Raw genomic sequence first — 57,671 nt, 5'->3', positions numbered from 1 at the left:
TCAAATTCAGCCGCGACAGCCATAGTGTCAGTGATGAACCGTCACTATGTGTTCAATACTTCACAGACTCTCCAAATACACTGTTGCTTTCGGAACTTGAGCGTTACGGGGTGAAATTCGCGCACTCCGCTGTCTCAGACATCAACACGTTGGAACTCACCACTGATACGATCATTATTCTTGATAGCAACGCCAACTTCTCCTCAGTTCAATCACAATTCGAAGAGCATAATATTGTCCTATTGCGCGACAACAAAGAAGCTGCTGATGCCAATAACTTAAAGGTTTCTGCGTTTTTAACATCGCCACTATTTGGTAACAGATTGATCAACAGCCTGCGCAACCTTAAGAAGACCGAAACTCCTTCAGAATTGACTGGCGACAATGATACTAATTCAAAACCAAAGAGAACCTTTAGAATTCTGGTTGTTGAAGATAATAAAGTAAACCAACAAATCGTTGGTTTAAATTTGAAGAAGCTATCCATCAGCTTTGTTATCGCTAATAACGGCCAAGAAGCGATTGAGATTTATCAACGTGACTATTCGAGTATTGGACTTATACTTATGGATTGTATGATGCCTGTGCTTGATGGTTTTGAAGCAACTAAAGCGATTCGCGAGTTCGAAGCTAAGAAAGCTCTTAAGCAAACTCATATTATTGCGCTAACGGCCTCAGTGCTCGATGACGATATTCAAAAATGCTATCAAAGCGGCATGGATGACTATTTACCAAAACCTTTTAAGCGCGAAGTGTTGATGGAGAAACTAGACTCTAAGTTCCAAGCATCCTGATAAACCAAAGAGTGTTTATGCTGAATAACTACATCGATGTCTTAAAGAACAACTATGCGAACTTCAATGGACGAGCGACACGGAGGCAGTACTGGAGTTACGTTTTAGTCAGCTTTGTCATTGCCTTACTGTTCAACATCATCGATAGAATTGTTGGTGCCGGTAATGAGCAATTCGGGCTATTTGGTACGTTTTATTCTTTAGCCGTACTAGTACCGACCTTGGCAGTGGGGTGCCGACGACTGCATGATACAGGTCGGAGTGGTTGGTGGTTATTCCTCTACTTGATTCCCTTGTTAGGTGCTCTAATTTTAGTCATCTTTTTCATTTTCAAGAGTGATCATGACAATGAATACGGAGCGGCTCCTTCTTCTCTCTAGTGAATAGTAAAAGAGACTCGCATAGAGTCTCTTTTAGTTTTTGAGGTCCTTATTAGGCCCCGATGATGCCGCCATCTGTGCGCGTAATCATCATTACAGATGAACGTGGTATCGACTTACCACCTTCAGGGAAATGTGATGGAGCAAGATCTTCGCCTGGGTGCTGCACACCAACAAACATTGTCTTATAGTCTGGAGAGAAGGTTAACCCAGTAATCTCACAGGCTATTGGCCCGGTCAGGAAACGGCGGATTTCACCCGTTTGTGGGTCACTACAAAGCATTTGGTTGTTGCCCATACCTGCAAAGTCCCCCTTGTTTGAGTATTTACCATCGGTTTGAATCCATAACCTACCAGCGCGGTCAAAACCAATTCCATCAGGGCTATTGAACATGTTGTCCTTATTGATGTTGTCACTGCCAGCCATCAAACCAGCTTCGTGTACTTCGGGATTGCCCGCAAGTACATAAATATCCCAGTTAAACGTTCCTGCAGAGTGATCACCTTTCGTCGGCCTCCAACGAACAATGTGACCATATGGATTCTTTTCTCTTGGGTTTACCGTGTTCAGTGGCTGCGACTCTTTAACACCACGATGTTTATTGTTGGTCAAAGTACAAAATACCGACTGATTGTCCGGATGTACGGCTACCCATTCAGGGCGGTCCATTGTCGTCGCACCAACTTGTGTAGCGGCCTCTCGAGCGAAGATCATCACTGAAGCCGCATCAGGGAAGCCGTTTTCAGGAGTTAGGCCATTCTTGCCCCATGTTAGCTCCAACCACTCACCAGTACCGTTCAATTCACCTTCTGTACCTGTGAATTTAGCGACGTATAATGTTCCTTCTTCAAGGAGATCACGATTAGAATCTGCACCTGCTACGTATTTGTTCTTGGATATGAACTTATATAAATGCTCACCACGTTCATCATCACCTAAATACACCACAACATGGCCATCATCATTGATCGTCAACGCCGCATTTTCGTGTTTGAAGCGGCCAAGAGCACTACGCTTTTTTGGGGTTGCATTAGGATTCATCGGATCAACTTCAACAACCCAACCATGACGATGCGGTTCGTTAGGGTCTTTAGCCATATCAAAACGCGTATCATACTTATACCAGTCATACCCTCTGTCTTTATTACCCAGACCATAACGCTTATAGCGGTCGCCTAATTCACTCCCCGAAGTATTAGCGAAATAGCCATTAAAGTTCTCTTCGCAAGTTAGGTAAGTCCCCCACGGCGTTTGCCCATTAGCGCAGTTATTAAACGTACCGAGTATCTTCTTACCCGACTTATCAGCATTGGTTTTAAGCAGTTCATGACCGGCAGCAATACCCGTCATTTCCATTTCTGTGTACGCCGTGATTCGACGGTTTAGGCGGCCATCTACATTCACTTGCCACTTGCCATTGTTCTTTTCTAACTCAACAACCGACACCCCGTGTGCTGCCTGTGCTTTTCTAGCATCATCTGCTGAAATATTATTACCTTGATGTTCATAAAGGTACTCGTTGTTGGTGTACTCGTTATTCACAACAAGAACAGCTCTGTCGTTGGAAATTAAGAAAAACGTCATACCGTCATTGTTGTCACCAAATTGAAGTTCCTGCGCCTGCGCATTATTCGATTGGCTAAACTCTGGTGCACCTTTTTTGATAGCGTCACCCCAAGAGATCAATACATCTGCCTGATAACCTTGTGGTACTTCAACCGTATCGGTTGTTGAAATAGGAATAGCATCAAAGCCAATTAACTGCGATTTGCTTGGCATAGTGTTAGCAACAGCCTGACCAATAGGACTCGCAGCAAAAAAGCCAGCCGTTCCAGCTGCCCCCGTTGCTTTTAGAAAACGACGACGCGACATAGCAGCTTCAACAAATCGATTGAATTCTGGTTCTTGGTCGAGCGCTCTTTGATCTGGAGTTCGAATAAAATGCTTCACTTTGACTTCCTTTCTATTAAAGAAAAGGCCATTAAATTGGCCGTTATAACTATTGTGGCCGCTATGATGCATTCAAATTATGACACCTCAGTTACAAATAATTAACACTTATATTATTAGAACTTTCCTAATGGATAGTTTCGTATCTATATAACTTAACCTCCCTACGCAAACACTGTTATGAACTAGATATTGCTTTCAAGCACGCTATTCCTAGCAATAGCTGTCAAACACTAAACCTCGATATATTGTGAATTTTTCCTTTCTTACTATTTGAAATATCGCTGCTTTTGTCCGAGTCTTAAAACATATGGATAAGAAATGAGCTAGGTATGGACACAACATTCTCCTCAGGTACTCAGGGCATTAAAAAAGTGCTGCTACCATCAGTGCTTATTAATATTCTCTCTCTTGCCGTTCCTTTAACGGTACTACAGATTTATGACCGCATTATCCCAAACCAAAGTTACGGCACGGCAACGTTGTTACTAGCTGGCGCTACAATAGCGGTTTTACTTGACGCCTTGCTTCGATACATCCGCTCTAGGGTGCTGGCTGCAGAATCTTCTATGCTTGAACAGCAACGTTACGCTGAAACAGTCAGAGCGCTGGCAACATCCCCCATCAAAGAGATTAAGCAGCTAAAAGTGGGAGGCGTTCAGAACGGGTTAGAAGCTATCGCAAAAATCAAAGACCTCTATTCAGGAGGTCTCCTATCTGGGCTGATAGATATTCCTTTTGCGCTGCTGTTCCTATCTTTAGTGTACTACGTTGGCGGCAGCTTGGTAGCGGTACCTATTGTCGTTTGGGCTATTACATTCAGCTTCGTCTGGCTATCAGGTAGAAGAGCAAAACAACGAAGCTTAGCGCATGCTATTACCGAGGATGCAAGAGCGGGGTTTGTACTCAATCTCAACCGTAACATTCTTGGTATCAAACGTCAGGCAAATGAATATAAGACGTATGCAGCTTATAAGGGTATTAATCAGGAACATCGACTTACTCATTCAGAAGACGAACGAAAGAACGCCTTCGCTCAAGAATGCATCTATCTAGCCTCCTTGGGAACCTCCGTTATTTTAGTCATAGCCGGTGCCTCCCATGTTCTTTCTGGAGAACTAACAACTGGTGGGCTTGCTGCTTGTTCCATCTTGGCTGGCCGAGCGGTAGCGCCACTTAGCGCACTGACTAGTTTGAATATTCGTTATGCTAATATGCAAACCGCCATACAAAGCGTAAATGCGTTATTAAAACTCTCACCTCAAGACCAGAGCATAAGCGCTGCTTTACCATCTTTTTCATCACTACATATGAACAATCTAGCAATAAAGCGCTTCTCAAAAACCTATGTAATTAATGCCAGTATTTCTTCAGGCTCAATCTGTCAAATCACCTGTCCCGATAAGGAAGCAGCTAGCCACTTTCTCACTACAATAGGAGGGGCTAATCAGGAGCATGCCGGTCAGTTCTTGTTAGATACCGACACAACTTCTGCTTTGTCGCGCCAATATTCGAGCTCTTACATAGGGTCTCGTTCTTCAATTCTTCAAGGCTCTATTTTAGACAACTTATGTGGGTATAAACCCGAGCTTTCTGAACGCGCCTTAGCATACAGCAAGTCATTAGGCTTATATGACGTGCTAACTCAGCTACCGGATGGTTTCGAAACCAAACTGGGGGATCTTCCGACTATACCGTTAAGCCACAGCAGTATCCGCTTAATCAACATTTGTTTTCAGCTCGCTCGCCCTACCTCCATTATTTGTATTGATTTACCTGAATTGGACTTAGACATAGATACTTGGCCTAAGTTAGCAGAAATCATCCAAACAGAAGCGAACAACGGCCGAACCATATTTCTAGTCAGTTTTAATCACACTTTTACCTCTATATGTGACAACACGATCTTATTGCAGCTAGATGCGAGCTTTGAGAAAGGAGAGAACAATGAATAATATTGAAACAGCCTCATTGTTGTCACTCAGAGCACTTGAAGTGAACAGCAACGTCGATGTGTTCGCTCATCAATGGGTAGAAGAAAATGGCCTCGATAACTTAGAAGACTATTTGAGTATGCTTGACCGACTCAATGTGCCTTATCGAATCGTCAATGCACAGCAACAGCTTCATATTAAATCCTATAAAGTGGCAGTTTTGGTCACCGACCAACAACTGATAATCGCTCAACCCAAGGACCAAGTCTTATTCGAAGTAACCAATGACACCCCTTTTTCATCACAAGATTTAAAACAATTCAGCATCGCGATCTTACTAGAGGGCTCACCTCCTGATAAACCCGACCCCAACTGGATGGGCACAAGGTTGGACGCTTACAAAGCGGTGGTCCCAAAAGTTGCGTTAGCGAGTTTGTTTTCTAACTTATTCGCACTGGCGATTCCTCTCATCACAATGTCTATCTACGATCATGTCATTGGTGGTGATGCAGCCCACGAACTACAGGGAATTGCAATAGGTGCAGGCATTCTGTTTTTCATGCTTTGGTTGCTTAGAGTGCTACGAAGCCAGACGTTAACCACTGTCGCCAATCGAATAAGTCGCGAAATTTCCGATGCGCTCATTAAAAAGCTACTGACCGGAAGTTATAACGTTTGTAAGGCAACCCCTCAACAAAGCCAAGTTAATCAATTGAGTTTTGCGGACAGAGTCGCTGGCGTTCTCGCTGGTCCTTTAGGAAATGCTCTATTTGATATCCCATTTGTCCTGCTTTTCATCATAGCGATCGCTGTATTGGGTGGGTGGCTAGTCATCGTTCCTATTGTCGCCCTCGGTCTGTATTACGTGGTCGCTCGCAGTAGTATCAAAAATTCAGCTTTAAAAGCCAATCAATCCACCATTGCAGGAACCAACCGCCAAATGCTCATAGCCGAGCTATCTACCCACCTCGGTTTTATGCGTAGTGGCCAACTACTAGAAGGTTGGTTGTCTCGATTCGATAAAGCAAACCACTTAGCCGCTCAGAATGGCTTCAAACAGACAGTACACCAAGCGAAATACACATCGATTTACTACGCCATAGGCGTGACCTCGACGCTCGCTGTCGTTGGTTTGGGCATCGATTTGATTTTTAACCAAGTGATGTCGGCTGGTGGACTGATCGCAACCATGATGTTGATTTCCCGAGTAACAGGGCCGGCCCAAACCCTCGCTAACAGCGCTTTTAGGCTTCAGCAGCTTAAGCAAACACAAATGACGATCAATCGAACGCTCACTCTAAATTCGGAAGAAGCATATCGATATCAACATCATACTTTGCCAAGTTCACCGCCACGGATTGAACTCGACCAAATTACTCTCCGCTATGCTAAACAGGCTAAACCGGCTCTTAGTGGGGTAAGTGCAGTCATAGAGCCAGGAGAAATCATAGCTATTACAGGGCCCTCTAACAGTGGTAAAACAAGCCTTATCGACACTATCGCAAGTTTCCAACCAGTGCAAAACGGTGTCGTTAATATCAATGGTATTAACTTAAGCCAATACGCGCCATTGCTCTATCGCCATTGGATGTTCTACAAAGCTGCTCATCCTCAAGTGCTCCTGACTAACATCCGTGAATGGTTCTCAGATAAACAAGAGATACAAGATGCAGAAATTATCCATGCTATTGAGCAAGCAGGTGGTAAAGATTGGCTTAACTCATTACCAGCTGGACTTGATACCAAACTCACCGAATTCTGGCCTGCCAGTATGTACGATTTATTGTCACGTTATGAAGCTAGAATGTTGATTGCTGCAAAAGCCCTCGCCATTCATTACCCTCTCTATTTGCTCGATAACCCTCTTCATGACTTGTCACCTAAGTCTGTTGAACTGTTTAAGACCTTCCTTAATAAAAAAAGAGGTCACTCTACAATTCTATTCAGTTCACAAGATCCCGAGTTAATTAAGCTAGCAGACAAAGTTATCGTCTTAAACCAAGGCGCTGTCGCCTACTTTGGAGCCCTGAACGAAGAGAACAATAGTGACAGCACAATGGAGGTCGCTGCCAATGAATAAATCTCAGTATGCTGAAGCAATCGAATCACAACAGACCAAGAAGCTATTGTCTGTAATCACTTATTCAATCGCCTTGTGTGTGATTGCATTTGGTACTTGGTCAGCTGTAACTCAAGTTGATGAAATTGCCAAGGCAAAAGGCACGGTCGTCCCAGAAGGTGAGCGTCAGATCATTCAAAGTGATATTGGTGGCAAATTGAAAACCATTTCTGTCGCAGAAGGCGATATGGTCGAAGAGGGTCAAGTGTTGGTTGAGTTTGATGCGACCTTCCAAACAACAGCCTTGGAGGAATTGAAAGCTCAACAAGCTTCTCTCAATTTAACGATAGAAAGATTATCTTCACTTATTGACGAGCGCGAGCCTGATTTTGATTTATACCAAAGCCAATATCCAGAACTCGTTGCACAGCAGAGAGCTCAGCGCAGCGCGCAAGTTGCTCTTTACTATCAAAAGCGGATAGTGCTAGAAAAAGAAGCGGAGCAAATCGCAGAACAATTACGTAGTACAGAAAAAGCCATTCCAGCTTACGAACGACAGTTAAGCGCGTCAAAACAAGAGCTCAGCATACTTCAAAAAGGACAAAAAAGCGGTAATATTTCAAGACTTCGTGTTCTTGAAATGCAGCAAAAAGTAGCCTCTATTGAACAGCAAATTGAAGAAGCGAGGGGTAAAAAAGCTCTGCTAATCAAACAGGCAGATTCTAATGATGAAAAGATCTCCCAGTTGCTCGCGGAAGCCAAAGTAGAGGTAGCCGATCAGCGCTCCAAAGCTGCCTCTGAACTCTCGGCACTAGAAGCTCGTGTTCGCTCTGGAGAAGCGAAACTGACTAATACTGTTTTGACGTCACCACTACAAGGCTTAGTTCAAAGTATACCGAGTACAAAAGTAGGTGCTGTAATTCAGCCAGGGGGAACCGTGGTCGAAATTGTTCCAATAGGAGGCACCGCCGACTTTAAGGCTCAGCTATCCCCAAGAGATATAGGTTTCGTTAATGAGGGACAAAGCGCGAGAGTCAAAATCGACGCCTACGACTACAGTCGATTCGGAGCTCTTAAAGGTATCGTAGAGTCCATCTCCCCTACCACCAGCAAGGATGAGAAAGGCAATATCTTCTACGAAGTCACCATTGCCGTTGAGAAGCCCTACTTTAGAGATGATCCAGAGAAGTTCGCGTTGTTACCCGGTATGACCGGAGAAGTAGACATCACTACTGGCGAAAAAACAGTGTTCCAATATCTGTGGAAGCCGATATTTACAAATATCAGTCGCGCCTTTGGTGAGCGATAACCTTCTTAAACACTAATATTAACTAGTTTAACCAACGCCCTTGCTGAACAAGGGCGTTTTGTTGTTAGCGAGTCGGGTCATCTGGTAATGTTGGATCTTGCATATCTTGATGATCATTATCAATATCTTGGAAGTGCTCAATATCATTTTGATCACTATGATGCGCCACATCACTTTGATGTTCGGTCGTAATATCATGCTGCTCCGCGTCATCAAATACAATATCAAGATCATCAGGCAACGCGCTTTGCTCTGTAGGCTGAAGCCCCTCTTGCTGAGTAATACCTAATTTATCCAGATATTTTGAAGCATCATGTTGCTGATGGTCATCATTACCCGACGTTACATCGCTAATTCCTAGTGCAGACATTATCGTTAGAGACTCTCCATCCGCTACCGCGTTATCGTCCATCGGCTCATCATTCAAAACTGGAGGTGGTGGAGGCGGCGGTGGGTTGATATGGCTATGTGTGTGTCCTTGAAGGTCTTCAGTCGTAACAGCACTTACTCCTGTTGCTGAGTTGTGGGTTGTCACTTCCGTTGCAAAGTAGTGATGGCTGCCACTTATGGGCTGAGATGAAACCAGCGTAACGTGTCCGTTTGTTGGCACGGTGTAACTGCCATCTGGGTTTGCGTGAATCGTATGTCCAGCACTTTGCAAAGTGACATGAGTTTGCAAATGCGTTATCCGGATATCCGTGACAGTTTCATCATGAGAAGAGAGCTGAGCGTGGATATTTACATCACATTCATAATGGCCTTGGCTTTGAACAGGAAAGTTCGCTGGAAGTTGCCCTTTTAGCACAGTACCGTCACCCAGAATGATGTTTTCGATGTCTTCCAATTCCATCTCTTCGTGTCCATCACTGAGCTTTTCACCATGGTCACGCAAGCGTGGAGCGTTTTGGCGATTGTAGGCACCAAGGATTAACGTGTCTGAACCACTTCCCCCCTCTATTTCCTTGTCTGTCAGACTGCCGCCAATATAAAGAATGTCATTACCACTTTTCAGTTCTGCTTCTTCTGTTAAGCGCCCTTGCACAATAATAATGTCTGAGCTGCCATGCCCATTTATCTCATGATGACCACTTGTCGTTGTGGCGGAATGCCCAATGCGGTGAGCGTAATCTCGAACGGTGGTGGCAGTGATGGTTGGGGTCACATGACGAGCATGCCGAGCATCAACAGACACACTGATTGTCGGTGGCGTGTAAGGCACAGGGTCAGTGTGACCATTAATGGTCATGGTAACCTGTTGGCTGGTTTTACCACCATGCCCATCATCCACCAACACAGTAAAGGTGTCGTGCAGCACATCACCATCATTTAACGCGTTAACGCGTGAGTTAGCATTATCGAGATGATATGTCCAAGTATTACTATGACTATCCAGTTGTACCGAACCATAACTCGCACCATGGCTTGGATCGAGACTCAAACTGAGCGTATCCCCGTCGGTATCATGTGTCGTCAGTTGTCCGGTTGAGGTTAAGTTGCCATCTTCGGTCACTACGTGTTTGCCCGCACTTTGACCTGGTAGCACTTTTTCTGAAACCGTCGGGGCATCATTGGTTCCGGAAACGGTGATCACTATGTCATGCGTGGTGCCATCTTTTGCTTGGACGGTAATGGTTTCTGTATCTGTCTGGCCTTGCTTAAGCTGCTGTACAACAGGGTGATTGTTGTAAAGGTTATAGGTCCAGTGACCATTACTATCAATGTGCGCATGCCCATACCCTTTACTGCCGACAATACCCACACCGCCTTGCACAGCAATAAAACCTTGCGTGCCATCTGGGTCAACTACATTTAAAACCCCAGCTGTTTGGGTGTGAAGATCTTCTTGAGCTCGACCCGTTGAATCACCAGTGAAAACTGCAGGGTCAGGAACCGCGACGATATTAATTAGGTACATTCCAGGTTTAGAATCCGTATGACCATCGTTTGCCGTATATCGAATACCCCCTAAGCCTCCTGTATTCACACTATGGTAGTTCGGTGTTGGGGTATAGATTAATGAAGCCAAATCCGCAGCGGCTACGTCATCACCAACAGAAATTGCCTGCCCGTTGAGTGTCAGTGAACCATGAGCAATATTGGTAATGGTGATGTGATGTAATGAATCCCCATCAATATCTGCGTATTTGAAGTCGGCTTTGCTGAAGTTGTGAGGTTTATCCTCCAGTAAACTAGTAAAGCTTGAACCAACCGTCGGCGCATCATTTATCGCATTCACATTGATGACCATGGATGCGCTCGCCGAGTCTTGATGACCATCATTAGCACGGAACTCAAAATGGGCATAATTAGCGCCGCTCTGATTTTGTATTGGTGTGAATGTTAAATGACCCGCGTCTATATCGGCTTTAGAAACTTGTTGATTGGCAGTGACCGCCAGACCATTCAAGGTTAACAGACCGTGAGAAGGTAACTGAGTAATCGTGATGTGGTTTAGCGCATCATGGTCAGCATCTTGGTAGCCAAATTCTGCAGCGGTGAAAGTATGACTTTGGTCTTCGTCGCTTGTGACCGTTTGTGGTGTCACCGTTGGTGCATGTTGAGCTGGCGGCTTAACCTCTATAGATAGCGTATTTTGCGAGGAATCATTAACTGGGGTACCACCATCGTCTCCGACTCGATACACCATATTTGGTACTTTTCCAGTGAAGCCCGCTTCAGGAGTAAAGATGTAGTGACCATTAGCTTCAATAGCCAGTGTGCCAATTCCCGCTATGGCATGAGGATGACCTGGAGTGACCGCCACGTAGTTTCCCGACACAGGATCTTTTATCTGAATGTCCTGAAGAACGAGGTGAGCATTCGAGTCTGAGTCAGTCGCCGCTGCAGCTGTACCCTGTGCGGTGCCTACACCAGAAATGAGGTTGCCTTCAATGGGTCCCGTGTTTTGAACGCCCGAGTCAGTGAAACTATGTATCGTTGGTCTATCCGTCGAGCCACTGATTGTCACTGAAATCGAATGTTTAGTGCCGTCTATCGAGGTGATTTCGATACTGTCAGTTAAGGTCTGGCCGTTATCTAAATTCTGAATGTTTGTATTGCTGTTGTCGGCAGCATAGACCCACGACCCACTTGGCTTAATCAAGAAGTGACCATAGGTTCCATCTTGCGATATTTGGTGCTGACCTTTGAGATCTAATGCCGCCTCACCTTGTCCGTCAACATCAGAAATCACAAGGCTTCCACGACAAAATAGCGCATCTTGAATGGTGGTTGAACCGGCAAATCGAGTGTTGTGTTGAAGGTTGCTGTCTTCAACAAGGCCTGCTGAATCGCCAGTAAATGTTGCCGCATCATTAACGGCAGCTAAGTTCATTGTGGCGGACGTCGATACTGAAGCGCCATGTTCATCTTTGACGTCATAAGTAAACTGTACCTGCCCGTGATAGTTTTTCTCCGGAGTGAAACTGAAGGTTCCATCTAAGTTATCAACCACCAGCCCATGATCAACACTCAAGTTGTGCACACTCAATAGACTGTGGTCATCCACATCACTGGCATGGGCGAGTAAATCCGCCGCGTTCAATGTGACTGGCGTGTCTTCTGTGCCTTGAGATAAGCTCACCACGGAAGTAACGACAGGCGTGTCGTTGGTACCGTGCACGGTGACCGTAATAGTTTGCTGAGCCGAGCCATCAATCGATTCAACCGTAAAGGTTTTCTGGTAGCTTTGCCCGTCGCCTAAATGCTGCAGCTTGGCATTGCCTATTGTGTACTGCCATCCGCCGCGAACATTGATAGAGAAATGTCCCCCTTCTGGCGTATCAAAACTCTGAGTAACGAACCCCGCTTGACCATGATCGGGGTCGATAACATGTAAATTGCCTCCGCTCCACACTTGATTTGGAGTACTTCCCGGTGACAGGTTGTCTTCATAAGCATGATTATCTAATGACGAATATTGTCCAACGACAATACGAGCTTGATCATCTTCTCCAATAACCTTAACGATGATGTTGAGTCTCTGACCATCACTGGTTCTGACCTGATAAGGGATCTCCATCGATTCCCCTTTATGAAGGCTATCGATCAAATCATCGGCATGTCGATTACGAGCTGATTCCAGTCGGAACTGATAAGAACCATCAGGCCAAACAGTTAGATCTCCTGGAGCATAACCTTGTCCCATATATCGACCGCTAAAGGCAAATTGAGTGTGATCACCCGTGTCGGGATCCGTAAGTTGTAAGTTGCCATGGTAAATCGACGTTTTACTTAATAAGGCTTCAGACTCTGACATTTGGATAACATTGGATGTCAACACTGCTTTGTCATCGGTACCTTCAATCGTTAAAGTTGCCGACTGCGGTGTCTGCCCTCCATGCCCATCATTAACAAGATAGCTTACTACGACTTGCTGGGCTTGACCCACGGCAAGATGCTGAAAAGTTGAGTGTGTTGCATCAACAATCACAGAATGTCCATCTGCACCTAAAACCAAACCGTCAGGCAGACTAGTCGTTGCGGTAGCACCATCGACTGAATATTTGATTTGGGATACAGACAATGCATCCCCTTCTTTGTCTGTTGCGCCAGTTAAAAGATCAACGGAATGATTATTGGTTGAGTCCTCTTTGATACTATCAGTAATAGGTTGAACGTCAGGGCGGTCGTTGACTGCAGCTAATGTCGTGTTTGCGCCTGTATGCGCAATTCCGCCATGCCTGTCAGCAACATCGTAAGTAAAATGAACGGAACCGTTGTAATTAGGGTCTGGATTGAAGGTAAAACTGCCATCCGAATTAGCGGTAATACTACCGTGGTCTGCTGTTAGATTTTGAGCGTGCAGCCAACCTCTGTCGTTTGAATCGACATCTGTAGCGTTGGCAATAAGTTGTGCCTGCGTAATATGTATTGACGAGTCTTCCTTACCAGACGGTAACGTCACCTCACCACTCACTACTGGCACATCGTTGTTACCGCGAACAACAACCGATACACTTTGTGAGACCTTACTGCCATCGGTAGACACAGCCTCGATGGTAAAGTGCTCCCAGTATTCATCTCCATCGCCTAGTTTTGTCGCTTTACTCTGGTCTACATCATAGTGCCATTGGCCATCGGCACTCAGATGGAACGAACCGTACTGGCCACTAACACCACCTGTAGGTGTTGCTGTCCAGTTTACAGAGTCATGAAGGTCAGTATCATGAGCCGTCACGCTACCTGCAACAGAGGCGCCAGTTTGAGCATTCTCTACAACATGACCAAGCTCGGATTTAGAGTCAATGACGACCCCATCCTCGGTTCCATTGACTTGAACTGTAATAGGGAATTCAGTGCCGTCAGTGGCGATTAGCTTGATCGATTCCGTAAGTGATTCACCGTGTTTTAACTCTTGAACGTGAACATTAGAGTTGTCTCCGATATAACTCCATGAATGTTCACCTGCATGTGGCCCACTCACTAAGGTATGAAATTGAAACTTACCATACGGAGTGGTCACATCTAAGTCACTGCCCAGATCCCAGGTATATTGTTGTCCGGCAAATTCAACCGTCACTTGTGTATTCGGACTGTCTACATCTGTGATTTGTAACGCTTGCCAGTCGACGGCATCCATGATGTTTACATTGGTCGACATATGCGTAGCGACATCTTCCGTGGCAGTGCCATGATCAACGCCTGAAATCGTGGTTTTGTCGTCAACTGCAGCAAGAGTAGTATTTGCTCCGGTGTGTGTTGTTCCTCCGTGAGCATCTAACACATCATAGGTAAAGTGGATCTGTCCGTTGTAGTCTTTGGCGGGAGTAAATGTATAAGTGCCGTCTTGGTTATCTCTTATAGAGCCATGATCAACTTGAAGGTTGTCCACATGCAGCTTACCTGCATCACTGCTATCAACGTCCATACTATTGGCCAACAACTGCGCTTGAGTGATCGTTTGTACCTGATCCTCTTTTCCAGAATTGAGTTGCACCTCACCAGAAGCAAACGGCGAGTCATTATCACCGTGGATAGTAATAACAACATCATGAGTCGTGCCATCCGCACTTCGGATGGTAATAGTATCGGTTAGTTTTTCACCTGTATTGAGTGCGTCGATTTTTCTACCTACCGCACTATCGCCTACACCAACGTGATAATACCAATCACCGTCAGGCTGGAGTATTAAACGGCCATACTGTCCAAAATACTGATAGGCGGGAGCATTGTTATCAAAGTGCGCCTCGCCCGAATCATGATCAACAATGTCCAGTTTTCCTGAGGTATGTATCGAATCATTCCATAAGTGAGAAATAATACCTCTCTGATAGTCAGGAGAGCGATCGGCATAGGTTGACTCGTAGACATCTCCACTATCAGCTCCAGTAATCTGCGCTGCATCATTGGTGCCTGTTACCGTGATATTGAGATCTTTAGTCGCGCTTGATCCATGCTCATCCGTGACGGTAACTGGAATGGTGATAGTCTGAGTCTGACCTTTCGCTAGGTGGTCGTAGCTCGCATTGGTTGGATCAAACGTGTAGCTGCCGTCAGCATTGAAAGTTAGCCCATCCACAGACTTGGCAATGGAGTAGACTAATGTCGCACCGTGGTCGATGTCACTTCCCTGCATCTGGCCATTAAGCAGCGAAGCATCTTCATTCACGGTTTGAGTTTGCGCGACTAGAGTCGGTTTATCATTGGTACCCACGATATCGACAGTAATCACATGGGTGTCACCGCCAAGTGTTTGTACCTGATATTGAACGTGCTCTGTTTGACCTTGAGCTAAATGTTGTAAGTTTCCATTCGGGACGCTATAAATCCACCCGCCCGCTTTGTCTATTGAGAGGCTGCCACCATAAGGATCGCTAATCGCATGAGCATTCAAGGTTTGATGGAAACCACGTTGACCGATATCCGGATCTTTTGCATCTAGAACACCGCCAGTAAATACTGTGTGTCTTGCGTCGCCTTGCACGTGAAGATCTTCTGTCACTGAGCCAGTGCTTTGACCAGTAATGATTGCCGCATCATCGGTGCCCTTAACGAGTATTTCCACTTTCTGAGTTGCGCGGGAACCATCACTAGAAATAGCGACGATGTTGAATGCCTCTGCCTTACCATCACCACTTCTCAATGAATCAACTTTTGAAGCATCCAAGTCATAATGCCAATGCCCAGCTGGATCGACGTAAAAGGTACCATAGCTGCCTGCTTGAGATGACGCAGAGCCTGCTAATTCAAAAGAGACATGATCGCCCTTATCGAGATCGTGCGCCTGAAGCATACCAACAACAGTCGTTTTGATATCTTCAACTGCCGTTCCTATAGCGGCTGTTAGCGCATCTGGAGTGTCAATAATGACATGATCGTCTTGACCTTGGATGGTCGCTGTTACTGGAATTCGAGTACCATCTTTTGTGATGAGCACCATAGTGTCCTGAAGCTGCTGCCCAGTTTTTAGTCCTTGAATTTCAGAACTAGCGTTATCGGCAGTGTAGCTCCATTTATTGTGGCCGTCGGTACTGTGTGTCGTTGAGAAATAGCCATGGTTTGCCGTCAGACTCATGCCAAAATCTGCAGGCACTGCATGCTTGATGCCATTCACTTCAATAAAGGCGACTTCTGCATCAGAAGCACTATCCACATCGGTGACATCTAAATTCGTCCAACCAGACCAGAGTTGCCCAGCGGTACCCGATCGCAAATGATCCTCGGTCACCGAGCCTGAATCCTGTCCAGCAGCCAGCACACTTGCGTCATTGGCGGATGCAAGATCGAGCGACGCACCTGATGGTGTTGAGCCCCCGTGCACATCATTGATGTCGTAACTGAAATGTACTTTGCCGTGATAGTTCAGCTCTGGCGTGTAAGTATAGGTTCCATCATGGTTATCGCGAATAGAACCATGGTCAGCAAGCAAGTTGGAGACCGTCATCAACCCTGCATCGTTGCTGTCGACATCAACAGCATTCGCCAGCAAATCCGCCTTGGTGAAGGTTTGGCTTACGTCCTCTTTACCAGACTGCAACGTAACTTCTGACGAAACGTAAGGAGCATCATTATCCCCGTGTATGGTAATAACGATGTCGTGAGTGGTTCCATCTTTGGAATGAACGGTAACCGTATCGGTGAGAGTTTCCCCTTTACCCAACTGGTCGATTGTTGAGCCGACGGTGGTCTTGGGAGAGCCTAAGTGCCAATCGTGAGTACCCGCAGCAACGGCATAGTCCCAATGCCCATCTGGACGAAGCAGTAAGTGCCCATATTGACCGCTATATGAATACACCTTGCCATTGGGGTCAAATTCGCTTTCACCAGAATCAGGATCCACAATCGTCAGTTGACCGCTTGTTGTAAGCGAGTCTTGACCAATAACCCCAACGCCGGGCTGTGCATAGTCAGGAGACTTATCCTGCCCTGCTTGATTCTCATTTACATCACCGGTATCCACACCGCCAATAACCGCGGCATCTCCTTTACCTTGGAGGTTTATGGTCAAGTTTTGCGTCGAATTTGCACCATGTTCATCGGTCACTGTCACCGGAATATCAATGATCTTGTGCTCACCGTCTTTGAGCTGTTGATAGCTAGTATGAGAAGGGTCAAACGAGTAGCTTCCATCGGCGTTAAATGTCAGACCATCAATAGCGTGAGCTATCGAATATGTGAGCGTCGCACCATGGTCAATATCTCGGCCTTGCATCTGTCCGTTAAGACTGTTGCCATCCTCTGTCACTGCCTGTGTTTGTGCACTGAGTGTTGGCGCATCATTAGTGCCGTGTATATTTACTTCAATCGTAAACGTTGTCCCATCTTTAGCTCGAACCACGCATTGATCGGTAAGCACTTCACCTTGACTTAACGACTGAACTTGGGGCTGATGGTCTCGGATCGTATAGGTATAGTGGCCATCGCGCATCAACAGAATATGACCGCCAAGCTTGGTATCATAGCCTATGCCGTTATAGGTTTGCGGGCCGTAGTTAATATCAAATTCCGCTTCCCCTTGATCGGGGTCGACGATGTCTAGTTTACCTTCAAAGTGAAGCTCATCATGGGTATCGATATACCCCCTATCTTCTGTAACACCCGCTAAATGATGGTCGGTTGATGCGTAGCTCATTTGCGCATTATCTGAGACAGGCTTGAGCACCGAGTTCGCTGAGGTGACAATACTTCCACCATGGCCATCATGAACTTCGTAGTTAAAACGCACTGGTCCGTTATAGTTGAGTTCTGGGGTAAATGTGAACGAACCATTGTGATTATCTGTAATGGTGCCAGCGGAAGAACCATCTGCCTTGAGTGCGATAAGTCTGGACACTGATAGATGTCCCGCATCATTTGCGTCTACATCCGATGCATTGGCAAGCAAGGCGGCACTGCTGATGATATAAGGCTTGTCTTCATTGCCAGGCGGCAATAGCACTGTCGAGGAAACTTCAGGATCATCATTGGTACCATGTACCGTCACAGTAATGACTTTTTGCGCAGAGCCATCTTTTGATTCAACGGTAAATTGCTCTTGAAAGCTCTCTCCCTTACCCAATTTCTGAATCGCAGCCAAACTGTTGTCAATGTGATACTGCCACATGCCCGTTTCTGTCACCGTGAAGTGACCTCCGTGGGCCGACACTAATGTTTGAGGCTTCAATTGATCGTCATCATGGTCAGGGTCAATAGCCTTAACGATACCCGTTGCAAATAGCTCTGTAGGGTACGCCGGAGACGTCATCGAATCTTCGTGTAAGTGATTGTCTGTCGTACCGTAATTAACAACAATCTGAGCGCTATCTTCTTCACCATGAATGGTCACGGTGACAGGTTTTGTCTGTCCATCGGCGGTCTCTACATTGAAGGTCTCGGTGATACTCTCACCCGGTTTTAATGCAGCAACTGTTTTTTGAGCATTGGCAGTGCCAATATAGTTACCATAAAGGAAGTACTCGTAATGGCCATCTGCACGGAGTGCGAGGGTACCCAGTCTCGAGCTTGATTGATAGATCATATCGACGAACTGCGGGTTGTCGTGAGTGTCTATATCCGTCAGTTGAAGTGTTCCTTTGATAGATGTGCCATGATAAGTATGCTCGGCAGCAGCTTCACCGATATTTATCGAGCTAGATACCAACTGGGCGTTATCATCGGTACCGACAATTTTTACAGTAACACTTTGAGGCGTCGAAGCTCCGTGACTATCCGTTACATTGTAACTCAACTCAAATGTCGCAACCTCGCCTTGAGCAAGATGTTGGAATGAAGAACTGGACGGGTCAACCTGCAAATGCCCATTAACTATCCCAAAGCCGTCAGGAAGCCTCTCGATATGGCCATTCACCTTAACTTGAAAAAGACTACCCACGCTGAGCGCGTCACCATCCACATCTTGAGCTTGGGATAATAAGTTGATGTCCAAGTGTTGAGACTGGTCTTCATGGAACTGAGCGGTTATCGGGGTTACTGTCGGCTTATCGTTAGTTCCTTCGATAACAAAAGACAGCTCTTTTTGAGCTTGCCCACTCGCAGTATCAGTTACAATGACAGTTGTTTTCACAGTTTGTGTGTCGCCAACTGCTAAATTCTGGTACGAGGCGTGACTAGGATCGAAGGTATAACTGCCATCTGAGTTGAATGTCAGGCCATCAATTGGGTTTGAAGTGGTGTACGTCAGTAAGTCTTGGTCCACATCGGTAGCGACCATTTGACCATGGAAAACCGCGCCATCTTCTTTAACTGACTGCGACTGCCCTGCCATCATTGGCAAGTCGTTCGTACCCGTAATGGTAAACTTGAGCTCCTCTCGATGTGTACCGCCAGCCGTATCGGTCACGGTGACCATGGTCGTAACGACTTGAGTATCACCTTTTGAGAGATGCTGATAAGAAGCATGGCTTGGATCGAAGGTGTAACTGCCATCTGGGTTAAACGTCAGGCCATCGATTGGGGTTGAGGTGGTATAAGTCAGTAGGTCTTGGTCCACATCGGTGGCGACCATTTGACCATGGAAAACCGCGCCATCTTCTTTAACTGACTGCGACTGCCCTGCCATCATTGGCAAGTCGTTCGTACCCGTAATGGTAAACTTGAGCTCCTCTCGATGTGTACCGCCAGCCGTATCGGTCACGGTGACCATGGTCGTAACGACTTGAGTATCACCTTTTGAGAGATGCTGATAAGAAGCATGGCTTGGATCGAAGGTGTAACTGCCATCTGGGTTAAACGTCAGGCCATCGATTGGGGTTGAGGTGGTATAAGTCAGTAGGTCTTGGTCCACATCGGTGGCGACCATTTGACCATGGAAAACCGCGCCATCTTCTTTAACTGACTGCGACTGCCCTGCCATCATTGGCAAGTCGTTCGTACCCGTAATGGTAAACTTGAGCTCCTCTCGATGTGTACCGCCAGCCGTATCGGTCACGGTGACCATGGTCGTAACGACTTGAGTATCACCTTTTGAGAGATGCTGATAAGAAGCATGGCTTGGATCGAAGGTGTAACTGCCATCTGAGTTGAATGTCAGGCCATCAATTGGGTTTGAAGTGGTGTACGTCAGTAAGTCTTGGTCAACATCGGTGGCGACCATTTGACCATGAAAAACCGCGCCATCTTCTTTTAATGACTGCGACTGCCCCGCCATTACCGGTAAATCATTGACGCCATCAATTTCTATCTTTATCTCATGAGTCGTTCCATCAACCGATGCTACAGTAAACGTTTCATGTAGCTCATCACCTTTACCTAATTGTTGAACTGCAGCTTGTAAGTTATTAGCTTCATAGCTCCAATGACCATTAGCATCAATATTCAAACTACCAAATTGACCGACAAGTACTTGTGACGCAAAGTGTGCTTCGCCTATGTCAGTATCAACAACCGTTAGGTCGCCTTGCGTCTTTATGCTGCCATTTTTGACATGCAAATCTTCTACGACTGCACCGGAGTCGATCCCAGAAATGACAGCATTATCATCGCTCCCACCGATAACTATTTGGATATTTTGACTCGTGTGGTCAGCGGTATGGATTGATATTGTTTCAGTAATTTTCTGTTGAGAAGAGAGCTGCTGTACTGCATTGAGGCTGTTATCAACTTGATATTGCCAGTGCCCTTGTTCATCAATAGTTAATGTCCCAAATTGCCCTTTTATTACCTCCGCTAACGTGTGCGATTCACCGTGGTCAATATCATGTACTCGAACTTGTCCTGCAACGGTAAGTAAACCAGAGGAGTCAACATTAATGTCTTCTTGAATGTGACCAGAAACTTGACCTGTAACCTTAGGGATGTCATTAGTACCCGTTACTTGAATAACAAAGTTTGCATGAGATGTCAGTCCCACTGAATCAGTCACAGTTACGGGTACCGTGAGTTCTTTAATCTCGCCCTCTTTCAAGCTCTGATAAACAGTATCCGTCGGATCAAAAGTGTAAGTGCCATCTGGATGCAGTGTTAAACCATCCACCTGAGTATTGGTAGCAAAACTTATGGTTTCATTGGTGTTTTTGTCTGCTGCAATCAATTGACCGTGTACAATCAGTCCGTCTTCTTTCACTTGCAATTGCTGGTTAAGAAACTTCAGCTTATTAGCGACATACTGTTGAGTAGGTCCCGGAGCTCCAAGTAAATCGCCTTGCTCATTTTCAGATGACTGCTGATTTTCGTGATTATCTGCATTTAGCAAGCTTTTACTTTTACCTTTGGCAGAAGGTTCATTATTGTTCTTTGCCAACAAGTCGCTTTCAGCAGAGCTATTAGAGCCGTCTATGGATGATGAGAAATGTTCTTTCGTTGTTACTTGGATAATTTTAGGGTCATGGCCAAAAAGTAAATGCGGATTTGTAATGGCGTGAACATGATAATGATTCAGTTGGAGTCGAGCACTAGGGGTTATTTTATTACCTTCCTCTATCGCCAAATTTGCTTTTGGTTCAATGAGTTCTTGTTTTGACACTAAATTGCTTGAGCTTACTTTAGGCGACTCTGAATGAATAGCTTGATGCTCAGTCTCAACAAGCTGCTCAGTGCTAAGCAGACTTTCACCGTTTTGAGCACTTGCATGTCTAGTAGCTAGAGAAGGTAATATCAGAGCTAAAGCAGGAGGCAAACCGACTTGGTATCGCAAGGTACTAAAAAGTCGACGTTTTTTTTCGTTTTTTTTCTGGTTCTTACGACTAACGGTCTTTTGGGGTAGAGTTTCCTTTATACTCTGGCCGCTTTTGGTCTTCGCTTTATCACTCTTTTTATCCGTCATTCGTCCATTCCTAACTTCTAACTCTTTCATAAAGTTAAGGATATGGATGACGATTTTGCTAATTATTCTTATCGGTTTTGCTTATTTTTCTATATAGAATCAAAACAAGAATTTCATAACAAGTTGGTCTAAGTCAGCAAAACAAATCAAGCTAATATAAACGACAATAAGTACTGCGATCATCAAGTAGTAACAAGCCCGTTTTGTTGTATCACTTAGTTGTCGATTCATTGTAAAGAGCATGTCTTACCTCTCTTGTTGCGTAGACCCATACATAAAAACAATAATCATTGAAAATGACAGCAGTGTTATTTGGCTTCAATTCAGCAGAGTAAGTTTCGGAAGCAAGTACACATAAATAGACTAGAATTAGGAATTATCTTTTTCAGGAACGTAAAAAAGACTGTATTAACAGGTAATTAAACCCACTATTATAAGGAAGTCAGATGTCAGTTAAAGCGCCCACCTCTCGACTAATTGCAATTACAATTAGTGCCATACTCACGTCATCCAGTGGATACGCTTCGCAACAAGCGGCGGATGCCTTTGCACCAGAAATGGCAACAGGAACGAACGACAAACAACTCGTCAAAGCAAAGGATTGGATGGTAACCGCAGCGAACCCCGAAGCGACACAAGTTGGCGCTGAGGTTCTAGCTCGCGGTGGCAACGCCGTTGATGCCATGGTTGCTGTGCAGCTGATGTTGGGTTTAGTCGAGCCACAATCAAGCGGCATTGGCGGTGGCTCATTTCTTGTCTACTGGGACGCGAACAAACAACGGCTAACCACCTATGATGGCAGAGAAACAGCACCATCAGCAGCCAATGGCGATCTATTTCTTGATGAAAAGGGAAAGCCACTTAAGTTCTATGATGCCGTAGTAGGTGGTCGCTCGGTGGGCACACCTGGCACAGTCAAACTGCTTTGGGACGTTCATCAGAAATACGGTGCTCTTGATTGGGATGAAGTGGTGTTGCCTATCGCTCAAAAAGCCGAGCAAGGTTTTACTATCAGCGAAAGACTGTCAATGCTCATTGAGAATGATGTCGATTTTCTTGCTAGACACCCAACAACAGCCGCTTATTTCCTCAACAAGGACGGTACCCCAAAAACACAAGGAACCTTGCTAAAAAACCCTGACTACGCACAAACCTTAAGAACCATTGCAGAAAAAGGCAGCGACGGTTTTTATAAAGGCCCCGTAGCCACGGCTATGGTCAACGCCGTTCAAAAAGAAGCAGCAAGCAATCCGGGCAAACTTTCACTGGCCGATCTTGCTAACTATCAAGTGAAGAATCGACAAGCCGTTTGCGCCCCATATAAGCAATACGATGTTTGTGGCATGGGCCCTCCAAGTAGTGGCGCGCTAACACTGGGACAGATTCTCATGTTAACCGAACCATTCAAATTAAATGAGCTGGGAAGTAATAACCCAACCAGTTGGCAAATTTTAGCAGACGCTTCAAGGCTTGCATTTGCTGACCGCGGTCTATACATGGCCGATAGCGATTTCTTCGATGTGCCAGTGAAAGGATTGCTGGATCAAAAGTATATCGCTGAAAGAAGCGCGCTCATCACACCAAACGAAGCGCTGCAAAAAGTATCCGCTGGCTCTCCACCCGCAGTAAAAACCGTTCAACTGGCACAAGATAAAGCCATAGAACTTCCGTCTACAACGCACTTCAATATTGTGGACTCGCAAGGCAATGTTATATCCATGACCTCTTCCATTGAAAACGTATTCGGGTCGCGTGTCATGGCAGCTGGATTCTTATTAAATAATGAGCTTACCGACTTTTCGTTTGTGGCCAACAAAGATGGCAAACCTGTGGCCAACCGAGTGGAAGCGAATAAACGCCCACGCTCTTCGATGGCGCCGACTATCGTTATGCATGACGATAAGCCTTACCTTGCTATCGGCTCTCCCGGCGGCAGCAGAATAATTGGTTATGTGGCACAGAGCATTATTGCACACGTGGATTGGGGAATGGACATTCAACAAGCCATTGACCAACCGCGCATGATTAACCGTTTCGGTGCCATGGATGTTGAAATAAACACGCCTCTGGCGGACTATGCACAGCAATTCGAAGCAATGGGCTATAGCGTTAATAAGAGAGATCTCAACTCTGGTCTGCACGCAATACGAATTACTGAAACAGGTTTAGAAGGTGCCGCTGACCCAAGACGCGAAGGAGTGGCGCTCGGTAAATAGACATCTTGCTATGAATGGCCTAAGTGCTTAAATGCAATTTAGGCCATTTTTCTAACCACTGCTTCTCATTCACGCGATTCAGAAATATCTGATAGTCCCGCTTGCTGTTATAAGTCACGTCCCCCTCGAACAACGATTCCAGTTCAAAAGCGTGAACAATTTCGATTTGGTCATTGTCGAGCAGCCTAACGGCTATGGCGGTTTCTTTCTCAGGCCAATAAGACATCGCATCTTGCAAGCTTTTATATGGTTTGTCGCCATTACGAGTATGCATTACCGCTTGGTTCTTGACTTGCCAATGATAGCGAGGGTGTTGCTTGGATAGCTCTTTTTCGATCGTTCGCTGTATCTCTAGCCCCTCCACCTGATCATCAAAATAAACCACATCAATATCGTTTAACGGCGTTGAAAATTGATACTGATGCAGCGAATCCCAAACTAAGTTCCGAACAAAACCCGCAGCAACATAAAGGCGATAGGAAGACCTTGAAAGTGCCTGAACGGTTTGGAGCAACTGAATTCGGTTCTCATCTTGTACTAATAGCTTGGTCAATTTTTCAAGATATTCATTTGGATTGTTTCGCATACGAGTTATATCACCACGAGCATTATTAAAAGATGCCATTCATTGATTTAAATCAAATTATTAATTTGATATTAGTTTTATGTTGTAAAGGTGTTAAACACAAGGAGACAAGCATTATGGAATTAAAAAAGGACCCGCGCTGCTATACCGACATTTGTATCGATGGCAGATGGTTTCATCACGATCACTGTACCGATACAGCCTATATGCTTTGGGGAGGCAGTTCACCACAACTAAAACTAGAAAGAACACCAAACACCGAAGATGAACTGATTGGTCTTCTAAAACAGGCAAGATACAAATAACCCATGATGCTGGTTAGCCTCTATTACGTCTACCAGCATCGAAAATAAAGCACTCTAACTACTAAGTAAGTTCCACTCCTACCACTTGATGATTCTCATCACATTCAGAGTCGATAGTTTTCCATCCAAGATGTAGATACATCAACGGCACATCAGTATAAGCAAACAGAGTTTTCTGTTCGGCATTAGACATCAGGTGAATTGCACAGTCGATGAGGTGGCGAGCAACCCCCTGACCTCGCCAAGTTTCATCAACATACAATGCATTAAGCCAAATTACATTAGGTGGATTTTTATCGTTGCCACTGTCTTCCGGAGACGAAAATAAAGTAAACGCGAGCCCACCTAACAGCTTTCCATCCTTCAACGCAGCAATAGGGTTTGGAATGCCCTCCTTACGTTCCACATCAAATCTAAAGTCACTCCAACTAAGCTGAAATAGTCGCTCTAGTTCTTTCAACATTGTGGGTTCAATAACTTCAAGCGTTTGAAACGTCGCTGGAAAGCTATTTAAGGGTTGTGTTGTCACTTGTTTCATTTCTACAGTTTTTTTCCGAGACGCTTTTCAATTTGTCGCTTTTCCCACTTAGGACCAAAGAAGCTAAACAGTTCAAACGCATTGATTCCGTGGTTGAGAATGCCGATCCCCCATCCCATCGCTGGCCACCACGCCCAAATATAGCTAGGGTCCGTGACAATGTTAATGGTAAACAGTAACGTCATAACTAACACATACGTCATTAAGTGAGAGTAAAAACCTTTGATAGATCTTACCTGATCGATAACGTTCTGTTCTTCCTGAGTGATCTCTACTTTACTGGTCATTTTAGGCTCCTGCTGTAGTTCAGTGATGGTTGTTTCAAATACAGCAGCTAGTGATTTTAGGGACTCCAAACCCGGCTTTTGCCCTCGCTCAATTCTCTGAATCGTCCTTATACTTAATCCGCTTAATTCAGCTAATTGTTCTTGAGACCAACCACGTTGTAATCTGAGTTTTCTAATAATCATCATTTATCCTTTCTGCTGTTGCAAAACAACTGTACTTACTTGGAGCTAAAATCGTTACGACAGCAATCTGTCACTGCTATGACACTCTTTAGTTATCAGATACTTAAAAATTACATTCTGACTTCTGATATAGCCAAGTTAGACAACAACAATGCGTGACACACAATACAAGTTACTTATTTTTCGCTTTGCTACTACTTTACTGCCCTAATAATGGCAAGTGTTTAACGTTATGGTAAGTAAACGCCATAGTGACACATTGGTTAATCATTGAAGGGAGTGGTTTTGAAGTAGATAGAATGATAGCGCGATTACCTTGGAACTGAAGCGATTCTCCGTAAAGCTCTTTAAAGGTGTCAACAAGCTTCGATTGGCAGTTGAAGTACAAATAGTATTGAGTAGGAGTGTTAAGTTTCCAATCTATGCGTATTGGGCTCCCTCCCTCAACTGAATAACTCGGCTCTCCCCATTTCAACGATTCCTTTACTTCACCAAGCTCAAGCTCTTTAGCTACTTGATAGATCAACGTCCTGAGTTCAAGCATCCGTGAACGCACTTCATTCGGATATTGGTTGAATTTTTCTTCGACAGATTTGTCCATGAAAACCTCGTTATAAGCCACCAGCTAAATCGAGAAAGTTACCCGTTGAATAGGAAGATTTATCCGATGCAAGCCAATATATCGCTTCTGCCACTTCTTCTGGCTGACCACCTCTACCAAGCGGTAGAACCGATTTGAGCCTGTCAACTCTCCCTGGCTCCCCACCATCACTGTGCATATCCGTATATATCAGCCCTGGACGAACGCAGTTCACTCGAATACCTTCTGAAGCCACTTCCAACGATAACCCTTTAGTGAGGGTATCAATTGCACCTTTAGACGCGGCATAATCAATATACTCATTTGGCGAGCCTGAACGCGCGGCTCCAGACGACACATTTACAATGCAACCGCCGCTACCACCATTGCGCGTCGACATTCGTTTGACCGCTTCTCTTGCACATAGAAAATAACCAGTGACATTCGTTGTTAGTATGGTGTTGATTCTGTCTGCGGACATATCCTCTAAGCGAGTCTGCGGTTTTAAAATACCCGCGTTATTCACCAACACCGATAGTGTTCCTAATTCACGATCAACGGTCGAGAATAAGCGCAGAACTTCATTTTCATCAGATACATCGGCCTGAACAGTGATGCATCGCCCTCCTTGCGCTTGTATACTTTCAGCCAAAACCGAAGCAGAACCTACGTCAGACCTATAGTTAATACATACCGCATAACCTTTCTTTGCAAAAAGTCTAGCGGTAGCTGCTCCTATCCCTCGGCCCGCACCGGTAATCAATACTGCTTTATTCTTATCCATACGACTAAATCCTGACTTCATGTATCTTGGAGTTCATTACCTTAACACATCAAAGAAATAGTACTTGGGCATACCACCAAACAAAGCAACACAAATGAGTCGTAGCAGTGTTACCCAGCCTGCGATATGAGGTGCAATCACCGATAGTTATTGCCGATTACCCAAAGTGCGCCGAAGTTTCTTTCTGATACTGTTACGCATATTTCCCGATTATTTGAAGTAGATCTTCTACTTTATGGGCAACATAATCAGGCTTGGCTAGCCATCCATCTGGCTCTGAACGACTGTAAGCTGCGGCAACTGAGATGACCTTAGAACCTGTCCCTAGTTCTTTCTGCAAGTTACGAGCGAACTGCGTATCTGCTTCATGATCGCCGATGTACATCAGCAATTGTTCATTTTTGCTTCCCAAAATGGACTCTACACATTTAACTCCACCATAAGGGTTTGGCTTTTGGCTTCCATCAGGAACATCGTCATAACCGACAACCGACTTAAATGGCGAATTGATCCCGTGATTTTTCAGCACACGACGAATGTTGTTTTGAGAGTTCTGAGAGCAGATGCCGTGGGGAATATTAGAGAATTGCTCGATAACACCTTGAATGCCATTAAACAGAGAAACTTCCGTTTGGTTTTTCTCCTGATGCTCAGCCCACATTCCTCCAGCGACAAGCATTTCTTCGTGTGTTAATCCATAGTAGTCAACATATAGCTCTTGCCAGTTCTTAGCACCATGGTTCGCTTCATGGTACAAGTCTTCACTAAGCAAGTATTTCGGTAAATTCTCGTTTGATAGGTGTGGTGCGACTATCGATAAGATCGTTTTGGTAATATCAATATTCTTTGGCACAGAGTTAACCAACGTGCCATCATAATCCCAAAGTACTGCGTCTAACTTCATTATATTCAAATCACCTAATTTTTAATTTTATCAGAAGGTTAGTTGGTTTCAGCGCTCTACTTTAATGGTTTATATATTGATGACTGTGAGGTATCGCAAAAAAGGACAGATTGATACGTAGTGTTACCCATACCTTCCTCGTAAACGCTTCAAATACACTAATGTTCTTCTGTCATAAAGCCAAGATATTCCGGGGCGACTACTCCCTTACGAAACCATTCCGTTTTTTCGGAACAAAAAATCTGAGCATTGGGAGACAAAGAGAGTGCAGTATCCAAACAGCCCACAGGAACAACCAAATCCTTCCCGTTCTGCGATTCATGAGGTAAACCCGAGCCGCAGCGTGAACAAAATACCTTAGTGAATGCACCGCTCGGATGGTCAAATCGAACAGTCAGTTCTTCACCTTTAGTCCAAACTATGTTGTTTTTATGGGTAATCGCATTTGAAGCGTGCGAAGAACCCGTTACCCTGCGGCATTGCTCACAATGACAAAAGTAAAAGTTCTCAAAGTTGTCTTGAACTTCAAATCTCACTGAGCCACACAAACAGCCACCAGCTACTGTCTTTGTCATAACATCTCCTTATGTTAGCTTTTCCAACTCCATTAAACAGCGTGAGCTAACCACTTGCATGGTTCTATATTCAATTCAGTGAATCTAGCGGTAAATGAAGATTGCAAAGGACTACAAGCATAAACACCAAACCTCACTGGAGTTTGGGCAGGTAAAGGTGGATTTGATTTCCCCATGTCAGCCGTCGTCTCACCCAATTGATGAAGATGAAAAATCCGCATTTGCTTAAAGGTTTGCCCATCAAATGACGACTCAATCAGAAAGTCAGGACCACGACGACTTAGGCGATACCAAATCTCGTTTGGCAATGGAATATCGGACGTTGCCCAATCAGAATAACCTAGGTTTGTCACAACACTGCCTAGCCTAGAATACTCTTCATTCTCATACTCAATCGAAGCTTTAAACCAGTTTTCGCTGTCTAAATAAATGATTAAACCGCATTGATCGAACTGAGCTTGGTAGTCAAATTGTACTTTCGTAGTGAAAGTGAAATTCTCACTTGTCTCAAGTTGTAATGCTGGAGCGTTATCATTTCTGAAGCCATAGTAAGACCGCTGCCAAAAGTCCGTCTCGGGATCTGTGGTTATTGATACAGAACCTTTAGTTACCTCACTGTTCCTCGGTTTGTATAACCATTTCGCTGTCGTAAAATCTACCATTGTTAAGTTCTACTGCTTTCTTGTGGTAGGCCCTATCATACCAATAAGTATCAGTGTTTCTGAGCGCTACGTATAATACTGAAAACATATTTGGGGTCTTTGATTAAATCTAACTTGGGTACACCTTTTGGTCTGCCTGACAGAGTCATTCCTCGTTGCGTCGCACTTTGCGAGCCCAGTAAGATGGTTCCTAATCCATCAGAACGCTCCGACAAACTGACCTCAGGAAGCGCTTGGATGTTCAATGAGGTGATCTTCCTCTGCACAAAGCCATCAACTATGATGATTCTCTCATTGGTAATTCCATAAAATGTCTTCTTCCTTTGAGAGGAGTCCCAGAAAAAACGACCTAGTACAAAGTTCAAACCAATAACGACAAACACCCCACCAAACAGTAAAAAGAAAATCGACGCCCCCGAATTAAACGCAGTAAATTCCCAGAAAATCGCAAAACCACACCACAGTAAACTAAACGGAACCAGAAACAGGTCAGTGCGCCGAAATACGATCCCCTGCTTTGGCTGTCCTGACCAAATCAACTTCTCTCTTGGCTCAAGTGCTTGTTGAATAATGTGCATACTTCTTTCCTTAGGTGTGAATAAAACCGCCAGTCCTCTTTTTCTAGTATTGTTCTTAGCAGCGCTTTCCGTTGTGCCTTATCGTCTATCAGTTAGAGCGTCATTTTCAAGTAATAATTATTTATATATCAGCATTTAATTAGGTTAAGATTTATTTCCACCTTGTGAGAATCTGACAAGTACAAGATGCAAGTATCAGGATGGTTTCAAATAGAAAAGTAGTGATCCTTTGGTAGGGCTGGGAAAGTCTGGCTTGAGATTGCAATCCAAACGAAGATATCAACATGTTTGGTCGATGATGGGCAGATTCTAATATTTACCACTCCGATTTCGATTCACTGTGAAAGACGAAAAGCCAACGGTTTTCCGTCATTTACTAATTTGAACGGTGATAGCCTGATGTTATAAATGGGCCTAACAGCATGTTCAGTTTCTTTAAGAAGCCTTGGTGCTCACTTTTGTATATTGCCTCAGCTTCCTCTGGCGATTCTGCTGTTATGATTAACGATTGTTCGACAAACCCTTGCTCGATTAATTGAGTAGACTCTTCTTTGAACGTTGCTGACTCTATACAAAGGTAAGTATAACTATCATCCTTGTTATAAAACTTAAAATCCATTTTTACCTCAATCTAATTCTTAAGTAATACGGGCCAATTTAAATCAGCTTTTTGTACATTCCCGCTAATATCCTTTTGCCAGTTTTTTTGAACTGATTTGCTATAGTTCAAATACAACTTATTCTCGAAAATATACCAAGCATTAGGATCGATGCTAGCCGTGTAGCCTTGACTTACAGCCCACGCGCAGTATCCACCGTATTGAGGCGTATAAGCTGTTGGGTTGGAAACAAACTGCTGCCGGTTTTCCTGTGTCGAAAAGTACCATTTAGCGCCATTCCACTCATAAGTAATATCACTATCACCTTTTAGTGGTTTACCTACCGTAAAGTAAGCAACTGGATCATAACCTTTTATCGCTTTACCGAAAAAATCACTATAGGTGGGCTCCAGTGCATAAACATAAGTCCACGAACTTAACCACATAAGTATTATCGAAAACAATCTTGCTGAGTATTTCATAACGCCCCCTCCTCTATCACCATAGATAAAGAACTGAGAAAGAGGTGAAAGATTTCATTCACTCAGTAATTTAAAAGTATTAATCCGTCACACTCAGCCTAGGGAAATAAAGTATCAAATACCTGCATCCATCCTGAGGTTCCTACAAACAAAAGGACGTGGCTTGGCTAAATCTTTCGGCCCCCCTTTTTCAATAAGATGCAATTGAATGAACTCAAACTTCGACATATCGGCCTCTTCTTGTTGCTTAGAACATTATGAGGCCTATTTGGTGACGATTACGCTAACCGCTCGTATACTTCGACACAATTCAAATTCATTGGACTAAACCACATCCCATTTTAAGTCGCACTAAGCGAAGAGATGAGCCTTATAAAGAATCTGCCATTAACTAGGCATACTCTGCAACATAATGGCAAAAGAGCAACCTATTGCGACAGCCCAAGATAAAGAACGCAATGTGGCTTTGTTGAGCAAGTAAAGAATGTTGTAAATAACGCGAAATACGATGTGTACTACCGCTAAAAACTGTACGGTCTCATTAATGGTTCCCGTCGCAATGGCCAGCAATATCGCTATGGCAAACACAATCAAAGATTCGAAAGCATTTTGGTGTGCCGCTAAAGCACGCTCGCCAAATCCTTTGAGTTTTGCTTGCTGTTCTCTGGGATTATTATTGTCGTAACCTCCAGCTCTATGCATTGCGACTGCAAGAGGCATTTTCGCCAGATAAGGCAGTAGTGCCGCAATAAATAAACAAAGTACTAATGTCGTCAAGTTCTAATCCTTATGAAGGTTGTCCTAAAGCCCTTTTGAGGACCTATCATGTGCATTTATTCAACATAAAGTGCCAATCCTCTTCTGATATCCAAGACTGAAACACCCTCTTTCTATGATAACCAGTCTGGGTTAAAGAAGTCACTCTTATGTAGGGTTTGCCCAGCAGTGACTTTTGATACCTTAATGCCGCAGGTATATCGTAAAGGTAGACATCTTCATCATCAGCCGTCAGGTGACTTTTATTGTTTCTGATCGTGACTAAAACCTGAAATACCGCACCAAAAAAGGCACTTGCATATGCCACAGCACTTTGTTCATTTGAAAATACAAAGTGAACAACTAATACGGCCGTAACCCCTCCGACTAACGAAGACAGACCCATCTTCCACGCTCGTTGTAACCCAACAAATTCGATTGTACGTTTCATAGAACTTTCCTCCTAGTTGCCATGTTCTATGAATCGCCCATTGATAAGCAGATTGCTGGCTAGTATTGCGACTAGATTCACGCCAGCATATTTAGGTTGAGTCCTAGTGACCAACTCTATTGAAGACCCTGCTCACACGAAAAGTACTAGACCAAGTCACCTCCATTAGCGTATCCAGTACAGTGTTGCTACCACTTTTGGATTATTACTTAGCCTTAATATCGAGCGGCGTATAATTAGTCTTGAACGTAAACGCGTAGGGACTATCACCATTCGCTCTTAGATACGCTAATCGTTCCAAAGCTTCTTCTGTTGATGGAATGTGGTGGTCTTCAATCCACCATAACACGTAGGTATCCTCAGCAAGTCGGTGAAACCATTCACCTTTGCGGCGCATAAAATCTCTATGGTGTGTTCTAAACATAAAGTTTTTAAGCGAATCTACCGATTCCCAAACAGACATGTTTACTATCATGTTGGGGTCATCGAAGAGTTGTATACTGGTTGCATCACCGCTGTCATCTTTTAGACGCCAAATAAAGCCTTCACTTTCTTCTGCAATGCCATTGACCAAGTCTAAGTTATCAACGAACTCCTTAATCTCAGGAGCATCGAGCGGATATTTTGCTAATGCGATATTTAGTTGTGCCAGTTTCATAAATTCCTTTCCTTGGAATGCTTATGGTTAATAGCTAACACCATTCTTTTCCCATTGATGTTCACACATCATTTAAAGACGACTTCAGAAAAATGTGGGTTCTCTACCAATACCTCTAACTTATTGATTTCATCTAATATAACAAGAACATCTGTTTCCTTAACATTTAGCTTCAGACATTCATTGTTACTCTCGTCTCGCGCTGTATCCAGTGCGATACCTTCTAGTAGCAGACCCACTTTCATCGTTAATTTAACCGGATAACGATACATACACGCTATTTCAATATAATCGTAGTCACTGCAACTTATCATTCGTTAACCTCATAACTGCTGACCCATTAAATAACCCTTGGTATCTATTTCTAAAAGTCGATTTTTATAGCCGCTTCTCCATTCGAAGCAGGTCCCAAACCACCCCATCATAGGACCTTGTCCCTGTTTCACGAGAAGTGACGTTAAAGCCTAACGCTTCATAGCAACGTCTCGCAACTCGATTGTGCTCAAAAACTGCGAGTGACAACTGCGTCGCAAAGTATCGCGTTCGAGATAATTCAATTAACTGCGTTAGCATGATTTTAGAGATCCCCTGGCCCCGAAAGTTATTCGACACAAACACACGACAAATACGGAAACTCGACTCAGTGACTTTGAACAATTCAACATAGCCAACACGTTGGCTATCGGTTACAAGAATAAAAGGAAGGACTTCGGGTTTAGCGCAGTGGCTGCTGAGTTGATGGTGGTCTAATGGAAAGGCGAAATTTGGCCCTCCCCATTGATAATTCAGTTTTTCTGAGTCAATCCAGTGGATGAGCGTATCGTAATCTGCTTTGTCGAATACTCTGAGTTTCATGGTTCTCTCACTATTTGGATCTCGCATTAAGCACATTGACTAAAGCACTTTTTCATAGCATTGCTCTCGTTGCATTGCGCCCCATAACTCACGTTCTATTTCCTCAACCTTACTGAATCCATATTTGATATATAGCGATTTTGAGACAGCAAGTCCGGCCACCGTCCATAACACTACCTTGGAGTAGCCCATGTCAAGACAGAAATCCAACGCCTGCTCCATAAGCGCTTTGCCCACTCCTTTCCCTCTTGCAACGGGGTCAACAGAAAACCACCTGAGCTGTGCTTCGAACTCAGAAAGCTCACAAATACAAATTGTCCCGACAAGTTTATTATCAAGCCTGACAAGCCAAATTCTTTCTCGATCATTATTTCGCTTAGCAAACTGCGCTAGTGGTTCGGCAACATAAGCTTCAAATGTCACGTCATATCCATATTCACTCGCGTACAATAGTCCGTGCTGCTTTATAATCTGCCCAATGTCACCAGGCCTCAAGGTATTTGATATTTCCATTATTCTCCATTCCATAAGATGAGATCGACAAACGCGACGAGGCGGTATTAACTACACGGCCCGAGGCAGTGCTATGAACTAAGCTTTAGGAATACGCCCTCTTCCCTTAATTGAGCACGTAAGTCTAGCAACTGAATATTAGCCGATATTACTGATAGCAGATTTCCAAAGGCTATTCCGAGCATAAGACCAGCGGCGTACCCTGCCCAAACCTCTAAGTTCGGCTGATAAAACATATTAACGGCCTGACAAAAGAACATCAGACTGATTAAATAATGACGAAGTTCTCCGCAGTTCACTTTATAAGTATTAGTCGCATAGTCGTAGCTGATTTTGACTTGTGAACTTAAGCCGCCCAACTTGATGTACATTCTAGTTTTGCCACTTTCATAAGAAATATCATTTAACTCCAGCACTTTCTCGATACGTTCTAGCATATTTTATTCCCTTTGAGCTTATTCAGAACCTATCAAGATTATTACTCACCAGGATCATATTCAGGGCGAGAAGGCTATTTCACGAGAGACTTCAAAATCAGAGTTGGTTTCAGTGCTATTTGTTATGAACAAGGCTTGGAGCAGAGGCAACTATAACTATCTAATAGTCTGTAATAGCTGTGTAACCAAATGAACAATGACAGACTGAAAAAACTATCTGTCTGCTGGGTGGTTGACCCCATCATTTGTCACTACATCACCCAGTTCAAACGGGTTAACTCCTTGCAAACATCCGACGTTGTATCCGTATTCAGTTGGGTCGGAACGTCTTTGGTGATGAGTGTAAATGCCACAGTTCGAGCAAAAATAGTGTTTTGCCGTATGCGTATTGAACTGATATAGCTTTAAGTGTTCCTGCCCTTTCAAGATACGAATACCGTCTAGTTTCACTGACGCAACGATCGCTCCACGACGACGGCACATTGAACAATCGCAACGTCGAGGCTTATCTATTCCATTTGGTAGGTGCAACTCAAGCTCAACAGAACCACAATGACATGTAGCTAGATGGTAAGTTTTAATCAGGGTGTCACCGACTAACTTGGTCATTCATTTATCTCCAGTTTGATAAAGCGGTTTTAGGCGACAAGTAATAGCACACTAAAAACGAGGTGAAGTGGAACCTAACAAGCTGTCACGCGCCTTACTTTAAACCCATGTTAAATTTTCATTACTCCAGACCTGTTAATTCTTGTGGGGTAAATTGGTAATTGTGGCTATTCCATTTTGAAGCAATACCAATGTCATAGCCGTAGACAAGGGCTACCTGAATTATGTCTTTACTTAGTGATTCTGGATAAGTCTTAATTATTGCCTGCGCTAATTGCTTTGCAGTTTTGGAATCATCAACATTATCCTTATAAAGAAACGCTTGAGCATTCACATACGTAGTTGTTCTAGTACCTGAATCAGATGAGGTAACCGTACTTGAGCCTGTTGTTACCTCTGCATATCTAACCGATTCATTGCTGTTTATTGCTTCCTGAGTTACTAGCAGACCTTTAAAAGGTTCTGATTCAAATAAACTAGAAGTATATGCTGGCACAAGCGCTGCAACGATGAATAAAACAGCCACTACCCCTAAGTGAGGTTTCCAAAGTGAAGGGAGTTCTTGACGATAGGCCTTTGCATTTACGACGTAAGTACCTACCACAAGGTCATGTAATGATTGTCGAGTTACACGATTAAAAACGTATAAGTAAGAAATCGAAAGTAAGCCACCAAGAGTAATCAAAGATAAGGGGTACATTAAATATGAAAGAGATAATTCGTTTGGAATCTGTGCTCCATTCAGTGAAAATGGAATCGCTAGGAAGCTATACCTTGCAAAGGATTTAGGCAGACTAATTGTTGAATTGGATGAGTCTACAACTCTGATGTTTAGTGCTTTTTTACCAATTGTTTGACCATTTGATACAGAGCTATTCATAACTCCAAAATATGTAATTGAAACGGCAAAACCAATTAACCTACCCCACCCGCCAAGTTGGGCGAAGGTGTCTTCAAGAAACAAACCTATAACAGACCCAAAAACACCTAGTATTAGAGAGTCGATAACCAAGGCCCCGATTCTTCTCCAAAAGCCGCAAATCCATTTCTCTTGCACTTCTTCCAAAATTCAATCCCTAATACAACGTTTGAAAACAATCCAATACATTGTTATGTGTGTTTAATTCCCAAGCTGAGCAAGTATTATTTATTGTTTTCATTACCCTGAAAATACTCTTCGTACTTTCTGGCAACCCACTGATGAATGTGAAATCCAGTTTTGCGAACCAGGTACCAATCTACAGCAGCTAAAATAACCAAACCAATTATCGTTCCCATAGAAAACTCTCCATAAACATCGTGTGTAATTTCATAAAATAGTTAACAACACTGTGAACCTAAACAAGCTATTAGTGTTAGTTCTGGTTTTCCCTAACTTTACATAATACTGACGCATCACGTTCGACTGAGTGGCTGCCAATAGGCGGAACTTGAACCCAAACTGAAGAGCGTTACGAACCTGCCTGAGTTCATTATTCGCAGACTACCTACAACGCGAGCTTAAACCCTTCATGTGTCGCTTTGAATCCAAGTTTTTCATAGAACCTGATTGCGTCAGGGCGCTGCTTGTCACTTGTTAGCTGAACGATTGTACAACCTTTGTTTTTTGCCAGTTCGATAGCATGTGCGAACATTTGCTCACCGAAGCCTTGTCCACGATAGTCGCTATGGATTCGGACTCCTTCGATAAGACAACGCCAACTACCAATATGCGTCAGGTATGGAATAAAGGTAATTTGAAGCATTCCAACTAGAGAGTTTTCCTGTTCAACAACAAGCAATTGGTTGTTTGGATCTCGTACAATAGCTGCGAACGCTTCAAGATAAGCGCTGTTCAACGGAATAGAGGAATCTTCTCTTTGACTACCAAGGGGGTCGTTTGAAAGCAAAGCAACAAGACTTTCTAAGTCTTCAAGAGTAGCTGAACGATATTTTAATCCCATTGAGGGTTCCTTTTTGCTTTTGACTACTAACACCCCTCTAAAAGTAACAGTTTACTACCTCCGCACTCAAGCAAAGCCAACGCCTTCTTTAAACTCAACCAAACCAAAACCGCCGCCCGTTGGCTATCTACTTGAATAATTTATTCTGTTTCTAGTCGTCAACTTTGCTCTTTCTCCAAAGGGAAAGTACAAGCATGAGAGTGAATAGCAGCATAAAAGGCAGGTTAATGAGCGCTCCAGGGGCATCACCGGAAGTTTCTATTGGTTTATGGGCACCTATGTAAAACGCTCTCATTCCGTATTCAATGACACCAAGGAAATACATAAGAGGGATTAGTGCTTTGTATCGTAAACAAACCACTAGATATATAAGCCCTATGATTAATTGAGATAAACCCCAAAGGGCAAATATACCGATTACTGTAGACGCTGCTTCTGAAGAGTAAGTATCAAGGGGAATGGTCGCAATTGACTGCGCCCCACCATCTGTTGCAAACAAGTGATGCTGACTACGCCACAACGTAATAGCAGTCAATATATAGAAAAACCAAAGCGCAACCTTATTGCCAACATAGGTATTGTCGACCTGCTTGGGTAAAAACAATCTAAAATCCAACATGTTACATCCTATGATTAATAAATCGATTGAAGCATAATGTTAAGCTAACGTGCTCGAAACGCTCAACGATAGTCTCTGCATTGCACGTTAGTCACTGAACTTACAGTAAACCGAAAAGTTCACATGTTGAGGGTCACTGCCAAGCACCTTGTTAAGTGTTGTTTTGCTGATTGGTTAAGCTTTGATATCGCTTATCACTCACAAACCACGCGAGGCTATTAAGCGGAATACAAACAACCAAAATCATAGCAACAGTTATTGGTATGCTAGAGAAGAACTCTACCCACTGACTTTGGTTAGTAAAGAGTGCAACACCTATTAACTTACCAGCAAATAGTCCTCCACCAATCATAAAGGTTTGAATCATAATGTAGTGGATAAACCCTTTGCTTCGCTTTTCTTTCCAGCACTTTAACCATTTCATTTGTGACTCAGTCATACTCGCCCCTCAACTTAAGGCAGTTACCTCAAGCTTATAGTCAAATAATCTAAGAACTACAACTCTGGCGCATTTTTTGAGTTGTATCCAAATCTAGAGGAAATATATAGCAACTTACTAACAGGTGACAATGCTATACCACCACACTTAAAATTTGTGCCCTAAACACTGAAGCAAAATGAAACGAAAGTGGCCAAGCATTAGGAGTCCAGTTAAGCGACTTGTTGTGCTAACGTTCGGCTAACCTTTACATTGGCGAGCCTAACTATCCTTCGAATTGACTGCATTTGTATCTCGCTTATGATCAGGCAAATGTAGCCAGCGATAATCTAAGGAACGCCAACAGTCACTAGCCCCTAGCTATATACATCAAGGTATTTCAGCTCAAGTAACCCTATATACAATGAAGATAAGATACTTGATAAGAGTCCCGTATTAATGACTAGCATTAAGACGGTGTTGTTAGTAAAAACATAGCTGTTTGAGTAGTAACTTTTCCTAATCCCAGCCGTTCCTGACAGACTACCTAGTTTAACTTGTAGCATGGAGTCACTGTTGAAGTGTTTGTTAGGTTTGTCTCACCACAACCGAGCCAGCTATATAGTCATGTACCGCTCGTCTTTTTTCATTGAATAGCATTGATACACTCTCCAAAACTACCCAGCTAATCATAATTAAGCTCACAATGGTTAATACTGAATCTTGATCCAAGCTCTGCCAAGTCTTTCCAAAAAATGCCAACTGAGCATAAGCATATACAGTGAAGGGAACCATTATGATTGGAACAATATCACGTATACACGACTGCTTAACGGTTATATTACGACTTTCTGATACATCAACGACCTTAACCTTCATCACCATTTTACCAATGGTTTGTCCGTATTTTGCATGCAGAATAACGTAATATGAAATACCTAATATCGCACCTCCGACACCCCAAAGGAAAACCCCCACCGAACCAATAGCACCAGATAATATATATTCATCAATCCATTGCAGTGGTAAGAAAACTAGCCCGTCGATAATAACGGCGAAGAAGCGCCTCCAAAAGTTTGAGTATTTATTGGCGTACATAATAAGCCCCTGAATATATAGCAGTTATATGAAGCTAAAATGTACACCACTCCGCAAGCATTAAAGTACGGTAAAGGGTGTTTTGCGAGGCACGATAAGAAACAAGGTCTACCAATAATTGTTTTGGTTCAAAAAGCCAACGTCATGATCAGTTGCGGTTAACACCACCAAACCCAAACAAAGCCACCGTAATCACATAAGCTCAAGTTGACGCCAAAAGTGCCAAGCGTCGCAAATCATGTTTGAACGGTTTGTTATAACTACACCTTTCTGATTGGCTGACATATATAAAACAAGAAACTACACACCAAGGCTATCCCTGATGCACTTAACGCATTAAATTCACAATAATTTATTAAAAAGGACGTCCCAAAAGCCGCCACAAAAAAAGTTCCAAAATAATACAACTTGAACGGTAACAACTTCTGCGAACACTTTTTGCAAATTACTGGCTTATCAGGGGTGAAGTTGAGCTTATCCCTTACAGTCAATGGCGCTGAGCAATTTGGACACTTGAACATGTCTGTTCCTAGCTTGTTAGTATCTATAGAACAAACTAGGCATAGTGACCCTCCCTTGCAAAGCTGAAAAAATATAATTCGAGGGAGATCATGCTGCCAAGTTGCTATAACGCCTTCTCTATCTCCAGTGCGTCACAGGGCGTACCTTGATGATATTTAAGCTGCCAAAACTCTCCGACAAGAACCCAAATGGAGCTGCGCTTTGTGAAGTTGCTAACTTGGCCACTGTCATCGATTAATGCGGTTTCATAGGTCAACAGTTGAACCGTTGGTTCTAATGCGACACATTCATAGTTCTGGGAGTGTACCTGCACGTTTGATGGTTTCTCCGCTTCCATCACGCGAACAATTGATTTGAAGTCGTAGCTATTACCTGATCTTTAAAGTCTGGATGGATAAGTCGCTCAATTTCTACTTTATCTTGTCTGACTTCGAATTGGTGCAACGCAATTTCTTGTTCGATTATTACTTCCATTTATTCTCCGAAATCGATAAGGCAACTGACGTCCAATTAAGAGGTGAACAGCGTATCCACCCAAACTTAAAGTATTGTGCCATAAGCACTAAATTTGAAGTAGAAGCAAGAATGCCAAGCGTTGTGAATCACTCTTAAATTGCTTGTTAGGTTTGTAGCCTAAAGTTACCTTCGAATGAACTATATTACTCTCTCTGCGTAACAAACAATTCGACAACTAGCGGAGCCCTTTATGTTTTCTTTTCTAAAAAGCAACCCAACCAAAAAACTAAAAAAGCGTCACTCAATGCTTCTTGAACAAGCTATGCAAGCTCAAAGAAAAGGTGACATACGAACTTACTCTCGGCTAACGGCTGAAGCAGAAGAGGTTTTCAAGCAAATTCAAGATATTAGCCTTTCGAAAACCTAACGCTCTGTTAAGTAGCCAAAAACCTTGGCATATACTTCGCCACAGCGAAAGTGCCGAGCATTTTTGCTCTGCTTGAACCGCTTGTTAGCCGTCGCTCAATTTATTAACGATGAACTGTGCCCTTTCTTTAACTGATGCTTTTGGAACTTCAATTAAGTCATAGCCAAACTTTGTATAAGCGCTCACCATTTCATGATATGTCGCAACCGCCTCATTAAAATCTTGCTTTCGCTCAGCATCATTTTCATAGATTTCTTCCCAAGGAGGAAAAATGAAAACTTTACGGCAATAATCTAATTCACCACATTTAGCTAACAAGAGTTCCGAAATAGGTATGCACTCAAGTTTACTGTACCCATAAGAGTCGATAATACTTCGATCGTAAAGCGTAGTTTCAGTATCACCAAAATTCTCGTAATTGTTGATTTCTTCAAGAACCATTTCGTCTCGGAATGCAGTCTTATCCAACCAAGGTAATGCACTACCTTGCGACTTTACTTGGGCTTGAATAACTTTACGCCCAACTTCTGGTGCACTTTGATAACCCATCTGACACAACAGTTCGATAACTGAGGTCTTACCTGACCCAGGTCCACCTGTAAAAATAACTCGATTGTTCAAATAAAGCTCCATAGACGGTTAACGCTTTACTAAACGGCGCTTACGACTAACTTACCAAACGCACATAACTTCAAACCAAAAGTGGCCAACGTAAAGCGTCCGTTTGAGTAATTTGTTATATGGTTAACGCCTTACCTAAACATATCGATCTATCTTTATGCACGTACTTTCCGTATGCCTCGATCTCGCTGTAACCATGCCGTTTATAAAAATTGATTGCTAATTCGTTTACTCTACGCGTTGATAAAACCGCACGCTCATAACCTTTTTGGCGAGCATATGATTCAAGCTGTGAAATCAGGTAGCCACCCGCTCCTTTTACTTTGGAAAACATACGCTTTAGCTCACATGAGCTATCTTGATGTTTCCTGAATACTCCACAAGCTATCGCTTTACCTTGATCATAAACGACTATGCATCCATCGGTTCTTGAGCAAAACTCGTCACGTACAAACGAACTTTCTCCAGTGTCTGTCGTTATCGTGTCGAGTATGACATTTAGCTCTTCCACTAGAGCTGAAAAATCTTCGCATTTGGGGTCGGTAATTTTGTACTTTAGATGCATTGAACTCTCCAACCATATAACGCCCGATTAAGTAGCCCGAAACGCGCAGTAATAGTTTCTGCATAGCACCGAAAACACTGAAACTACTGCAAACCAAAAGTGCCAAGCGTTGAGGGTCTGCTTAAATTGCTTGTTATATTTTTTTGTCTTTATAACCTTTTTCGAGCTTCTGTCCTAATGAAGTGATCAGCGCACGCTTTGGTTTTAAGTCTCCAGACTTTTTGTCACGTCCATATACGACTGTAATATTGGCTTTATAGTTTCGCTCAGAAGCAATTTGCTCAAGATTCTCGTCTGAGTTAAAGCTAATCGGAATCCTTTTGTTTTCGGAGATCGAAGGAATATGCGCTGCCCAGCCAGTTTTATGACGCTCAAGATCCATGCTAGTAATGTAAACATCGACGTTATTTTGAGGGATAGATACGTCGCCCTCATTGAAATCATAACTTGGAAGAGCCTCCACCAAATCACTATCAAAAGTTACTATTGGTGCATCAGATGCATTAGCACCAGAGAAGAACTTAACTTCAGCTCCCTGTTCTAACTTGGCTGGTGCAATAATTTTTCTTGCTTCTTTAGCAACCTTTGTTTGACCATGCACATCAATTGCATGAGCAATAGCAGACTGAATTGCATCTGGTGTTGTACCGTATGCTTCAGCTCCTATGTTAATAAATATGTTATTGTTTGCTTGGATTGTAGCAGTGCTCTCGTCGCGCCCACCAAGCAACTTTTTCATATGATCAAGAGCCATAGAAGCTCCTGTTACAGCAAGTATTGCTACTAGTACAATCAAGCCGTTTCGAATATTCTTGTTAGTTATTCCTGCATTCATAAGTTTTTCATGAGCCCAGTCGTTTACACCAGTCAAATGGCAGTCTAGTGATTGCTGACTACCAAAAGCTAAACCAATTAGTAAGACCTCCCAAAGGCTACCTTTGCTGACCTCATCAACGTAAACTTTGATGTCTTCGATAACGAGGCTGTCATCAAGATGTTCAAGCACCGTTGGAAGCATTTTTATTAATTCTGAATATCCTTGCAATGATGCGATAACATCATCCAAAGGAATTGGTTCTTTGTTGCTATAGTAAATCTTTTCTTGTGACTCAATATACATTTTTATCCTTAGAGCCTAACCTAGCCAATTAAAAATATAACGCCGCATTAAGGTGTGAGCAACGCTTGGCTATACTTGAGCGAAGCGAAACTGCCAAGCGTTGCGAATCACTCTTAAATGCTTTGTTAGCACTATATTTGTGCACAATAGCTATGAAAAGTTAACCCATGATTTCTTCTTTCCCGCGGGTAGTCATAACCTAGATCACTAATACCGTCATGGTCTCTCGCTGTTGGTATGATGTTTTCATATACCAACCTTAAGTAGGTTGGGTCTTTGTGCAGCCAAAAGTATTGTCCAGAAAAAACTCGGTTTTCATACTTTTGAAGAGCATCGAGATATAGAGGAAACAATACTTCCATTGGTTTTCTCGCAATAAAATTAACCACTTCATCATCATAACCACTGTTCACAGATTGGTTGCACCAATATTGGTAGCTATACCTATATTTTTTCTCCTCATCTGAAAACTTTGAGTTATCAAAATTTTCATGAACTAGTAGGACTTTGCAAACTTCTAAAAAAGTGGCGAAATCATCTTGATTTTCAACTTCAGAACCAATGTCATAGTGAAATACATCAGCATATAAGCTAGCAAATCTCTTCAGGTTTTTTAGCCCCAGTTTATGGTTGTATATCTCATCTAGCAATGAAGGGAATACTGAGTAAGCTTTTGTGAACACCTTAGCAACAGGAACCTGTGACTTAAGACTATTTTGATGTGGTAAAAATTCTATTGTTTTTGTTGAATTACTCCGGTCAATCTTTGAAATAACATCCCAAAACAAAGGTTTTGAGATATAGATATTCTCAGTTTTCAGATCAACTGCGTACGCAACAACATGGCTTTTAAAGCTAAGCTGTGCCCAATAGTTTAGCGTACTTTGTTTAATTCCAGATATTGTGGGTACGGAGTCACTATTACGGATAACAAGATTTTCGGAAGCTTTAACTTGTGCCTTGATATAATTTCCGACTACTCTTCCATCCTCTACAAATTCGATTTCAAAGTCGATACCATAATCATTTTCGGTAACATTACGGAAAATGCCAACATCCCGGAGATGATAAAGAAGAATAGCGTATGAATCAGATTCAGCTTTATGTTGTTTTATTTGATTTGGTAAATCCATAGTATCCTCATATAGTGCTAACGCCGCATTAAGGTGTGAGCGGCGCTTGGCTATACTTGAGCGAAGCGAAACCGCCAAGCGTTGCGAATCACTCTTAAATGCTTTGTTAGGCATCTTTGCTGATACTCCAACCAGCTTGGTCGTTCAACCATTTAGGACTATCAAAGCCTGATACCATGTAAATTTTTTCAATACCGTCACTTAATACATTAGATAGGTTTGCAATCAGCTCTTTGTTTAACAGAGCTTCCATTTTTGATATTGCAACGCCATTTTCTACCTTAACTTTTTTATATTCATGCTTAAAGTGAATCATTTCATTTCTCGTAGAAATGATTTTTGATAGTAATTGAAATGGGTGCTTAGATATATCAAGTTCCTCTGATGGCTCTGAATAGCTAAATACAAGTTTCAGTTTTTCTATTGGCGTAAGTTTCTCTAAAGCTCCCCAATTTGATTTGAAGGTATGGCTTCCGACTTCATTTGCTATAGCTTCAAAACAAGCTGCTGACATAATAATAGCCTGCGATCTTTCTTCATAAATTTTGTCGAGTTGAGATGGATGCTCCCCTCCTGACTCTTGAGTTAACTTTTCTGCCGCTCGAATATGTTTGCGGGCAGCTCTGTAGAACACAGGTGCAATCATACAAACGGTGTATATTTCATTATTTTCGATTTTCATTGTTTCGAAATGAGACAATGATGGAGGTTTATAAGCCACCGTTTTTTTCCGACTTTGAAAATCACTTTCTTTAAGTTTTTCATGTACGGTTAATAGTTTCGAAAAAGCAGATAACCTAAGTTTCCGAAGCTTTTTAACATAAGCCTGTGCGACTTCTGTGTAATCTTCAGTAGGTAAGCTTTGCTTCTTGCGCATTACATCCTGAAACTCATCATGAAGTTTGTCAAAATCACTTAAATCTACATAGTCAGAAACCCACCTTCCATAATGACGACCCTCTACATTTTCAAGTCTTGCCACTTCCCACTGATATAAAACACCATCATCTAAGACTTGAATGTATGAATTGAAACCTTCAATTGGATCAACTACATCGATTGAATTACCCAAAAAAGGAAAGTGATGCTTAGATACCACACCATTTGGGATAATTTCATTTATTTTTCCATCAATAATCGGTTTGGTTATTGGGCTAACCAAACCCATCACCATTCTTGCACTGAAAGTTTTAGGGTCAGTATTTTGAATAAGCTGCCCATAAGAAACAACTTTATACTGTCTTAGAGCGTGTTCTAATTCGAACTGGTCTACCATCTCAAAGTCAAATTTTCCAAATCTTCCTTCTTTATGAGTAAAGTCTCTGCAATCTAAATATTCAATAGAGATGGCTTCTTTCCACCAACTAGGTAAATCTGTCATAATTTCTCCGAATTAGTTCTGATGCCTAACGCCCGCTTAAGTGGTGAGTAACGCGCCACCGAAGCTGAAATTACCACCGTAAACACCAAACCCTAAATTGAAACCAAAATTGCCACGCGTTACGAATCCGCTTGAAGCGCTTGTTATGTGCGTACTAAAGTTGCACGAACAATCTCAGCATGTCTTTGTGTTGGATACCATTTTCATGAATTGGCTCTGGATAATTTAGCAAGAAGTAATCCTTGATGATTGAGTCAACCCGAAAACCAAGACGTTGATAATAAGTTAGTTGGTAACCAAAAGTGCCTGTACACAATTCAACACGAGTGATTCCCTTTCCTGATAACCGAGACAGGACAGACTTTAATAATTGAGAGCCTAAACCCTGACCTTGTAACTTTGGGTATACAGAGACATTGAATATTTCAGCAAGGCTTTGGGTTTCGGGCTTCACTATACACGCCGCCAAAATACGTCCGTTATCTACCGCCGCGAAACACCATGAATCGGATAAATATGATGAAATACTAACCTCAGACGGATCAGCTTCGAGCAGCAAATCTAGTGGAATTTCGCTACTTTTGACTTCGACAAATTGCACTTTTCCTCCAAGCACATAACGCTTTACTAAACGGCGCTTACGACTAACTTACCACACGCACATAACTTCTAACCAAAAGCGCCAAGCGTATGGCGTCCGTTTGAGTAACTTGTTATGAGGCGACCCTCCACACCAAAGAAACAAAATTTTCATCGCTGTCCACTACTTCGTATCCGAGACTCTCATAGAAAGATATTGCCCTCAGGTTACGCTTAAAGCTTGAGAGTGTTACTTGCTGCTTCATCTCTGTAATTGCTTGATCATGAACCATTGTCATGACAGTAGCGCCAATTTGCCTACCTTGATAAGAAGCCTCAATGACAAGAAAGTGCACATGGAGCGCGTCATCATAAGGTTTAAAACACAACAAACCAGCACGTTTATTATCAACGTAGAGCCAGTGAAACCAACCAGTCTCATATTCTGTTTTTAGTCGGTGACGTTGAAATTGGTCATCCCAACCAAAGACTGCGTCAACGTGATCAAACAAACCTCTCTTTACCGTAGCAAAAACCTCTTCGAAATCGCTCAGCAAGACAGGTTCTATTTTTATTTCCATAAGCCTCATAACGCCGCGTTAAGTGGTGAACAACGCGACCACCTAACCTAAACCATTATGCCGTAAACACTTAAACTGAATAAAACCGAAAATGCCAAGCGTTGTGAATCCGTCTTAAACGCTTTGTTATAAGCGTGGTGAAGAGTAGTACAGACCTATTTCACGAAACTCAGAGCAGTATCTAAACAGTTAAAGTCTTGAATACGCTGGTAATGATTTACTCTACCACCGACAATCACTACATTAATAGCTAACTCTTTGCACGCTTCTAAGTCCCATTCTGCGTCACCAAAATAGGTAACAGGATAGTTATCAATTTGGTTGATTGCTGATTTTGCCAACTCCATAATTTTGATACGAGAGTAGTGATCATTTGATGACATAATCGCTAGTTTCTCAGTTTCAAAACCAGCTGATTCCAACTTTATCTTAGCTGTTTCTCCCCACCCACCTGTAGCAATAGAAACAACATATTCGTCACTGTCTAACAGATATGACACGAATTTTTTGGCTCCGGATACTTCTTGGGTAGGTGATGTTTTAACCGATTGCTGAACATTACGGATAAAAATAGGCTTAACGAGACTCTCTAATTCAGCTAGAGAATATTTGAGGCCTTGTTGCTCAATAAAGGTTTTTAATATTCCTCTATCTGTGACAAAGGGATAACTACCCCAATCTGTAGATACTTCAAGCCCTGTAGTTTCTCGCACAGCATCAACAAAACACTGTTCATCCATTGCATATGACTGTAGTAGTGTTCCATCAATATCTAGCATTACATGATGTTTCATTTAATTCCCTTTAAGCTTATAACGCTTTGCTAAGGTGCGGCTAACTTCCACGAAACCTGAGCACAGCCACCGTAATCACTAAACTCAACCAAACCAAAAATGCCATAGGTTAGCCGTCACTCTTAAGCAATTTGTTAGGCATCTTAGGTCAATTACAACTCAAATATCGAGACTGAAGCAGTATTATTTAGCCAATTAACACTTTTAATGACCAATTTGTAATTTGACCCCGAATACGAAAAGTCCCATGATGTGCCAGGTTTAGCTCGACTTAATTTAATGCTGTCCACACCTGGAATATTAACAACTCCATAAGCAGTATTATCAGGGTTTATGTCCGAAATACCTACAACGGCTTTAGTTAGAGGGTCAACAAAAGATTCACCTTTTACAAAAGTGCTACTGTATTCGTAAGGTTCCGTAATGACTGCATCACCTTCCTTGTTAGTGTCACTAATCGACGAGTTTTCCTTTTTTATAGATAGTAACTGAGATTCTAACTCAATAATCTTATTTTCCATCGCTGGAATACTCTTAGGCTCTTGATTTAACCAAGCTAAATAGCGTGCATTCTCTTGCCTCAACTGCTTGATCTCACTCTCTAGTATCGAAACCTTAGCCTTGTACTGTGATGTAATCGTCTGTTCATTTTTTATCTGAGAATTTGCGGTTTCGTTCTGAGCTTTGTAATAGTTTATTTTGTTTTCATCTAATATAAATGACGACACACCCCATGTCGTAACAGCAACTAGAATGGTGTGCCCTATAATTGTAGTTGCGGGATGACTCTGAAACCAATTTGACATTTCTACATCTTTAAAGTTATTGAAAACACTAATGATACACTAAAAATGAACATCATAGTCTGGTTGTACGCATTGGATGCCTAACGCTTTATAGACGGATTATTTCCGTACTTCCGCACACGCTACCGCCTTCTAATAACATAGAATCTGACCATGTTAGATCATTAGTGTATGAAAATCAGTTGATTAAGTATTATTAGCTTTGTTGCACATCACAAAATGCGGAAATTTTCCGTATAAGTCCTCAAATCTTACTTAGACTCAAAAACTGTACATAAACACAGTATCGGAGTAAGTTATGAAATCCCCGTTTTTAAACTACATTCGTGACTTTATGCGCGCGAGGCACTATTCGGAAAGGACAATAGACGCCTACCTCTCTTGGATATTTCAGTACATTGTTTATCACGATAAAAAGCATCCAAAGGAAATGGGTACTGCGGAGGTGGAAGATTTTCTTTCCTATTTGATTACAAGTCGTAACTTGGCTATGCGTACTCAGAATCAAGCACTCAACGCGCTAGTGTTTTTATATAAACATATCCTTCATGACCCTATAGACGTCAATATGCGCTTTAAGAAATCTAATAAGAGCAAAAAGCTCCCTACAGTCCTCACAGTAAAGGAAGTGAGTAAAGTGCTTGAAAGTATGCCGCCGAGCTTTTTATTGCCAGCACAACTCATGTATGGCTCTGGACTGCGCCTTATGGAGTGCCTTCGGCTCAGGTATCAAGATATCGACTTTGATTATGGGGCGTTGAGAATATGGCGAGCGAAAGGAAATAAGAATCGAGTAGTGACGTTAGCCAGAGAGCTATTCCCAGCGATACGGCGACAGCAGCAACACGTTGAGAGTATTTGGAGGCAAGATGTTAAGCAGAGTGACTATTCTGGCGTGTGGCTCCCCAATGCATTGGCGACTAAATACCCAAACTCAAACAAAGAGCTCAACTGGCAGTTTCTGTTTCCTTCTGCTCGGTTGTCCATTGATCCTACTTCTGATTTGATTCGTCGACACCATATTAATGAGTCGAGCGTACAAAAAGCTCTGAAATCTGCGGTGAAAAAGACGGGGATAGAAAAGCGGGTTAGCTGTCACACGTTGCGACATTCATTTGCAACTCACTTATTGGAAAGTGGCGCAGATATTAGAACAGTGCAGGAACAATTAGGACATACAGATCTTAAGACGACTCAAATATACACGCACGTCATTAACCGAGGAGCGAGTGGCGTGAAAAGTCCGTTATCTAATATTCTTTAGATACAAAAAAGGAGAGCTTTCGCTCCCCTTTTACATAGACCTAACTGCTAATTAAAGAGCAGCTTTCGCTTTTTCAACTAGAACTGCGAATGCAGCTTTGTCGAATACCGCGATGTCAGCAAGGATCTTACGGTCGATCTCGATAGATGCTTTCTTAAGACCGTTGATGAAACGGCTGTAAGATAGACCATTTTGACGAGATGCAGCGTTGATACGTGCAATCCACAGTTGACGGAATTGACGTTTCTTGTTGCGACGGTCACGGTAAGCGTATTGACCAGCTTTAGTAACTGCTTGGAAAGCTACGCGGTAAACACGTGAACGTGCACCGTAGTAACCTTTAGCTTGTTTTAGAACTTTCTTATGACGTGCACGAGCTTGTACACCACGTTTTACGCGAGGCATTATGTCTCTCCTAAACTAAACGATTGATAAACTAAAAAGAATTAAGCGTATGGCATCATACGAACAACTGCAGCCACTTCACACTTAGGAAGGATTGCATTTGGACGAAGCTGACGCTTGTTCTTAGTAGTACGCTTAGTCAGAATGTGACGTTTTGTAGCGTGCTTGTACTTAATACCACCAGCAGTTTTCTTAAAACGCTTAGCAGCACCTTTGTTGGTTTTCATCTTAGGCATGATGAATAACTCCGCATTGTTGAGTTGATTAAACAATAGTAATTAGGGCGAACAAAACCCAGCTGTTCAGAAAACAGCTGGGTTTTCTTACTTGTAAAGCCGTTAATTACTTCTTCTTAGGGGCCAATACCATGATCATTTGGCGACCTTCGATTCTAGTCGGGAAAGATTCTACTACAGCTAAATCTACAGTATCTTCTTTCAGACGATTTAGAACGTCGACACCAATGTCTTGGTGAGCCATTTCACGGCCACGGAAGCGAATTGTTACCTTCACTTTGTTGCCGTCTTCTAGGAAACGCGTCAGGTTGCGTAGTTTTACCTGATAGTCTCCAATATCAGTTCCAGGACGGAATTTTACTTCCTTAATCTGAATCTGCTTTTGCTTCTTCTTCTGCTCTTTCGCAGCTTTGCTCTTCTCGAAGAGGAACTTGCCGTAGTCCATCACACGACAGACTGGTGGCTCGGCGTTAGGGCTGATCTCTACGAGATCCATACCAGCTTCTGCAGCTGCATCTAGTGCTTCTTGAATCGATACGACACCAACAGATTCACCATCTGCACCTGTTAGACGAACTTCACGAACGCCACGAATTTCACCGTTTAAACGGTGCTGGTTTTGTTTGGCCGGTTGTTGGCCACGTCTTCCGCCTTTAATAGCTTATTCCTCCAGATTGAGCTTACGGCTAGAAACCTCGGCTTGGATGTATGAGATAAAGTCATCCACTTTAAACTTGCCTAGGTCCTTACCCTTACGTGTACGTACTGCAATTTCTCCAGCTTCCATTTCTTGGTCGCCACAAACAAGCATGTACGGGATACGCTTCAAAGTATGTTCGCGGATTTTAAAGCCAATCTTCTCATTTCTCAAGTCCGCTTTGGCTCTAATTCCACTTTTTTGCAGTTTTTGTGTTACTTCTTGAACATAATCAGACTGTTTGTCAGTGATATTCATGATAACAGCTTGTTCTGGCGACAACCACGTTGGGAAGAAGCCAGCGTATTCTTCGATAAGAATACCGATGAAACGCTCAAGAGAACCTAGGATTGCACGGTGAATCATAACAGGAACTTGACGTTCGTTGTTTTCATCCACGTATGTAGCACCTAGACGACCCGGTAGGTTGAAGTCTAGCTGAACTGTACCACATTGCCATGCACGATCTAGGCAATCATATAAAGTAAATTCGATCTTAGGACCGTAGAACGCACCCTCACCTTCTTGAATCTCGAATGGAATTTCCATTGCTTCAAGAGATTGTTTTAATGCTTCTTCAGAGCGATCCCAGATTTCATCGCTACCTACACGCTTCTCAGGACGAGTCGACAGTTTCACCACGATGTTATCAAAACCAAACGTGTTGTATGTGTCATAAACCATCTTGATGCAAGAGGTTACTTCGTCTTGGATTTGGCTTTCAGTACAGAAGATGTGTGCATCATCCTGTGTGAAGCCACGAACACGCATAATGCCATGAAGTGCGCCTGATGGCTCGTTACGGTGACATGAGCCAAACTCAGCCATACGTAGCGGTAGATCACGGTAAGATTTAAGACCTTGGTTAAAGATCTGAACGTGACCTGGGCAGTTCATTGGTTTAATCGCGTATTCACGGTTTTCTGATGAAGTCGTGAACATTGCGTCTGCGTATTTGTCCCAGTGACCAGAACGTTCCCAAAGAACGCGGTCCATCATTAGAGGACCTTTTACTTCTTGGTAGCCGTATTCAGTCAGTTTTTCACGAATGAATACTTCTAGGTCACGGAATACAGACCAACCGTTGTGGTGCCAGAACACCATGCCCGGTGCTTCTTGCTGCATGTGGAATAGATCCAGCTGCTTACCAATTTTACGGTGGTCACGTTTTGCCGCTTCTTCTAGACGCGTCAAGTGCGCTTTAAGCGCTTTTTTATCGTGGAATGCAGTACCGTAGATACGTTGAAGCATCTTGTTGTCACTGTTACCACGCCAATATGCGCCAGCCACGTTCAGTAGTTTGAAGTGTTGGCAGAAGCCCATGTTAGGAACATGAGGACCACGGCACATATCGATGTATTCTTCATGATGGTAAAGGCCTGGACGGTCGTCTTTAGAAACGTTCTCGTCTAGGATTTCCATCTTGTATGGTTCGCCGCGACTTTCAAATGTGTCACGAGCTTCCTGCCAGCTAACCTTTTTCTTGATAACTTGATACTTGGTTTTTGCTAGCTCTTTCATACGTTTTTCGATTTTTTCAACGTCTTCCATAGTAAGAGACTGTTCTAAATCGATATCGTAGTAAAAGCCATTGTCGATCGTAGGACCAATTGCCATTTTCACATCTGGGTACAGTTGTTTAATAGCGTGACCAAGTAAGTGAGCACAAGAGTGGCGAACAATTTCAAGACCGTCTTCGTCTTTCGCCGTGATGATTTCTAGGCTCGCATCGTTTTCAATTAAATCACAAGCATCTACGCGTTCGCCATCTACACGACCAGCGATGGTTGCTTTCGCAAGACCAGGACCGATTGAAAGAGCGACATCCATTGTAGAAACAGGGTTATCAAATTGACGTTGGCTACCGTCAGGAAGAGTAATTACAGGCATGTAGTATCCTATTTACAGTGGTCTTGCACACCAAGCAAGACATGTTTTATTGGTTAGCAATTTTCAGTGAAGTGAAAACTGCCGCGATTTCATTGTGTTATCTGCTTATTTTGATGCAAATACGGATGCACCAGCCAAAGCAAGCGGTCATTGTAACTCACCTTACTCAAATAACAATGTAAATTTGATGGCTAGGTCATATAAATTGTTAATTTGCTGATGCATCAATGACATCAAAGCATCGCAATGCGAAACATTGATTTCAACAAGTTATCAGCTAATGTTTAATTGAAAGCAATAAGAAAATGGAGCCGTAGAGATGGCAGAACATAACTATTATGTACAACTTCATAGTGAAGGGCATGCGAGAGTCTATAAAGACGATCATTTACTGTTAGGCTGCGATGTCGTCGCAATCGAAAAGAAAACTGTAAAAAACTCTCACCAAACACAAATGGACGCAACAATAGAACTGGCGTGCGGTGAACGCTTGGCTCGTATTAAAGTCCTAGAGTAACACTGCCTATCAATAATGCTTAACCAAACAAAACGTATGTTTATTGCCACGCTGCATGATCGTTACTTCGTCCAGCAGAGTGTTCAAAATATAGAACCCTCGGCCCGATGTTGTCCAAGTCTCTGGGTCCTCTAGATCAATACGCTGCAATGGTGTTTTAAGCATAACTTCTAGCTCTTCTTGACATAAACCTAGACCAACATTTGACAGCTCAATAACTATTTTTCCACAAATATGACTGCACGCTACTTCTATCATTTGTCCATCTTGGAAGCGATAGGCATGTTCATAGATATTATTGGCAACCTCAACAACACATAACTCTAAGTCGGTCATCAAAGGGGCACGCAAATCGATTTGTGTCCAAAATAGATGAAGCGCATCCGCGATTTCTCTTGCACTATCGATAGAGCTTTCAAATTGTTGGTGATAACACTTCTTACTCATACCCTTTCCTCACCATGCAAGACTGATCTACGGACGACAGCACGTAATCGATAGCTTGTTTTACTTCCATTTGATTCCAATTAGACTCACATCATCAGCAAAGTCTTTGTCACTTTGCCATTGCTTTATTTCATTCACAAGGAGCTTGGCTTTGCAACTAAACGAATTAGCGGCAAGGTCAGACACTGCCTGACAAAGCCTATTCTCCCCAAATAGCTCATTGTTCTGCTTTGCTTCAGTTATGCCATCAGTGTATAGCCACAGCTCATCCCCTTTGGAAAGATTAATTCTCATAGATTCGTAGCTTGCAAAATCAAACATCCCTACCACGAATCCATCCGCACCGATCAACTTCACTTGTTGTTCCTTCGCTTGGTACCACACCAATGGAGGATGACCTGAAAAAGCCAAATCCACTTCCCCTGTAAGCTGGTTCAAAACTGCATATATCATTGAAAAGTAGAGTTGATGGGTCTCTGCTTGACAATAGATTTCATTCAGCTGGAACAACACATCGGCAGGAGAACGTATAGCTGGAGTATCACGGGTATTGTCCATAACCACAGAATTGACGCCTTCAAAAATCGATAATGTTTGATGCACAGAAAAAGACAACAATGCCGACGCAACGCCATGCCCTGAAACATCAATGATATAAAAGGCCAAATAGTTTTCGTCCAATTCAATACAACCCAACGTATCGCCACCGATCTCTGTTGACGGCATAGACACATAAGACAATTCAACATTCGTGTAATGAGTTTTAGTTGGTAAGAGTTGACTCAGTAGTTCATTGGCCAGCATGAGCTCTTGATGAACACGAGCATAAGCAGAGTTCAGCTCATCATTTTTGGTGGCTAATTGGTTATGCAGAGCTAGGTTTCGAAATCCTGCCTTAATTCGTGCATCTAATTCATCGACGGAGGTGTTCTTGGCAATAAAATCATCTGCTCCGGCATTCATGCCATGGATAATCGAAGCTTGGTCGTCTTGAGAAGAAAGTAATACAAAAAACATATATCGGGCAAAACAACCGCTTTTGACTTGTTTACACAACTCAATACCATCCATATTTGGCATCAACCAGTCACTAAGAACTAACTGGATATCTGTGTACTGGTCGAGCAATTCTAATGCTCGTACTCCATCGCTTGCGATTATTACTTCATAACCTCTTTTGTTAAGAAGCGCACTTAGCCGAATCTGCATCGCTTTTTCATCTTCTACCAATAACACTCGCTTGTTATCAGCAGTAGTTGGATATTGCACCTGACTGGTTTGAAAACTCATTCATCCTCCTTTTCTCTTTAAAAGAATAGAAGCCTGAATCTAAATCCCCAAGAAAAGTAATAATTTACTGAGCTTTATATGAGATTGTCACTCAAAGCGCTCGGCTCTATACACTTCCTAAATCTATGTAGTAACTATGATGCTCTTGCCAAACAACATAGTTATCTAACTCATAACGCCCTCACATTAAATACATGTTCAACACCACTGATAGAAGAAAGTATCTCGCTGGTTGGTTTTTGTTCTATATCCACAATAGTATATGCAACTTCCTCTCTACTCTTGTTCAGCATATCGAGCACGTTAATATTCAAATCAGCCAACAGAGACAATACGCTACCCAAGACCCTAGGGACATTATCGTTAGCAAACGTAATTCGGTAGCCCTCTGCCCTTTCTAAACGAATCGTAGGAAAGTTAACTGAATTAGTAATGTTGCCATTTTCCAAAAAATCAATGAGCTGCTCTGCCCCCATGATGGCGCAATTTTCCTCTGCTTCGGACGTCGAAGCGCCAATATGAGGCATGAGGATCACGCCATCACGCCCAATAAGAGAGGGCGTTGGAAAGTCAGTCACATACTGATCAATTTGGTGATTCTCGAGCGCGGTTATTACTGCGTCTGTATCGACAATTTCTTTACGAGCAAAATTCAGCAACACCATGCCTGGTTTAGCTGAAGACAATAAATCGTGGTTAATCAATCCTATAGTTGAAGGCAGTGCAGGAACGTGAACGGTCACGAAATCACATTTTGCAATCACCGACACTAAATTCTCCGCTCGCTTAATACGACTTGATAACCGCCAAGCCGCTTCAACACTCAGCGCTGAATCGTAACCAATCACGTTCATACCAAGATCAATAGCGGTGTTAGCGACAGAGGCACCAATTGCGCCTAAACCAATTACACCAAGTGTTTTGCCTTTGATTTCAGAGCCAGAAAAACGCTTCTTTTCCTTCTCTAATAGCTTATCCATCGCCATAGCATCAGTCATATCCGAAAGGGTGTGGGAGTAACGAATCCCACCCACGACATCTCTTGCCGATAACAAAAGCCCGGTTAATACCAACTCTTTCACTGCATTGGCATTAGCACCCGGCGTATTAAACACGACAATTCCATTTTCCGTGCAAGATTTGATCGGGATGTTGTTTACCCCTGCTCCGCATCGTGCAATAGCTTTAACGCTTGAAGCAATGGACTCATCAAGGAGTTTATGACTGCGAAGCAAAATTGCATCAGGCTCACCAAACTCACTACATACTTCATATTTGTCGCGTGAAAACTTATCCAATCCTTGATTCGAAATAGCGTTGTAGGTCTTTATTTTCTTCATTGTCGCTTCACCTTAAGTTGAAATTCCATTTCTACTCATCAGCGTACTGTTATTGTCCCAAAGCTGGCTTTTTTCTGTTGTGCCAGAGACAACAAAGCACCTGACCAGCAGGTGCTTTGTAATTATTGTGTGACTTCAGCATAAGCCCAATCTAGCCATGGCAGTAACGCTTCCAAGTCGCTAGATTCAACGGTAGCCCCTGCCCAAATTCTGAGTCCCGCTGGCGCGTCCCGATAAGCGCCGATATCAAACGCGACACCTTCATCATCCAACAATTTAATCATCGCTTTAACTTGCTGCTCCGATGCATCAAGCGTGAGGCATACACTGGTGTTAGAACGTTGTGTTGGTTCTTTAGCTAAGAAGTGTATCCACTCTCGTGATTCCACGAAGTTTGTTAGTACAGCAAGGTTGGATTCTGATTTCTCAATCGCCGCACCTACACCGCCAATATCTGCCACCCAATCTAGAGCGTCAATATAGTCCACTACGCATAACATAGAGGGCGTATTGATCGTCGCCCCCTTGAAAATGCCTTCTATAAGCTTTCCACCTTTTGTCATGCGGAAAATCTTCGGCAGTGGCCACGGGGGTGTATAAGACTCTAATCGCTCGACCGCTTTAGGGCTCAAAACAATGACCCCATGAGCCCCTTCTCCACCTAACACCTTCTGCCAGCTGAAAGTGACCACATCCAGTTTTTCCCAAGGCATAGGCATCGCAAACACAGCGGAGGTTGCATCACAAATAGTCACCCCCTCTCTATCATCACTAATCCAATCACCATTCGGGACTTTCACTCCAGAGGTCGTGCCATTCCATGTAAAGATGGTATCGTGTTGTGGATTTGCCTGCGTTAGATCTGGTAGCGACCCATAATCGGCTAAATAGCTATTTACTTGCTCAAGTTTCAATTGCTTGGTGATGTCCGCTAACCAACCTGAGCCAAACGACTCCCAGTGGAAAACATCGATTGGACGATGACCTAACATCGACCACATCACCATCTCCATCGCTCCAGTATCGGACGCAGGAACGATGCCAACACGATAGTCTTCAGGGATACCCAGTATCGCTTTGGTTTTTTCTATCGACTCAGCCAGAACCGCTTTGCCTAAAGACGAACGGTGACTACGGCCTAATGTGGAAGCATCCAGTTGAGTGAGATCATACCCCGGACGCTTGCTACATGGTCCAGAAGAGAAGTTAGGGTTTTGCGGTTTGAGTTGAGGTTTCATAAGCCTCCCTGCTTGTGAATATTGAATAACTATTCATCACATTGTCGTAAAACAGACGCTAAGGCAAGAGGGTTATGCTGATCGGCAATAAATATGTG

At 43.1% G+C, this 57,671-nt stretch carries 54 protein-coding genes and 1 pseudogene (1 of these 55 cut by a window edge); 10 read left to right on the top strand and 45 right to left on the bottom strand.

The genetic code is table 11. The features are described 5' to 3' along the window. Both VME0621_RS18010 and VME0621_RS18005 read left to right on the top strand, forming a co-directional pair. On the top strand, window positions 1-794 hold the final stretch of the coding sequence (locus VME0621_RS18010; RefSeq protein ID WP_062463657.1) for a hybrid sensor histidine kinase/response regulator. The gene continues 1,627 nt to the left of window position 1, outside the view; only the last 794 of its 2,421 coding nucleotides appear in the window; its start codon lies beyond the left edge, outside the window; the stop codon is at window positions 792-794. A 17-nt stretch (window positions 795-811) separates the two neighbouring features. Next, window positions 812-1,174 (top strand): DUF805 domain-containing protein, encoded by a 363-nt coding sequence (locus VME0621_RS18005; protein ID WP_062463660.1) that lies wholly within the window; start codon window positions 812-814, stop codon window positions 1,172-1,174. A 52-nt stretch (window positions 1,175-1,226) separates the two neighbouring features. Here VME0621_RS18005 and VME0621_RS18000 read toward each other — a convergent pair whose 3' ends face one another. Continuing rightward, window positions 1,227-3,047: a PhoX family protein gene (locus VME0621_RS18000; protein ID WP_172427902.1), complete on the bottom strand. Its 1,821-nt coding sequence runs from the start codon at window positions 3,045-3,047 to the stop codon at window positions 1,227-1,229. Window positions 3,048-3,457: 410 nt separating this feature from the next. On the opposite strand from VME0621_RS18000, the gene VME0621_RS17995 reads away from it, so the two are divergent. Genes VME0621_RS17995 through VME0621_RS17985 form a run of 3 tightly spaced genes read left to right on the top strand, consistent with a single transcriptional unit; the run spans window position 3,458 to window position 8,427 of the window. Further along, window positions 3,458-5,080, top strand: a complete 1,623-nt coding sequence (locus tag VME0621_RS17995) for an ABC transporter transmembrane domain-containing protein (protein WP_062463666.1) — start codon at window positions 3,458-3,460, stop codon at window positions 5,078-5,080. Continuing rightward, window positions 5,073-7,139 carry an ABC transporter transmembrane domain-containing protein gene (locus VME0621_RS17990; protein WP_062463669.1) on the top strand — a complete coding sequence of 689 codons (2,067 nt, stop codon included), beginning with the start codon at window positions 5,073-5,075 and terminating at the stop codon, window positions 7,137-7,139. Before VME0621_RS17995 ends, VME0621_RS17990 begins: the two co-directional genes overlap by 8 nt. Continuing rightward, window positions 7,132-8,427 (top strand): HlyD family type I secretion periplasmic adaptor subunit, encoded by a 1,296-nt coding sequence (locus VME0621_RS17985; protein ID WP_062463672.1) that lies wholly within the window; start codon window positions 7,132-7,134, stop codon window positions 8,425-8,427. The genes VME0621_RS17990 and VME0621_RS17985 overlap by 8 nt, the downstream gene beginning before the upstream one ends. Window positions 8,428-8,491: 64 nt before the next feature. On the opposite strand, the gene VME0621_RS26685 is transcribed toward VME0621_RS17985, so the two are convergent. Further along, entirely contained in the window at window positions 8,492-21,628 is a 13,137-nt protein-coding gene (locus tag VME0621_RS26685; RefSeq protein WP_065311720.1) for a VCBS domain-containing protein, read from the bottom strand. Between the two features lie 446 nt (window positions 21,629-22,074). Here VME0621_RS26685 and ggt point away from each other — a divergent pair, with 446 nt between their 5' ends. Next, a complete protein-coding gene (ggt, locus tag VME0621_RS17975) occupies window positions 22,075-23,844 on the top strand; it encodes a gamma-glutamyltransferase (protein ID WP_062460251.1) in 1,770 nt (589 codons plus the stop codon). A gap of 19 nt (window positions 23,845-23,863) precedes the next feature. Here the strand turns inward: ggt and VME0621_RS17970 are convergent, their stop codons facing one another. After that, a complete protein-coding gene (locus VME0621_RS17970) occupies window positions 23,864-24,469 on the bottom strand; it encodes a nucleotidyltransferase family protein (protein ID WP_082795533.1) in 606 nt (201 codons plus the stop codon). Window positions 24,470-24,546: 77 nt separating this feature from the next. Here VME0621_RS17970 and VME0621_RS17965 point away from each other — a divergent pair, with 77 nt between their 5' ends. Then, on the top strand, window positions 24,547-24,735 hold the full coding sequence (locus VME0621_RS17965; protein WP_006072365.1) for a hypothetical protein: 189 nt from the start codon (window positions 24,547-24,549) through the stop codon (window positions 24,733-24,735). 61 nt (window positions 24,736-24,796) lie between these two features. Here VME0621_RS17965 and VME0621_RS17960 read toward each other — a convergent pair whose 3' ends face one another. The 25 genes and pseudogenes from VME0621_RS17960 to VME0621_RS17845 all read right to left on the bottom strand — a co-directional run bounded on the left by VME0621_RS17960 (window position 24,797) and on the right by VME0621_RS17845 (window position 40,260). Then, window positions 24,797-25,273 (bottom strand): GNAT family N-acetyltransferase, encoded by a 477-nt coding sequence (locus VME0621_RS17960; protein ID WP_062460249.1) that lies wholly within the window; start codon window positions 25,271-25,273, stop codon window positions 24,797-24,799. A 2-nt stretch (window positions 25,274-25,275) separates the two neighbouring features. Then, on the bottom strand, window positions 25,276-25,743 hold the full coding sequence (locus VME0621_RS17955) for a 2TM domain-containing protein (protein ID WP_006072362.1): 468 nt from the start codon (window positions 25,741-25,743) through the stop codon (window positions 25,276-25,278). 199 nt (window positions 25,744-25,942) lie between these two features. Next, the gene (locus tag VME0621_RS17950; RefSeq protein WP_062460247.1) at window positions 25,943-26,344 is read right to left on the bottom strand and encodes a DUF1801 domain-containing protein; all 402 of its coding nucleotides are present in this window, start codon (window positions 26,342-26,344) and stop codon (window positions 25,943-25,945) included. Window positions 26,345-26,354: 10 nt separating this feature from the next. Continuing rightward, entirely contained in the window at window positions 26,355-27,107 is a 753-nt protein-coding gene (locus VME0621_RS17945; RefSeq protein WP_062460245.1) for an SDR family oxidoreductase, read from the bottom strand. 193 nt (window positions 27,108-27,300) lie between these two features. Further along, a complete protein-coding gene (locus VME0621_RS17940; protein WP_062460243.1) occupies window positions 27,301-28,011 on the bottom strand; it encodes an HAD family hydrolase in 711 nt (236 codons plus the stop codon). A gap of 158 nt (window positions 28,012-28,169) precedes the next feature. Further along, on the bottom strand, window positions 28,170-28,586 hold the full coding sequence (locus VME0621_RS17935) for a GFA family protein (RefSeq protein ID WP_062460236.1): 417 nt from the start codon (window positions 28,584-28,586) through the stop codon (window positions 28,170-28,172). A 32-nt stretch (window positions 28,587-28,618) separates the two neighbouring features. After that, entirely contained in the window at window positions 28,619-29,248 is a 630-nt protein-coding gene (locus VME0621_RS17930) for a DUF1349 domain-containing protein (RefSeq protein ID WP_062460234.1), read from the bottom strand. 50 nt (window positions 29,249-29,298) lie between these two features. Beyond that, window positions 29,299-29,826: a PH domain-containing protein gene (locus tag VME0621_RS17925; protein WP_062460232.1), complete on the bottom strand. Its 528-nt coding sequence runs from the start codon at window positions 29,824-29,826 to the stop codon at window positions 29,299-29,301. 376 nt (window positions 29,827-30,202) lie between these two features. Then, window positions 30,203-30,445, bottom strand: coding sequence for a hypothetical protein (locus tag VME0621_RS17920; protein ID WP_038228490.1), 243 nt, complete (start codon window positions 30,443-30,445; stop codon window positions 30,203-30,205). Between the two features lie 12 nt (window positions 30,446-30,457). Beyond that, on the bottom strand, window positions 30,458-30,907 hold the full coding sequence (locus tag VME0621_RS17915) for a YHS domain-containing (seleno)protein (RefSeq protein ID WP_062460230.1): 450 nt from the start codon (window positions 30,905-30,907) through the stop codon (window positions 30,458-30,460). Window positions 30,908-31,294: 387 nt separating this feature from the next. Continuing rightward, a complete protein-coding gene (locus VME0621_RS17910; protein WP_038228485.1) occupies window positions 31,295-31,684 on the bottom strand; it encodes an MAPEG family protein in 390 nt (129 codons plus the stop codon). A gap of 46 nt (window positions 31,685-31,730) precedes the next feature. Further along, window positions 31,731-32,114: a hypothetical protein gene (locus VME0621_RS17905; protein WP_062460227.1), complete on the bottom strand. Its 384-nt coding sequence runs from the start codon at window positions 32,112-32,114 to the stop codon at window positions 31,731-31,733. Between the two features lie 205 nt (window positions 32,115-32,319). Next, complete coding sequence (locus VME0621_RS17900; protein ID WP_038228483.1) at window positions 32,320-32,772, bottom strand: DUF3291 domain-containing protein; 453 nt, start codon at window positions 32,770-32,772, stop codon at window positions 32,320-32,322. A gap of 68 nt (window positions 32,773-32,840) precedes the next feature. Then, window positions 32,841-33,086 (bottom strand): Rho-binding antiterminator, encoded by a 246-nt coding sequence (locus VME0621_RS17895; protein ID WP_062460225.1) that lies wholly within the window; start codon window positions 33,084-33,086, stop codon window positions 32,841-32,843. 64 nt (window positions 33,087-33,150) lie between these two features. Further along, the gene (locus tag VME0621_RS17890) at window positions 33,151-33,627 is read right to left on the bottom strand and encodes a GNAT family N-acetyltransferase (RefSeq protein ID WP_062460223.1); all 477 of its coding nucleotides are present in this window, start codon (window positions 33,625-33,627) and stop codon (window positions 33,151-33,153) included. A gap of 39 nt (window positions 33,628-33,666) precedes the next feature. Beyond that, the gene (locus VME0621_RS17885; protein ID WP_062460221.1) at window positions 33,667-34,140 is read right to left on the bottom strand and encodes a GNAT family N-acetyltransferase; all 474 of its coding nucleotides are present in this window, start codon (window positions 34,138-34,140) and stop codon (window positions 33,667-33,669) included. Window positions 34,141-34,211: 71 nt separating this feature from the next. Beyond that, a complete protein-coding gene (locus tag VME0621_RS17880; protein ID WP_062460218.1) occupies window positions 34,212-34,577 on the bottom strand; it encodes a hypothetical protein in 366 nt (121 codons plus the stop codon). A gap of 213 nt (window positions 34,578-34,790) precedes the next feature. Continuing rightward, entirely contained in the window at window positions 34,791-35,186 is a 396-nt protein-coding gene (locus tag VME0621_RS17875) for a GFA family protein (RefSeq protein ID WP_062460216.1), read from the bottom strand. Window positions 35,187-35,307: 121 nt separating this feature from the next. Further along, window positions 35,308-36,252, bottom strand: a complete 945-nt coding sequence (locus tag VME0621_RS17870) for an RDD family protein (RefSeq protein WP_062460214.1) — start codon at window positions 36,250-36,252, stop codon at window positions 35,308-35,310. A gap of 77 nt (window positions 36,253-36,329) precedes the next feature. Continuing rightward, window positions 36,330-36,464 carry a hypothetical protein gene (locus VME0621_RS27010; protein ID WP_096444504.1) on the bottom strand — a complete coding sequence of 45 codons (135 nt, stop codon included), beginning with the start codon at window positions 36,462-36,464 and terminating at the stop codon, window positions 36,330-36,332. A gap of 209 nt (window positions 36,465-36,673) precedes the next feature. Next, window positions 36,674-37,129, bottom strand: coding sequence for a GNAT family N-acetyltransferase (locus tag VME0621_RS17865; protein WP_062460212.1), 456 nt, complete (start codon window positions 37,127-37,129; stop codon window positions 36,674-36,676). Between the two features lie 151 nt (window positions 37,130-37,280). Beyond that, window positions 37,281-37,748 (bottom strand): hypothetical protein, encoded by a 468-nt coding sequence (locus tag VME0621_RS17860; protein ID WP_062460211.1) that lies wholly within the window; start codon window positions 37,746-37,748, stop codon window positions 37,281-37,283. Window positions 37,749-37,899: 151 nt separating this feature from the next. Then, window positions 37,900-38,187 carry a hypothetical protein gene (locus tag VME0621_RS17855; RefSeq protein ID WP_062460209.1) on the bottom strand — a complete coding sequence of 96 codons (288 nt, stop codon included), beginning with the start codon at window positions 38,185-38,187 and terminating at the stop codon, window positions 37,900-37,902. 567 nt (window positions 38,188-38,754) lie between these two features. Then, a complete protein-coding gene (locus VME0621_RS17850) occupies window positions 38,755-39,264 on the bottom strand; it encodes an RDD family protein (protein WP_062460207.1) in 510 nt (169 codons plus the stop codon). Between the two features lie 625 nt (window positions 39,265-39,889). Continuing rightward, window positions 39,890-40,260 (bottom strand): annotated as a pseudogene (locus VME0621_RS17845) (nuclear transport factor 2 family protein). A 232-nt stretch (window positions 40,261-40,492) separates the two neighbouring features. On the opposite strand from VME0621_RS17845, the gene VME0621_RS26680 reads away from it, so the two are divergent. Continuing rightward, on the top strand, window positions 40,493-40,669 hold the full coding sequence (locus VME0621_RS26680) for a DUF6435 family protein (protein WP_106009065.1): 177 nt from the start codon (window positions 40,493-40,495) through the stop codon (window positions 40,667-40,669). Between the two features lie 84 nt (window positions 40,670-40,753). Here the strand turns inward: VME0621_RS26680 and VME0621_RS17840 are convergent, their stop codons facing one another. The 9 genes from VME0621_RS17840 to VME0621_RS17800 form a co-directional block, all read right to left on the bottom strand. Further along, window positions 40,754-41,290, bottom strand: coding sequence for an AAA family ATPase (locus VME0621_RS17840; RefSeq protein WP_062460271.1), 537 nt, complete (start codon window positions 41,288-41,290; stop codon window positions 40,754-40,756). Between the two features lie 115 nt (window positions 41,291-41,405). Next, on the bottom strand, window positions 41,406-41,855 hold the full coding sequence (locus VME0621_RS17835) for a GNAT family N-acetyltransferase (RefSeq protein WP_062460205.1): 450 nt from the start codon (window positions 41,853-41,855) through the stop codon (window positions 41,406-41,408). 133 nt (window positions 41,856-41,988) lie between these two features. Continuing rightward, window positions 41,989-42,975, bottom strand: coding sequence for a hypothetical protein (locus tag VME0621_RS17830; RefSeq protein WP_062460203.1), 987 nt, complete (start codon window positions 42,973-42,975; stop codon window positions 41,989-41,991). Between the two features lie 131 nt (window positions 42,976-43,106). After that, complete coding sequence (locus tag VME0621_RS17825; RefSeq protein WP_062460201.1) at window positions 43,107-44,222, bottom strand: DUF4365 domain-containing protein; 1,116 nt, start codon at window positions 44,220-44,222, stop codon at window positions 43,107-43,109. After that, window positions 44,215-45,489, bottom strand: coding sequence for a hypothetical protein (locus VME0621_RS17820; RefSeq protein ID WP_062460198.1), 1,275 nt, complete (start codon window positions 45,487-45,489; stop codon window positions 44,215-44,217). The genes VME0621_RS17825 and VME0621_RS17820 overlap by 8 nt, the downstream gene beginning before the upstream one ends. Before the next feature lie 154 nt (window positions 45,490-45,643). Next, window positions 45,644-46,090, bottom strand: coding sequence for a GNAT family N-acetyltransferase (locus tag VME0621_RS17815; RefSeq protein ID WP_062460196.1), 447 nt, complete (start codon window positions 46,088-46,090; stop codon window positions 45,644-45,646). Window positions 46,091-46,202: 112 nt separating this feature from the next. Then, window positions 46,203-46,658, bottom strand: coding sequence for a GNAT family N-acetyltransferase (locus VME0621_RS17810; protein WP_062460195.1), 456 nt, complete (start codon window positions 46,656-46,658; stop codon window positions 46,203-46,205). A 146-nt stretch (window positions 46,659-46,804) separates the two neighbouring features. Continuing rightward, on the bottom strand, window positions 46,805-47,443 hold the full coding sequence (locus tag VME0621_RS17805) for an HAD family hydrolase (protein WP_062460193.1): 639 nt from the start codon (window positions 47,441-47,443) through the stop codon (window positions 46,805-46,807). Window positions 47,444-47,595: 152 nt separating this feature from the next. Further along, window positions 47,596-48,249, bottom strand: coding sequence for a hypothetical protein (locus VME0621_RS17800; RefSeq protein ID WP_062460192.1), 654 nt, complete (start codon window positions 48,247-48,249; stop codon window positions 47,596-47,598). Between the two features lie 298 nt (window positions 48,250-48,547). Here VME0621_RS17800 and VME0621_RS17795 point away from each other — a divergent pair, with 298 nt between their 5' ends. Further along, a complete protein-coding gene (locus tag VME0621_RS17795) occupies window positions 48,548-49,513 on the top strand; it encodes an integron integrase (protein WP_082795531.1) in 966 nt (321 codons plus the stop codon). Between the two features lie 51 nt (window positions 49,514-49,564). Here VME0621_RS17795 and rplT read toward each other — a convergent pair whose 3' ends face one another. From rplT to thrS, 4 genes are all read right to left on the bottom strand, one after another. Then, on the bottom strand, window positions 49,565-49,918 hold the full coding sequence (gene rplT, locus VME0621_RS17790) for a 50S ribosomal protein L20 (protein ID WP_004401084.1): 354 nt from the start codon (window positions 49,916-49,918) through the stop codon (window positions 49,565-49,567). Between the two features lie 41 nt (window positions 49,919-49,959). Then, entirely contained in the window at window positions 49,960-50,154 is a 195-nt protein-coding gene (gene rpmI / locus VME0621_RS17785) for a 50S ribosomal protein L35 (RefSeq protein WP_004401085.1), read from the bottom strand. A gap of 106 nt (window positions 50,155-50,260) precedes the next feature. Further along, a complete protein-coding gene (gene infC, locus VME0621_RS17780; protein ID WP_081411588.1) occupies window positions 50,261-50,812 on the bottom strand; it encodes a translation initiation factor IF-3 in 552 nt (183 codons plus the stop codon). A 3-nt stretch (window positions 50,813-50,815) separates the two neighbouring features. Continuing rightward, window positions 50,816-52,741, bottom strand: a complete 1,926-nt coding sequence (gene thrS / locus VME0621_RS17775) for a threonine--tRNA ligase (protein WP_031494507.1) — start codon at window positions 52,739-52,741, stop codon at window positions 50,816-50,818. 319 nt (window positions 52,742-53,060) lie between these two features. On the opposite strand from thrS, the gene VME0621_RS17770 reads away from it, so the two are divergent. Further along, window positions 53,061-53,258: a hypothetical protein gene (locus tag VME0621_RS17770; protein ID WP_062460190.1), complete on the top strand. Its 198-nt coding sequence runs from the start codon at window positions 53,061-53,063 to the stop codon at window positions 53,256-53,258. 9 nt (window positions 53,259-53,267) lie between these two features. Here the strand turns inward: VME0621_RS17770 and VME0621_RS17765 are convergent, their stop codons facing one another. From VME0621_RS17765 to VME0621_RS17750, 4 genes are all read right to left on the bottom strand, one after another. Continuing rightward, entirely contained in the window at window positions 53,268-53,705 is a 438-nt protein-coding gene (locus VME0621_RS17765) for an ATP-binding protein (RefSeq protein ID WP_062460188.1), read from the bottom strand. 60 nt (window positions 53,706-53,765) lie between these two features. Next, entirely contained in the window at window positions 53,766-54,995 is a 1,230-nt protein-coding gene (locus tag VME0621_RS17760) for a PP2C family protein-serine/threonine phosphatase (protein WP_062460186.1), read from the bottom strand. A 170-nt stretch (window positions 54,996-55,165) separates the two neighbouring features. Further along, window positions 55,166-56,335, bottom strand: a complete 1,170-nt coding sequence (locus VME0621_RS17755) for a 3-phosphoglycerate dehydrogenase family protein (RefSeq protein WP_062460185.1) — start codon at window positions 56,333-56,335, stop codon at window positions 55,166-55,168. 122 nt (window positions 56,336-56,457) lie between these two features. Then, entirely contained in the window at window positions 56,458-57,573 is a 1,116-nt protein-coding gene (locus VME0621_RS17750; protein WP_062460183.1) for a phosphoserine transaminase, read from the bottom strand. Between the last annotated feature and the right edge of the window lie 98 nt (window positions 57,574-57,671).

This window comes from Vibrio mediterranei, from assembly GCF_900088415.1.
GTDB classification, from domain to species: domain Bacteria; phylum Pseudomonadota; class Gammaproteobacteria; order Enterobacterales; family Vibrionaceae; genus Vibrio; species Vibrio mediterranei.
This window is presented reverse-complemented; position numbering and strand designations above follow the sequence as displayed.

What these genes read in the sequence shown, in the direction of transcription:
- VME0621_RS17895 (WP_062460225.1), bottom strand. Translation starts at nt 33,086, where the DNA reads ATGATAAGTTGCAGTGACTACGATTATATTGAAATAGCGTGTATGTAT.
- VME0621_RS17945 (WP_062460245.1), bottom strand. Translation starts at nt 27,107, where the DNA reads ATGGATAAGAATAAAGCAGTATTGATTACCGGTGCGGGCCGAGGGATA.
- VME0621_RS17755 (WP_062460185.1), bottom strand. Translation starts at nt 56,335, where the DNA reads ATGAAGAAAATAAAGACCTACAACGCTATTTCGAATCAAGGATTGGAT.
- VME0621_RS17915 (WP_062460230.1), bottom strand. Translation starts at nt 30,907, where the DNA reads ATGAAATACTCAGCAAGATTGTTTTCGATAATACTTATGTGGTTAAGT.
- VME0621_RS17800 (WP_062460192.1), bottom strand. Translation starts at nt 48,249, where the DNA reads ATGTCAAATTGGTTTCAGAGTCATCCCGCAACTACAATTATAGGGCAC.
- VME0621_RS17925 (WP_062460232.1), bottom strand. Translation starts at nt 29,826, where the DNA reads ATGCACATTATTCAACAAGCACTTGAGCCAAGAGAGAAGTTGATTTGG.
- VME0621_RS17985 (WP_062463672.1), top strand. Translation starts at nt 7,132, where the DNA reads ATGAATAAATCTCAGTATGCTGAAGCAATCGAATCACAACAGACCAAG.
- VME0621_RS17995 (WP_062463666.1), top strand. Translation starts at nt 3,458, where the DNA reads ATGGACACAACATTCTCCTCAGGTACTCAGGGCATTAAAAAAGTGCTG.
- VME0621_RS17940 (WP_062460243.1), bottom strand. Translation starts at nt 28,011, where the DNA reads ATGAAGTTAGACGCAGTACTTTGGGATTATGATGGCACGTTGGTTAAC.
- VME0621_RS17750 (WP_062460183.1), bottom strand. Translation starts at nt 57,573, where the DNA reads ATGAAACCTCAACTCAAACCGCAAAACCCTAACTTCTCTTCTGGACCA.
- VME0621_RS17930 (WP_062460234.1), bottom strand. Translation starts at nt 29,248, where the DNA reads ATGGTAGATTTTACGACAGCGAAATGGTTATACAAACCGAGGAACAGT.
- VME0621_RS26680 (WP_106009065.1), top strand. Translation starts at nt 40,493, where the DNA reads ATGTTTTCTTTTCTAAAAAGCAACCCAACCAAAAAACTAAAAAAGCGT.
- rpmI (WP_004401085.1), bottom strand. Translation starts at nt 50,154, where the DNA reads ATGCCTAAGATGAAAACCAACAAAGGTGCTGCTAAGCGTTTTAAGAAA.
- VME0621_RS17855 (WP_062460209.1), bottom strand. Translation starts at nt 38,187, where the DNA reads ATGACTGAGTCACAAATGAAATGGTTAAAGTGCTGGAAAGAAAAGCGA.
- VME0621_RS17850 (WP_062460207.1), bottom strand. Translation starts at nt 39,264, where the DNA reads ATGTACGCCAATAAATACTCAAACTTTTGGAGGCGCTTCTTCGCCGTT.
- VME0621_RS26685 (WP_065311720.1), bottom strand. Translation starts at nt 21,628, where the DNA reads ATGACGGATAAAAAGAGTGATAAAGCGAAGACCAAAAGCGGCCAGAGT.
- rplT (WP_004401084.1), bottom strand. Translation starts at nt 49,918, where the DNA reads ATGCCTCGCGTAAAACGTGGTGTACAAGCTCGTGCACGTCATAAGAAA.
- VME0621_RS18005 (WP_062463660.1), top strand. Translation starts at nt 812, where the DNA reads ATGCTGAATAACTACATCGATGTCTTAAAGAACAACTATGCGAACTTC.
- VME0621_RS17950 (WP_062460247.1), bottom strand. Translation starts at nt 26,344, where the DNA reads ATGGACAAATCTGTCGAAGAAAAATTCAACCAATATCCGAATGAAGTG.
- VME0621_RS17820 (WP_062460198.1), bottom strand. Translation starts at nt 45,489, where the DNA reads ATGACAGATTTACCTAGTTGGTGGAAAGAAGCCATCTCTATTGAATAT.
- VME0621_RS17770 (WP_062460190.1), top strand. Translation starts at nt 53,061, where the DNA reads ATGGCAGAACATAACTATTATGTACAACTTCATAGTGAAGGGCATGCG.
- VME0621_RS17935 (WP_062460236.1), bottom strand. Translation starts at nt 28,586, where the DNA reads ATGACAAAGACAGTAGCTGGTGGCTGTTTGTGTGGCTCAGTGAGATTT.
- VME0621_RS17965 (WP_006072365.1), top strand. Translation starts at nt 24,547, where the DNA reads ATGGAATTAAAAAAGGACCCGCGCTGCTATACCGACATTTGTATCGAT.
- VME0621_RS17970 (WP_082795533.1), bottom strand. Translation starts at nt 24,469, where the DNA reads ATGGCATCTTTTAATAATGCTCGTGGTGATATAACTCGTATGCGAAAC.
- VME0621_RS17880 (WP_062460218.1), bottom strand. Translation starts at nt 34,577, where the DNA reads ATGCTAGAACGTATCGAGAAAGTGCTGGAGTTAAATGATATTTCTTAT.
- VME0621_RS17795 (WP_082795531.1), top strand. Translation starts at nt 48,548, where the DNA reads ATGAAATCCCCGTTTTTAAACTACATTCGTGACTTTATGCGCGCGAGG.
- VME0621_RS17875 (WP_062460216.1), bottom strand. Translation starts at nt 35,186, where the DNA reads ATGACCAAGTTAGTCGGTGACACCCTGATTAAAACTTACCATCTAGCT.
- VME0621_RS18000 (WP_172427902.1), bottom strand. Translation starts at nt 3,047, where the DNA reads ATGTCGCGTCGTCGTTTTCTAAAAGCAACGGGGGCAGCTGGAACGGCT.
- VME0621_RS17860 (WP_062460211.1), bottom strand. Translation starts at nt 37,748, where the DNA reads ATGTTGGATTTTAGATTGTTTTTACCCAAGCAGGTCGACAATACCTAT.
- VME0621_RS17835 (WP_062460205.1), bottom strand. Translation starts at nt 41,855, where the DNA reads ATGCATCTAAAGTACAAAATTACCGACCCCAAATGCGAAGATTTTTCA.
- VME0621_RS17865 (WP_062460212.1), bottom strand. Translation starts at nt 37,129, where the DNA reads ATGGGATTAAAATATCGTTCAGCTACTCTTGAAGACTTAGAAAGTCTT.
- VME0621_RS17890 (WP_062460223.1), bottom strand. Translation starts at nt 33,627, where the DNA reads ATGAAACTCAGAGTATTCGACAAAGCAGATTACGATACGCTCATCCAC.
- VME0621_RS17905 (WP_062460227.1), bottom strand. Translation starts at nt 32,114, where the DNA reads ATGAAACGTACAATCGAATTTGTTGGGTTACAACGAGCGTGGAAGATG.
- VME0621_RS17960 (WP_062460249.1), bottom strand. Translation starts at nt 25,273, where the DNA reads ATGAAACAAGTGACAACACAACCCTTAAATAGCTTTCCAGCGACGTTT.
- VME0621_RS17900 (WP_038228483.1), bottom strand. Translation starts at nt 32,772, where the DNA reads ATGAAACTGGCACAACTAAATATCGCATTAGCAAAATATCCGCTCGAT.
- VME0621_RS27010 (WP_096444504.1), bottom strand. Translation starts at nt 36,464, where the DNA reads ATGGGAACGATAATTGGTTTGGTTATTTTAGCTGCTGTAGATTGGTAC.
- VME0621_RS17990 (WP_062463669.1), top strand. Translation starts at nt 5,073, where the DNA reads ATGAATAATATTGAAACAGCCTCATTGTTGTCACTCAGAGCACTTGAA.
- thrS (WP_031494507.1), bottom strand. Translation starts at nt 52,741, where the DNA reads ATGCCTGTAATTACTCTTCCTGACGGTAGCCAACGTCAATTTGATAAC.
- VME0621_RS17760 (WP_062460186.1), bottom strand. Translation starts at nt 54,995, where the DNA reads ATGAGTTTTCAAACCAGTCAGGTGCAATATCCAACTACTGCTGATAAC.
- VME0621_RS17885 (WP_062460221.1), bottom strand. Translation starts at nt 34,140, where the DNA reads ATGGAAATATCAAATACCTTGAGGCCTGGTGACATTGGGCAGATTATA.
- VME0621_RS17810 (WP_062460195.1), bottom strand. Translation starts at nt 46,658, where the DNA reads ATGAGGCTTATGGAAATAAAAATAGAACCTGTCTTGCTGAGCGATTTC.
- VME0621_RS17805 (WP_062460193.1), bottom strand. Translation starts at nt 47,443, where the DNA reads ATGAAACATCATGTAATGCTAGATATTGATGGAACACTACTACAGTCA.
- VME0621_RS17765 (WP_062460188.1), bottom strand. Translation starts at nt 53,705, where the DNA reads ATGAGTAAGAAGTGTTATCACCAACAATTTGAAAGCTCTATCGATAGT.
- VME0621_RS17920 (WP_038228490.1), bottom strand. Translation starts at nt 30,445, where the DNA reads ATGGATTTTAAGTTTTATAACAAGGATGATAGTTATACTTACCTTTGT.
- ggt (WP_062460251.1), top strand. Translation starts at nt 22,075, where the DNA reads ATGTCAGTTAAAGCGCCCACCTCTCGACTAATTGCAATTACAATTAGT.
- VME0621_RS17830 (WP_062460203.1), bottom strand. Translation starts at nt 42,975, where the DNA reads ATGTATATTGAGTCACAAGAAAAGATTTACTATAGCAACAAAGAACCA.
- VME0621_RS17955 (WP_006072362.1), bottom strand. Translation starts at nt 25,743, where the DNA reads ATGATTATTAGAAAACTCAGATTACAACGTGGTTGGTCTCAAGAACAA.
- VME0621_RS17825 (WP_062460201.1), bottom strand. Translation starts at nt 44,222, where the DNA reads ATGCCTAACAAAGCATTTAAGAGTGATTCGCAACGCTTGGCGGTTTCG.